Annotated in this window: 54 protein-coding genes, 1 pseudogene and 1 riboswitch; of the genes and pseudogenes, 24 read left to right on the top strand and 31 right to left on the bottom strand. The window is 56.0% G+C overall.

What is annotated here, in order from left to right; translation table 11 throughout:
• Positions 1 to 184 precede the first annotated feature (184 nt).
• Positions 185 to 844: an outer membrane beta-barrel protein gene (locus BQ7486_RS07160; protein ID WP_074009513.1), complete on the top strand. Its 660-nt coding sequence runs from the start codon at positions 185 to 187 to the stop codon at positions 842 to 844.
• Positions 845 to 1,057: 213 nt separating this feature from the next.
• On the opposite strand, the gene BQ7486_RS07165 is transcribed toward BQ7486_RS07160, so the two are convergent.
• Positions 1,058 to 1,531: a hypothetical protein gene (locus tag BQ7486_RS07165; RefSeq protein ID WP_074009514.1), complete on the bottom strand. Its 474-nt coding sequence runs from the start codon at positions 1,529 to 1,531 to the stop codon at positions 1,058 to 1,060.
• 145 nt (positions 1,532 to 1,676) lie between these two features.
• Positions 1,677 to 1,771: riboswitch (TPP riboswitch) on the top strand.
• 60 nt (positions 1,772 to 1,831) lie between these two features.
• Between BQ7486_RS07165 and thiC the strand changes: the two are divergent.
• From thiC to brnQ, 5 genes and pseudogenes are all read left to right on the top strand, one after another.
• Positions 1,832 to 3,676, top strand: a pseudogene (gene thiC / locus BQ7486_RS07170) (phosphomethylpyrimidine synthase ThiC); the annotation flags it as partial.
• A gap of 87 nt (positions 3,677 to 3,763) precedes the next feature.
• Entirely contained in the window at positions 3,764 to 4,090 is a 327-nt protein-coding gene (locus BQ7486_RS07175) for a DMT family transporter (protein ID WP_074009516.1), read from the top strand.
• Positions 4,091 to 4,990: 900 nt separating this feature from the next.
• A complete protein-coding gene (locus BQ7486_RS07180; protein WP_235836754.1) occupies positions 4,991 to 5,257 on the top strand; it encodes a helix-turn-helix domain-containing protein in 267 nt (88 codons plus the stop codon).
• A gap of 5 nt (positions 5,258 to 5,262) precedes the next feature.
• Entirely contained in the window at positions 5,263 to 6,531 is a 1,269-nt protein-coding gene (locus tag BQ7486_RS07185; RefSeq protein ID WP_074009517.1) for a type II toxin-antitoxin system HipA family toxin, read from the top strand.
• Between the two features lie 563 nt (positions 6,532 to 7,094).
• Positions 7,095 to 8,420 (top strand): branched-chain amino acid transport system II carrier protein, encoded by a 1,326-nt coding sequence (gene brnQ, locus BQ7486_RS07190; protein ID WP_074009518.1) that lies wholly within the window; start codon positions 7,095 to 7,097, stop codon positions 8,418 to 8,420.
• 66 nt (positions 8,421 to 8,486) lie between these two features.
• Here the strand turns inward: brnQ and BQ7486_RS11470 are convergent, their stop codons facing one another.
• Both BQ7486_RS11470 and BQ7486_RS07195 read right to left on the bottom strand, forming a co-directional pair.
• Entirely contained in the window at positions 8,487 to 8,612 is a 126-nt protein-coding gene (locus BQ7486_RS11470; RefSeq protein WP_084765774.1) for a 3-alpha domain-containing protein, read from the bottom strand.
• Positions 8,609 to 9,142 (bottom strand): MOSC domain-containing protein, encoded by a 534-nt coding sequence (locus tag BQ7486_RS07195; protein WP_084765776.1) that lies wholly within the window; start codon positions 9,140 to 9,142, stop codon positions 8,609 to 8,611. The genes BQ7486_RS11470 and BQ7486_RS07195 overlap by 4 nt, the downstream gene beginning before the upstream one ends.
• 115 nt (positions 9,143 to 9,257) lie before the next feature.
• On the opposite strand from BQ7486_RS07195, the gene BQ7486_RS07200 reads away from it, so the two are divergent.
• The 3 genes from BQ7486_RS07200 to BQ7486_RS11720 all read left to right on the top strand — a co-directional run bounded on the left by BQ7486_RS07200 (position 9,258) and on the right by BQ7486_RS11720 (position 10,787).
• On the top strand, positions 9,258 to 10,085 hold the full coding sequence (locus tag BQ7486_RS07200) for a formate/nitrite transporter family protein (RefSeq protein ID WP_074009519.1): 828 nt from the start codon (positions 9,258 to 9,260) through the stop codon (positions 10,083 to 10,085).
• Between the two features lie 131 nt (positions 10,086 to 10,216).
• Complete coding sequence (locus BQ7486_RS12125) at positions 10,217 to 10,450, top strand: hypothetical protein (RefSeq protein ID WP_143183090.1); 234 nt, start codon at positions 10,217 to 10,219, stop codon at positions 10,448 to 10,450.
• A gap of 157 nt (positions 10,451 to 10,607) precedes the next feature.
• Complete coding sequence (locus tag BQ7486_RS11720; protein WP_143183091.1) at positions 10,608 to 10,787, top strand: hypothetical protein; 180 nt, start codon at positions 10,608 to 10,610, stop codon at positions 10,785 to 10,787.
• Positions 10,788 to 10,824: 37 nt separating this feature from the next.
• Here BQ7486_RS11720 and BQ7486_RS07210 read toward each other — a convergent pair whose 3' ends face one another.
• Both BQ7486_RS07210 and BQ7486_RS07215 read right to left on the bottom strand, forming a co-directional pair.
• Positions 10,825 to 11,289 (bottom strand): hypothetical protein, encoded by a 465-nt coding sequence (locus BQ7486_RS07210; RefSeq protein WP_143183092.1) that lies wholly within the window; start codon positions 11,287 to 11,289, stop codon positions 10,825 to 10,827.
• A complete protein-coding gene (locus BQ7486_RS07215) occupies positions 11,219 to 12,427 on the bottom strand; it encodes a hypothetical protein (RefSeq protein ID WP_074009521.1) in 1,209 nt (402 codons plus the stop codon). Before BQ7486_RS07215 ends, BQ7486_RS07210 begins: the two co-directional genes overlap by 71 nt.
• A gap of 177 nt (positions 12,428 to 12,604) precedes the next feature.
• Between BQ7486_RS07215 and pepT the strand changes: the two genes are divergently transcribed.
• From pepT to BQ7486_RS07235, 4 genes are all read left to right on the top strand, one after another.
• On the top strand, positions 12,605 to 13,846 hold the full coding sequence (pepT, locus tag BQ7486_RS07220) for a peptidase T (protein ID WP_074009522.1): 1,242 nt from the start codon (positions 12,605 to 12,607) through the stop codon (positions 13,844 to 13,846).
• A 228-nt stretch (positions 13,847 to 14,074) separates the two neighbouring features.
• Complete coding sequence (locus BQ7486_RS07225; RefSeq protein WP_022373325.1) at positions 14,075 to 15,067, top strand: ABC transporter substrate-binding protein; 993 nt, start codon at positions 14,075 to 14,077, stop codon at positions 15,065 to 15,067.
• Between the two features lie 87 nt (positions 15,068 to 15,154).
• Positions 15,155 to 16,822, top strand: a complete 1,668-nt coding sequence (locus BQ7486_RS07230; RefSeq protein ID WP_074009523.1) for an ABC transporter permease — start codon at positions 15,155 to 15,157, stop codon at positions 16,820 to 16,822.
• Between the two features lie 2 nt (positions 16,823 to 16,824).
• The gene (locus BQ7486_RS07235) at positions 16,825 to 17,916 is read left to right on the top strand and encodes an ABC transporter ATP-binding protein (protein WP_022373327.1); all 1,092 of its coding nucleotides are present in this window, start codon (positions 16,825 to 16,827) and stop codon (positions 17,914 to 17,916) included.
• 159 nt (positions 17,917 to 18,075) lie between these two features.
• On the opposite strand, the gene BQ7486_RS07240 is transcribed toward BQ7486_RS07235, so the two are convergent.
• The 7 genes from BQ7486_RS07240 to BQ7486_RS07275 all read right to left on the bottom strand — a co-directional run bounded on the left by BQ7486_RS07240 (position 18,076) and on the right by BQ7486_RS07275 (position 26,786).
• On the bottom strand, positions 18,076 to 19,635 hold the full coding sequence (locus tag BQ7486_RS07240) for an RsmB/NOP family class I SAM-dependent RNA methyltransferase (protein ID WP_022373328.1): 1,560 nt from the start codon (positions 19,633 to 19,635) through the stop codon (positions 18,076 to 18,078).
• 24 nt (positions 19,636 to 19,659) lie between these two features.
• Positions 19,660 to 20,325 carry a phosphoribosylglycinamide formyltransferase gene (purN, locus tag BQ7486_RS07245; protein WP_022373329.1) on the bottom strand — a complete coding sequence of 222 codons (666 nt, stop codon included), beginning with the start codon at positions 20,323 to 20,325 and terminating at the stop codon, positions 19,660 to 19,662.
• A gap of 185 nt (positions 20,326 to 20,510) precedes the next feature.
• Positions 20,511 to 20,867, bottom strand: a complete 357-nt coding sequence (locus BQ7486_RS07250; protein ID WP_143183093.1) for a hypothetical protein — start codon at positions 20,865 to 20,867, stop codon at positions 20,511 to 20,513.
• A gap of 85 nt (positions 20,868 to 20,952) precedes the next feature.
• The gene (locus BQ7486_RS07255; protein ID WP_143183094.1) at positions 20,953 to 21,591 is read right to left on the bottom strand and encodes a zinc ribbon domain-containing protein; all 639 of its coding nucleotides are present in this window, start codon (positions 21,589 to 21,591) and stop codon (positions 20,953 to 20,955) included.
• Positions 21,592 to 22,704: 1,113 nt separating this feature from the next.
• Positions 22,705 to 23,586 carry an NrfD/PsrC family molybdoenzyme membrane anchor subunit gene (gene nrfD, locus BQ7486_RS07265; RefSeq protein ID WP_074009527.1) on the bottom strand — a complete coding sequence of 294 codons (882 nt, stop codon included), beginning with the start codon at positions 23,584 to 23,586 and terminating at the stop codon, positions 22,705 to 22,707.
• Positions 23,583 to 24,167, bottom strand: coding sequence for a 4Fe-4S dicluster domain-containing protein (locus BQ7486_RS07270; protein ID WP_022373411.1), 585 nt, complete (start codon positions 24,165 to 24,167; stop codon positions 23,583 to 23,585). The genes nrfD and BQ7486_RS07270 overlap by 4 nt, the downstream gene beginning before the upstream one ends.
• 12 nt (positions 24,168 to 24,179) lie before the next feature.
• Positions 24,180 to 26,786, bottom strand: a complete 2,607-nt coding sequence (locus BQ7486_RS07275) for a molybdopterin-containing oxidoreductase family protein (RefSeq protein ID WP_074009528.1) — start codon at positions 26,784 to 26,786, stop codon at positions 24,180 to 24,182.
• A 449-nt stretch (positions 26,787 to 27,235) separates the two neighbouring features.
• On the opposite strand from BQ7486_RS07275, the gene BQ7486_RS07280 reads away from it, so the two are divergent.
• Positions 27,236 to 27,487, top strand: coding sequence for an autotransporter outer membrane beta-barrel domain-containing protein (locus BQ7486_RS07280; protein WP_074009529.1), 252 nt, complete (start codon positions 27,236 to 27,238; stop codon positions 27,485 to 27,487).
• Between the two features lie 132 nt (positions 27,488 to 27,619).
• Here BQ7486_RS07280 and BQ7486_RS07285 read toward each other — a convergent pair whose 3' ends face one another.
• On the bottom strand, positions 27,620 to 28,030 hold the full coding sequence (locus BQ7486_RS07285; protein WP_074009530.1) for a copper resistance protein NlpE N-terminal domain-containing protein: 411 nt from the start codon (positions 28,028 to 28,030) through the stop codon (positions 27,620 to 27,622).
• 27 nt (positions 28,031 to 28,057) lie between these two features.
• Positions 28,058 to 28,384 (bottom strand): hypothetical protein, encoded by a 327-nt coding sequence (locus BQ7486_RS07290; protein ID WP_074009531.1) that lies wholly within the window; start codon positions 28,382 to 28,384, stop codon positions 28,058 to 28,060.
• A 208-nt stretch (positions 28,385 to 28,592) separates the two neighbouring features.
• On the opposite strand from BQ7486_RS07290, the gene BQ7486_RS07300 reads away from it, so the two are divergent.
• Positions 28,593 to 29,333 (top strand): MipA/OmpV family protein, encoded by a 741-nt coding sequence (locus BQ7486_RS07300; RefSeq protein ID WP_074009533.1) that lies wholly within the window; start codon positions 28,593 to 28,595, stop codon positions 29,331 to 29,333.
• Between the two features lie 36 nt (positions 29,334 to 29,369).
• On the opposite strand, the gene BQ7486_RS07305 is transcribed toward BQ7486_RS07300, so the two are convergent.
• From BQ7486_RS07305 to BQ7486_RS07335, 8 genes are all read right to left on the bottom strand, one after another.
• On the bottom strand, positions 29,370 to 30,500 hold the full coding sequence (locus BQ7486_RS07305; protein ID WP_074009534.1) for a Fic family protein: 1,131 nt from the start codon (positions 30,498 to 30,500) through the stop codon (positions 29,370 to 29,372).
• Positions 30,501 to 30,872: 372 nt separating this feature from the next.
• Positions 30,873 to 31,034 (bottom strand): ATP-binding protein, encoded by a 162-nt coding sequence (locus tag BQ7486_RS12240; protein ID WP_235836755.1) that lies wholly within the window; start codon positions 31,032 to 31,034, stop codon positions 30,873 to 30,875.
• The gene (locus BQ7486_RS12245; protein WP_084765778.1) at positions 31,009 to 31,374 is read right to left on the bottom strand and encodes a hypothetical protein; all 366 of its coding nucleotides are present in this window, start codon (positions 31,372 to 31,374) and stop codon (positions 31,009 to 31,011) included. The genes BQ7486_RS12240 and BQ7486_RS12245 overlap by 26 nt, the downstream gene beginning before the upstream one ends.
• Before the next feature lie 121 nt (positions 31,375 to 31,495).
• Positions 31,496 to 32,383 (bottom strand): FAD-binding protein, encoded by an 888-nt coding sequence (locus BQ7486_RS07315; protein WP_235836756.1) that lies wholly within the window; start codon positions 32,381 to 32,383, stop codon positions 31,496 to 31,498.
• Positions 32,384 to 32,609: 226 nt separating this feature from the next.
• Entirely contained in the window at positions 32,610 to 33,686 is a 1,077-nt protein-coding gene (locus BQ7486_RS07320) for an IS5 family transposase (protein WP_143183096.1), read from the bottom strand.
• Between the two features lie 328 nt (positions 33,687 to 34,014).
• Positions 34,015 to 35,190: a hypothetical protein gene (locus BQ7486_RS07325; protein WP_074009536.1), complete on the bottom strand. Its 1,176-nt coding sequence runs from the start codon at positions 35,188 to 35,190 to the stop codon at positions 34,015 to 34,017.
• A 366-nt stretch (positions 35,191 to 35,556) separates the two neighbouring features.
• Positions 35,557 to 35,994, bottom strand: coding sequence for a transposase (locus tag BQ7486_RS07330; protein WP_074009537.1), 438 nt, complete (start codon positions 35,992 to 35,994; stop codon positions 35,557 to 35,559).
• Between the two features lie 35 nt (positions 35,995 to 36,029).
• Positions 36,030 to 36,755 carry an FAD-dependent oxidoreductase gene (locus tag BQ7486_RS07335; protein WP_084765785.1) on the bottom strand — a complete coding sequence of 242 codons (726 nt, stop codon included), beginning with the start codon at positions 36,753 to 36,755 and terminating at the stop codon, positions 36,030 to 36,032.
• A gap of 130 nt (positions 36,756 to 36,885) precedes the next feature.
• On the opposite strand from BQ7486_RS07335, the gene BQ7486_RS07340 reads away from it, so the two are divergent.
• Positions 36,886 to 37,362, top strand: coding sequence for a TIGR04076 family protein (locus tag BQ7486_RS07340; RefSeq protein ID WP_235836757.1), 477 nt, complete (start codon positions 36,886 to 36,888; stop codon positions 37,360 to 37,362).
• Positions 37,363 to 38,326: 964 nt separating this feature from the next.
• Entirely contained in the window at positions 38,327 to 39,478 is a 1,152-nt protein-coding gene (locus BQ7486_RS07345) for a porin (protein ID WP_074009538.1), read from the top strand.
• Positions 39,479 to 39,582: 104 nt separating this feature from the next.
• Here BQ7486_RS07345 and BQ7486_RS12250 read toward each other — a convergent pair whose 3' ends face one another.
• From BQ7486_RS12250 to BQ7486_RS07365, 5 genes are all read right to left on the bottom strand, one after another.
• On the bottom strand, positions 39,583 to 40,404 hold the full coding sequence (locus tag BQ7486_RS12250) for a CapA family protein (RefSeq protein WP_235836758.1): 822 nt from the start codon (positions 40,402 to 40,404) through the stop codon (positions 39,583 to 39,585).
• 14 nt (positions 40,405 to 40,418) lie between these two features.
• Positions 40,419 to 40,880, bottom strand: a complete 462-nt coding sequence (locus BQ7486_RS12255) for a CapA family protein (RefSeq protein WP_235836759.1) — start codon at positions 40,878 to 40,880, stop codon at positions 40,419 to 40,421.
• A gap of 48 nt (positions 40,881 to 40,928) precedes the next feature.
• Positions 40,929 to 41,507: an anthranilate synthase component II gene (locus BQ7486_RS07355; protein WP_074009539.1), complete on the bottom strand. Its 579-nt coding sequence runs from the start codon at positions 41,505 to 41,507 to the stop codon at positions 40,929 to 40,931.
• Positions 41,508 to 41,510: 3 nt separating this feature from the next.
• Positions 41,511 to 43,007, bottom strand: a complete 1,497-nt coding sequence (gene trpE / locus BQ7486_RS07360) for an anthranilate synthase component I (RefSeq protein ID WP_074009573.1) — start codon at positions 43,005 to 43,007, stop codon at positions 41,511 to 41,513.
• A gap of 479 nt (positions 43,008 to 43,486) precedes the next feature.
• A complete protein-coding gene (locus BQ7486_RS07365; RefSeq protein ID WP_074009540.1) occupies positions 43,487 to 44,299 on the bottom strand; it encodes a MetQ/NlpA family ABC transporter substrate-binding protein in 813 nt (270 codons plus the stop codon).
• A gap of 272 nt (positions 44,300 to 44,571) precedes the next feature.
• On the opposite strand from BQ7486_RS07365, the gene BQ7486_RS07370 reads away from it, so the two are divergent.
• Together BQ7486_RS07370 and BQ7486_RS07375 are read left to right on the top strand one after the other, a co-directional pair.
• The gene (locus tag BQ7486_RS07370; protein ID WP_074009541.1) at positions 44,572 to 44,910 is read left to right on the top strand and encodes a P-II family nitrogen regulator; all 339 of its coding nucleotides are present in this window, start codon (positions 44,572 to 44,574) and stop codon (positions 44,908 to 44,910) included.
• 30 nt (positions 44,911 to 44,940) lie between these two features.
• On the top strand, positions 44,941 to 46,215 hold the full coding sequence (locus BQ7486_RS07375; protein WP_074009574.1) for an ammonium transporter: 1,275 nt from the start codon (positions 44,941 to 44,943) through the stop codon (positions 46,213 to 46,215).
• 431 nt (positions 46,216 to 46,646) lie between these two features.
• On the opposite strand, the gene BQ7486_RS07385 is transcribed toward BQ7486_RS07375, so the two are convergent.
• Together BQ7486_RS07385 and BQ7486_RS07390 are read right to left on the bottom strand one after the other, a co-directional pair.
• Complete coding sequence (locus BQ7486_RS07385) at positions 46,647 to 47,588, bottom strand: electron transfer flavoprotein subunit alpha/FixB family protein (RefSeq protein ID WP_074009543.1); 942 nt, start codon at positions 47,586 to 47,588, stop codon at positions 46,647 to 46,649.
• An 18-nt stretch (positions 47,589 to 47,606) separates the two neighbouring features.
• A complete protein-coding gene (locus BQ7486_RS07390) occupies positions 47,607 to 48,356 on the bottom strand; it encodes an electron transfer flavoprotein subunit beta/FixA family protein (RefSeq protein ID WP_074009575.1) in 750 nt (249 codons plus the stop codon).
• Between the two features lie 352 nt (positions 48,357 to 48,708).
• Here BQ7486_RS07390 and BQ7486_RS07395 point away from each other — a divergent pair, with 352 nt between their 5' ends.
• From BQ7486_RS07395 to BQ7486_RS07405, 3 genes are all read left to right on the top strand, one after another.
• Positions 48,709 to 50,355: a formate--tetrahydrofolate ligase gene (locus BQ7486_RS07395; RefSeq protein ID WP_074009544.1), complete on the top strand. Its 1,647-nt coding sequence runs from the start codon at positions 48,709 to 48,711 to the stop codon at positions 50,353 to 50,355.
• A 127-nt stretch (positions 50,356 to 50,482) separates the two neighbouring features.
• Entirely contained in the window at positions 50,483 to 52,015 is a 1,533-nt protein-coding gene (locus tag BQ7486_RS07400) for an alanine/glycine:cation symporter family protein (protein ID WP_074009545.1), read from the top strand.
• A gap of 55 nt (positions 52,016 to 52,070) precedes the next feature.
• Positions 52,071 to 52,304, top strand: a complete 234-nt coding sequence (locus tag BQ7486_RS07405) for a hypothetical protein (RefSeq protein ID WP_022373059.1) — start codon at positions 52,071 to 52,073, stop codon at positions 52,302 to 52,304.
• A 186-nt stretch (positions 52,305 to 52,490) separates the two neighbouring features.
• Here the strand turns inward: BQ7486_RS07405 and BQ7486_RS07410 are convergent, their stop codons facing one another.
• The gene (locus BQ7486_RS07410) at positions 52,491 to 53,108 is read right to left on the bottom strand and encodes a DNA-binding protein (protein ID WP_074009191.1); all 618 of its coding nucleotides are present in this window, start codon (positions 53,106 to 53,108) and stop codon (positions 52,491 to 52,493) included.
• A gap of 48 nt (positions 53,109 to 53,156) precedes the next feature.
• Positions 53,157 to 53,948 carry an IS21-like element helper ATPase IstB gene (gene istB, locus BQ7486_RS07415; RefSeq protein WP_074008582.1) on the bottom strand — a complete coding sequence of 264 codons (792 nt, stop codon included), beginning with the start codon at positions 53,946 to 53,948 and terminating at the stop codon, positions 53,157 to 53,159.
• A 228-nt stretch (positions 53,949 to 54,176) separates the two neighbouring features.
• Here istB and BQ7486_RS07425 point away from each other — a divergent pair, with 228 nt between their 5' ends.
• Together BQ7486_RS07425 and BQ7486_RS12500 are read left to right on the top strand one after the other, a co-directional pair.
• On the top strand, positions 54,177 to 54,512 hold the full coding sequence (locus BQ7486_RS07425; RefSeq protein WP_084765786.1) for a GIY-YIG nuclease family protein: 336 nt from the start codon (positions 54,177 to 54,179) through the stop codon (positions 54,510 to 54,512).
• 135 nt (positions 54,513 to 54,647) lie between these two features.
• Positions 54,648 to 55,693, top strand: a 1,046-nt coding sequence (locus BQ7486_RS12500) for a hypothetical protein (protein WP_477174921.1), incomplete at its 3' end; no start/stop codon positions are given.

Here is a 55,693-nt window from a genome sequence, read left to right on the forward strand (position 1 = left end):
GAGCAGCGAAGGTCTATTTAAAATTTTTGCACCTGTGCGCAGTTTTTCTAGATAACAAGAAATGCGTCTCGTCATAATTAAACAGATGCTTTCTGCTGTTGAATTTATAACTTTCTAGTAAATACAAGTACAATCCACTGAAGGGTAAAGGAAATTTGTCCCGCGCGATTTCTGAGGATATACCATGAGAAGCCTGACAACATCAGCCTTAACGGCCGCCGCACTCATTCTCACAGCGCTTCCCCCCGCTGTTGCCGGGAACTGGTACGGCCTTATTTCTGCTGGCCTGGTGCACTCCGACAATAACTACAAAGAGGCCGTCGGCGCAGTCAATACCGCCAACAACCAAAATCCCGTTAACGACGCAGACAACAGTAATGTCACTGCCAAACTGGCAGTCGGCTGCCGCGTAAACGACCATTTTGCCGTAGAAGCCGCCGCCTGGTGGTTCGGCAAAAGTAAACACGATCATGCCGGCATCCAAGCCGGGCAGCCTGTCAGCAGCCACGCCGAATTTAAAGGTTACGGTCTCGCCGTTGATGCCGTTGCCATTCTCCCGGTTACAGACGCTTTATCTGTTTTCGGTAAAGCAGGCGTTGCACTGATCCGGATTGACGGCAAAAACAACGCCTCGGAACCGCAGTATTCCTTCAGCAAGTCAAAAACCCGTCTTGCGCCGAACCTCGGAGCTGGAGCAGAGTGGCTGATGACCGAGCGCCTCAGCCTGCGGCTTGAGTACGAGCACTTCTTTAACGCCGGCAAAGAATCCCGGGACGGCCAGACCTTTGTCATGCCCGATGTTGATTACGACACAGTAACCGTCGGGTTCAAGATGAACTTCTGAGCCAGGCACTCATCCGGAAGTCATCCAACGGTAGTTTGAACTCATCTGTTAAGAGAGGAACTTCGGACCGGCTAACGGCGGTCCGAAGATTTTTCATCCGGCAAATCCTGCCGTCATCGAAATTCTGATTTTCAGCCCAAAATTTAATTCAACATAATGGTAGTTATGTTGCATTTTGACTTTGTAGCGGGTTTTTCAGCTGTTTTTGTCTGATCAGCGCTCAAGCCGCCCCATATTCATGGGAGAAACGAAAACCGTACCGTCGAGCACGGCCTTGATATCAAAATGCGCAAGCGCCGCCTTCTCGGTTTCCGTGAGGCGCAGATTTTCGAGCTGCTTGGACGCGCGGATACCGTTCACCTCGGCATCTCCGGCCATCTGATAAAGCGCAGCCAACAGAATGCGGCGGTCGGAAGTCGTACCGGTATAGCTTTGATTGACGCACTGCGTCAGCAGCAACGCACCCTCACGGCTGCCTTTGACGGCGGCCTTTGCATACAGTCCGCAGACTTCCTTTGTGAAAGCCCCCTGATCCTTAATCTGCTGCATGGCGGCGTCGGCAAATTCGTTTTCGCCGGGTTCACCGCGGCTGCCGAACTCCTGCCAGACGGCGGCCACGGCAAAACCAACGGCAATGACGGCCGCAAGCTGGTTGATGCGTTTGTTTCCGGGCAAAGTGATCGGCATGGAATGAAAGGATCCTTCTCAGAGACTTCAAGCCTTGGCGCGATTTTAGCGTATGGATCTCGGTCATCTAGGGATTAGTATTTGCTGAACTGTTATTTCTGATAACGCTTCAAATGCATACCTCACCGATCAGGCTACAATGCCCGTCATGCGTTGGGGGTATCGGCTGAAGCCGATTGAGACAAACCCTTCGAACTTGACCCGATTTATATCGGCGGAAGGAAACGCGGACACGTCCGGAAGACGCCGTCTCCCCTCGTCCCCAATCCCTCTTTCCGCCTTTTCTGTTTGGAGCCCGCGATGGCTGAAACAACCAAAAAGGCCGCAATATCAGTTACCGAAATAAAGTCCGAAACGGCTGCGCAACGCCCGAGCAATGCCGCGCGCGCAAGTTCCACCGGGATATTGCCGGGCTCACGCCGCATCTACGTTGAAGGCAGCCGCGGTATCCGCGTTCCGATGCGCGCCATTGACCTTGCTGAATCCAAGCTCCCGGAAGGTAAAACCGAAGTCAATCCCCCGATCTTTGTCTACGATACCTCGGGTGACTTCGGTGACCCCGCCAAAACCGTGGACATCACGAAGGGCCTCACCGGCCTGCGCACGCCCTGGATTCTCGGGCGCGGTGATACGGAAGAACTTTCCGGCATGACAAGCGCTTACGGGAACGAGCGGGCTCAGAAAGCTGAACTCGACGCCATCCGATTCAACCGCACCTCTTCCATCCGCCGCGCGGCGGGGAAAAAGGCGGTTACGCAGCTTGCCTACGCCCGCGCCGGCATCATCACCGAAGAGATGGAATTTGCTGCGATCCGCGAAAACAACAACCGCAGGACCTATGAAGAAAGCCTGCGGGATGTCTCACCGCGAAGCCGCGCCTTTTTGCTGCAGCAGCACCGGGCCGGTCATACTTGTTTTGAAGTCCCCAAAGAAGTAACGCCTGAATTCGTGCGGCGCGAAATTGCCGCAGGCCGCGCAGTGATTCCCTGCAATATCAATCACCCCGAATGCGAACCGATGGTGATTGGCCGGTCCTTCCTCACCAAGATCAACGCCAATATCGGAAACTCAGCGCTCACGTCCGACATCAGTCAGGAAGTTGAAAAGATGCTTTGGGCGACGCGCTGGGGCGCAGACACCGTGATGGATCTTTCCACCGGCAAAAATATCCACGAAACCCGTGAATGGATTGTCAGGAACAGCCCGGTTCCGATCGGAACGGTTCCCATGTATCAGGCCCTTGAAAAGGTCAACGGCAAAGCCGAGGCCCTCACCTGGGAACTTTACCGCGACACCCTTATTGAACAGGCTGAACAAGGCGTTGACTACTTTACGATTCACGCGGGGCTTCGCCTTCCCTTTATTGAGCTCACGGCGGGGCGCCTGACCGGCATTGTCTCCCGCGGGGGGTCGATTATGGCCGTCTGGTGCATGGCCCACAACGAGGAGAACTTCCTCTGGACGCACTTTGACGAGATCTGCGACATTTTGGCCGCTTACGATGTGACCGTGAGTCTCGGGGACGGCTTAAGACCGGGCTGCATTCACGATGCCTGCGACAGCGCCCAGATGGCTGAACTTGCGGCCTTGGGCGAACTCTGCCGGAGAGCGCAGGAACGTAACGTTCAGGTCATTATCGAAGGCCCGGGCCATATTCCGCTGCAGCGCGTGGAAGAAAACGCCGAAGCCGAAGAGCAGCTCTGTAACGCCGCGCCTTTTTATACATTGGGACCGCTTGTCACCGACATCGCGCCCGGGTACGACCACATCACAAGCGCCGTCGGGGCTTCCGTGATCGGAGCCGCAGGAACCGCCATGCTCTGCTACGTCACACCGAAGGAACATCTGGGGCTGCCGGACAAAAACGACGTCAAGGACGGCATCATCACCTACAAAATCGCCGCGCACGCCGCAGACCTCGCCAAGGGCATCGCCGGCGCGCAGATCCGGGACAACGCCATGAGTAAGGCGCGCTTTGAATTCCGCTGGTACGATCAGTTCAATATCGGGTTTGATCCGGAGAAAGCCAGAAGCTTTCACGATCTGACGCTGCCCAAGGAAAGCATGAAGACCGCGCACTTCTGCTCGATGTGCGGCCCGAACTTCTGCGCCATGCGCATTACCGAAGAAGTCCGCGACTGGGCGAAAAAACGCCGTTCCTAAGCCTCGGAAAACCTATAATGCCCGGACAAAAACCGGGCTTTTTTATTCCGCCCGAAAAGGATCAAACGCATGTCTGCCGCCTGGATTTATCTCGCTGTGGCCGTTCTCGTCGAAGTTACCTGGGGACTGAGCCTTAAAGCCGCCGCCGTCATGGAACTTGGTAAATGGTTCTGCGGCGTCACCGTGGGTCTGAGCCTTTTAAGTATGTGGCTTCTGATCCTTGTGATGCGCGACCTGCCGGCCGGTCTGGCCTACGGGATCTGGACGTGCCTCGGGACCATAGGAATCACGCTCGGCGGCTGGCTTCTTTTTAAGGAAACGCTCACGGGCGGGCAGATCTTTTTTCTGGCGCTCTGTATCACGGGGGTTGTGGGCCTCAAGCTCACATCGGCATAGAAATATCCGTTTTCACAGAATTTCCCGCAGGAAGCCCGGGGCTTGAGCCCCGGGAGGAATGCGGGAAATTCTGTAACGGCCTACCTTTTTTGTCCGAGGGAATCACGCTCACAGCGTGTCTCGGATGCGCGCTGATTCTCATCGGCATTGTAGCTACCGACAGCGGACTTCAGAAAAAAGATTAATAATCAAAGCACTGTAAGAAACTACTGTAGTACCGGCAGCGATATAGTATTTTCTGTTTCACTTAAACAGACATTACTTATATAAAAATCCTCTGCAAAATCATATTGCTTTCAGCTCAAAAGACAAATAAAACCGGTAAGCCCGGTCAATACGAACAAAGCGCCGGTTTAAGGCGTTTTATTTGCGTTCTGAAACCCGTTACCCGATCGTCAGCAACGAGAAAAATCACGCAGAAACAATGGTCTGCTGTCACTGCTGAGCACAACAGCGCCATTTCGCACAGTCCTGCAGCGGTAGCAGGTGCCGTGGCGACAGATACCTCGATACCGTGTCATCTAATTTAGAGACTGACTATCAATTCTAGTTCGTACAGGCATGAGCGGCGTCCGAACCAGAGCAGCTGCCGCAGGGCGGCGAAGTTTTAGAAAAATCCGGGCTTGTCCGGGGCTAAACAGAGGACAAAAGACCGACAGCGAGACTTCAGAAAACTAATTATTTGTTTTATTCAAATTGTTATGCCGGTTAATTTGTCTTATAGAGCCTGTTAGATCGAAATTGCAATCAGCGGACTGGCAACTTAACCGCGGAATTTGAGGGAAGTTGATTATTCGTCGGGTTTGCGAGATAATTATCATAATAGTGAATGTTATACCTTTTAAGCATTTTTATTTAAATTATATGAGACCCTCTGTTGCAGTTGAAGAATCTTTGTCAGTGCTCGGTAACAATATAAAAGTCGCCCGGCTCAAGCGCCGCCTCCCCCAGACCGAGCTCGCCGAGCGCTGCGGCATCAGTTTGTCGACTTTGGTGAAAATAGAAAACGGCAATTGCGGCGTTGCCATCGGAGCCGTGGCTTCCGTCCTCCTCGCCTTAGACTTGGGAACCCCATTTTCTGAGATTGCCAAGAGTGATCCCCTGTCGGTGACGTTGGAACAGGAACTTTTGCCAAAACGGATCCGCCGTTCGACAAAGGGAGTCTGACCGTCATGACGTCCGAAACCTCCGCCCGGGAAATTTGGCTTGCCGGAGAGACACCACGCCGTATCGGTTCGCTTCTCTGGAGCGCCGACAGCGAACGGATTACGACGGCGGCCTTCCGTTACGATGCGGCTTGGCTGAAATCCGGTTTTTCCCTTGGGTCTGATCTGCCGCTCACTGACAAAACCTTTTCGGTGAATCTCACGCCGGGTCCCGCCGGAGGCGACAATCCCCCTTTCCTCTTCATTCGGGATTTGCACCCGGGGAGCTGGATCAGGGACCTGACAGCAGCAGCGCATTTAAACGGCCTCAAACTGCCTCAATCTGCGTCAGCACTCACTGAAGACCATCTCTGGGCCTTCAGTGGCCACGAAAATGACCGTTTCTCCGGCCTTCGGCTTCCCCTAACCGGTTCAATTCAAAGGAATTTCACGGGCGACCCCTTTGAGAAAAAAACGCTGCAGAAAATTCTCACTTTATTGGATGATCTGAAGCACGATGCGCGGCGCTTCAAGACGCCGGATCTACAGCTTGCACTTGACTTATGCACTGATATCGGGGGAAATTCACCCAAAGCCTTGATCAAAGCAGCTGGTAAAACCGATGGCGGCTGGGTTATGCGGCCCGCTGACACGTCAGAAGGCTTTAACACCGCCCGCTGGCACGCGGTGACGATAGAGCTTGCCCGCCAGTGCGGGCTCAAAACCCTTGCCTTTCAATATCTTCCGGGGCCTTTAAATGGAGCCTACCTCGAGGAGCGCTTTGACCGGTCTCACAACGGCACGCCCCTTATGGCCCTCTCCGCGGCAACGCTGGTGACCCCGCGCGTCAATATCAGGACCGGAAAACCCGTGCTGCCAACCTATCTTGATATCGCCGATATCCTCAACCGGGACGGCGCTGATACCAAAACGGATCTCCGGGAGCTCTTTGCTAGGCTCCTTTTTAACACCCTCACGGGTAACGGCCGCGACAAGCTCACCGACTTCTTTTTTATCCGCGCTCCGTATGGCTGGCGGCTTGCTCCGCTCTCAGCGCCGCTTGTCAAACCGGCCTTTATGAGTGTCCGGCTTCTGCAGACGCCGATCCGGGGAACCGACCCCGTGGCCGAACCCGAGACAGCGGTTTCCGTCGCCCGGTATTTCGGTGTTCCTACCGGCGATGCTAAGGAACTTCGCCTTACGTTTCAGAAGATATTAAGCAGCTGGTCTCATACTGCCCGAAGTCTTGAGGCAACCAACGCAGAGCTCGAACTGATGGAAAGATCGTTTGCCTGATAAAAACAAGTATTTTCTGAAATGATTCCTGACCTTCTACTTGCAAATACAAAACCCGCTTCTTTCAGTCACTCAACGTCCTTTTAAAGTATTTTCTGATTTGTTTAGTTTCTTTATACTTTAACGTATGTCCGGTTCTGATTTTGGCCTACACCTACAGTCTTGTTTTCATCGCCCGTGCCGTGAACGACCTGGGAAACGTCAGCCGCTCGCGTATGAGAAAAAGCGAGACCGGTAACACTAAAACCGGGCCGCAGGCCTGAATTTCACCCGCAAACCCCGTTTCTACGGTGTTTTGCCTAAAAATTTCAGGGGACTTCAGGGCTCGCCTGGGCTATACTCGGTTCCTGATCTCACGGAAACCTGTTGTTACAAGCCAATCGGGTTTTCATTGTGAGCCGTCCTTTTCTCCGTGATCCGGACACCGGACGGCTGCGCCGGACGTTTCATACCCCTGACGGAAACGTCGATTTTCCTGACGTCGGGCTCACCTGTGCCCGGCGGATGTGCCTGCGCACCCCCAGGAAATGCTGCAAAAGAACAAAAATTTCGGGTGATTTCCCATGGAACATAGTAATAAAAACCGATTTATAACCATCGGTCTGATGCTCTTTGCCCTCTTTTTCGGAGCAGGCAACCTTATTTTCCCGGCCGCAATGGGCCAGGTCGCGGGTGAAAACCTCGGCTGGGCTTTGCTCGGCTTTTGTATCACGGGTGTAGGCCTGCCGCTTTTGGGCGTCATGGCCATCGGCTACTCCGGCTGCCACGACCTGCATCAGGTCGCCAACCGCGTGCACCCGATGTTCGGTATTTTCTACACCATCGTCTGCTACATGGCGATCGGCCCGTGCTTTGCCGTTCCCCGTACCGGCACCGTCTCCTTTGAAATCGCCGTGCGGCCGTTCCTCGCTGCGGAATTTGCCGACATTGCGCTCCCGATTTTCCTTGCGGTCTTTTTTGCCATTGCTTTCTGGCTTTCGGCTTCGCCCTCCAAAATCGTGGACCGCGTCGGTAAGTTCTTAACGCCCCTCCTGGTCCTTGCGCTTTTGATCCTCATCGTGAAGTCGATCATTACGCCCCTGGGAGCCCCGCAGGCTGCAAGCGCCAATTACGCCACTCCCGTGATCGCTGCGGTTCAGGGGGTACTCGACGGCTACAACACCCTGGACGCCATCGCCTCACTCGTGTTTGCAACGCTTGTTGTGACGGCCGTGAAAGAGGCCGGGTTTGAAAATTCCGGGCACGTGGCGCGTGAAGTCTATAAGTCCGGGCTTTTGGCGGGTGCGTTCCTTGCCGTCATCTACATCTTCATCGCCCGCATCGGCGCGGACAGCGTGGGTGTGATCGGCATGCAGGACACGGGTGCCCCGGTTCTCACCAAGAGCGCTCAGGTTCTTATGGGCGACACCGGTGCCATGGTGCTTGCGGCCATCGTGCTTTTAGCGTGCCTCACAACCGCAATCGGCCTGATCACCTGCTGCTCGATTTACTTCCGTGCGTTGACGGGCCGCTTCTCCTACGTCACCTGGTGCGCGCTCTTTACGGTGGTGAGTTACTTGATCGGCCTCTTCGGTCTGAAGACGATCATCGTTTCCACGATTCCTGTGCTGATGTTCATCTACCCGCTGTGCGTGGCGCTCATTGCGCTGGTGTTTTTGCACAAGTTCTTCGGCGGCCGTCAGTGCGTTTACGCCTGGACCGTGGGTCTCACCTTCATCATGGCCGCCATTAACGGTCTTGAAACCGCGAAGGTCCCCTTGGGCGGCATTGAAACGTTCCTGCAGACCTATGTGCCGCTGCACACGATCGGCCTCGGGTGGATTCCCTTTGCCGTGGTGGGCTTTGTGATCGGCTTTATTCAAAAGAGCATGACGCCTGCAAAGGCCTAAAAACCAAGTCTTAAACCAAAATCGGGAGCTTTCGGGCTCCCGATTTTTTTGTGCAGCGGTCGTGGTTCAATAAGTCAGACGCCGCGTCCAGTCTTCACACATGCCGCTTTCAAGACGCTCCCGCGTCTTTTCCTGCCAGCGCGCCGAAAGCCCTTTAAGAGCCAGAAGTTCCGTGAGAAGCTCTCTGTTCATGGGATCCTCCCACCAAAGCCGCAGCACCCGATCCACACTCCACGCAGGATTCGGGCGCTCGAGAAGTTCCGCTTCCTCGCCGGCATCCACCGTCCCTGTTTCCAATACCCGCCAGTACCAGCCGCAGCGGCGGGGTTGCTGCCCCTTCCCGGCCAAAACCCCGCTTCCGCCCCCCCTTTGGGCTGTTCCCCCGGGCCCTCNTCACCGATGCAGACGTCGCCTTCTGCAACGCCCGTCGTTGAAAGGTTTTCGCCGAAGGCGCCCGGAACAAAGCGCTCCAGTGCCTCAGGATGCGGCTCGCGCCAGAAGCCGTAGCTTTCAGCCGGATACTGGTGCACCGCCTTATCGGGCCCGCCGTGCACGTGCGTGTGAAACTGCTCGTCACCCGTAAAACCGGTGGGCGTCAGCTCAACCGGCCCGGTGACAGCCTCTTTAGCAATCGCTGTGCGGCGCTCAGCGCCGTCATAGGTGCCGATCGACTGAGAACGCCCGACGCGGACACTCCCAATAACAAAAAACGGTTTTTCCATGGATTCTCCGAAAGAGGTAGCGGATTTGGCCTGAGTCTAACTCCAAAGGCAGAGGCGAAACGCGTTCGTGCCCCCTAAACTTAAAAGATAACCCCCGACTCCGTGAGGAAAGACGATGTCCGGCGAACTCATTGACACTGCGGCCGCAGGCGGCGCAGCCCGTGCTTCTCAAACGCTTCCCGCCACACTGGCCATGAGTTTTCTTGCGGGTGCCTACATTGCACTGGGCGGCTTTCTTGCCGTGCGCTGCGGCGCGATGCTGCCGTGGGAGGTCTGGGGCTCGATGGGAAAACTCGTCTTTGCCATGGTCTTTCCCCTGGGACTGATGCTCACCGTCATCTGCGGGGCGGATCTTTTTACCGGCAACTGCTTAAGCCTCACGGCTGCCTGGGAGAGGAAAACCGTCAGTATCCTTGAGGCCACGCGCTCAGGCGTACTTTCCTGGATCGGTAACTTTGCGGGTGCCCTTTTTGTGGCGTGGGCAATGGCCGTTGCAAGCGGCCTTATTTTCGAGACGGCCGGAAACACCATGCCTTGGGCTGCGTCGCTTGTGAAACTTGCCAACGCCAAAACAGCCCTTCCCTTTGATGAAGCCTTCTGGCGGGCCGTAGGCTGTAATTGGCTTGTGTGTCTGGCGGTCTTTGCCGCCTACAGTGCCAAGGACACGGCGGGCAAAATCGTCGCGCTCTGGATTCCGACCATGGCTTTCGTGGCTCTCGGGATGGAACACTGTGTCGCCAATATGTTTTTCATTCCGGCGGCACTGATGACCGCGGCCGATCCTCGCTATGCGGCACTGGCTGCTGCCGGTCAGGTACCGGAACTCACCGCCACCGTCAATACCTTTCTCATTGACAACCTCATCCCCGTAACGCTCGGCAATATCGTGGGCGGCGCGGTACTGGTTGCCGGGTTTTACTGCTTCATTAAACGGGCCCGCTGACAATGGCCGAAAAAGTATTTCCTGAAATAATCATTTTGTTTTGCATCACAACTTAAACACTGCGCAAAAACGCGTCATTGGCAGGCCGGCTCTGACGCACAACACCATCGCGTAACGTCACGGAACCGTGTTTGCCCGCGCCCTGCACGACAAAGCACTCCTCGGCCGTTCAGCACTTGAACGGCTTCACGCACGGCAATCGCATCCTCTGGGCTCACGCCGCCGCGGCGGATAAACCATTTCTGCAGCCCTTCACGCGCCCGGAAGGGATACCCCTCAAACGCACAAAGAAGAAAGACGCCGACCAAAAGGCTCTCACGGATGCCATCGGGTTCATCGGCTACAAGGGCCGACAGGGGCGCTAAGACGGCCTCCGGGACGCCCAGGCCCGCCAAGCCCGAAAACCGGGTCGGAAGCCGGATTCTTTCCGTTCTTGCCGCCTGAATCCTCAGAGTTTCCACGGGTGTGCGGCCCGTGAGCTGTTCCACAAAATAACGCGTCGCAAGCATTGCGCTGCCTCCTATGACCGTCTCTCGTTTCTTCGATCTTAGGAAGCAAAAAGGACTTCTTTCAGTTATTCTCAAAAAACCTGAGAAACATTCGACGCGCGTCAAAGTGCTCATGAAATCATTGATCTTTGATACTCAAGTCCTGCCCGAAGGCGTCCGCAAAAAAGTCGGCTGCGCGTTGGGCGGGCTTTAAGGCGCTCCTGACGGCGGCGTCCCAGAAAGCTTTGTCCCTAAACAACCCGCGCTTGAAAGCGCGGGGTTTCCTGACACGGTGCAGGCTTTCCCGTAACAGGCAAGGTTTTTGAGGCCTTGTCTGCCCGGGCGTCCCCTGCACCACAGGAACATTTAAAACGCAACCGCTCTACGGCTACGGGCTTCATCAGCTCGATCCGTCGGTTCCGGCGAAGGACTGCTTCGTCTTGCCGATTCGCTGGTTTGTACTGCACTATCGATCCGGCGTTCCCTGAGACTTGTTTGAGCCTCGCAAGCGCTGATTGCTCAGCCTTCAGATCGTAGCTGTCAGTGGCGGGATCCGCAAAATACAGGTTCATGGCGGCCGCGACATCGCGGTCCATGTACCAGCCCGTGTCTCCCAACTGATGACTTCTCTCCCAAAGAGCCTTCTTACGGTACGTTCCCGTTTCGGGATCGTGCTGACTCGGGCGCAGTTTTGCGGGGACTGACTTCCTCCACACAACAGCCGGCGCTTTCAGCCTTACTTGTCATCCGGGTTATCAATCCTGCAATACCGCTTTTGCCCAAACTCTTGCCGTATCCGGCTCTCTGAAATGCTTTGTGTGAGTTCTTCTCCACAATGACGGTGCCGGCCCGGCCGAACACCTGGTTAATCACTTCGCCGTGCAGGCAACGGCGGGTTTGCGCCTGGCGGCGGTACAGATCCGCAAGTTTTGCCTTTGTTGCCTTATAGGTCTTGGATTCCTTCCAGACAATCTTTTTTCCGGCAGCTTTAACGGTGCCGTCCGCGTTGTAGCACTCCCGATTCGTGTCTCTGCGGGAGCGGTCCATGACACGTAAAAGACGCGCAATCTCCTTTTCCTGAGAGACAGTGCCCGCGCTCACCAAAATCTTTTGCTGCCACTCGGGGCTGTAAAAAGTCATGGTCCTCGGGCCCGGGTCAACAGCCACCTTGAGATCCTTGGGAGCATAAACGTGCTTGACGGGCGGTACGCCCTCGACAATGAGCTGAACAAAGTAGCGCATACGGCCGCGGATCATCCGCCGGACAAGACGGCAGTATTTGACACGCTTAAAGCCGGACGGATCTGTTGCTGAAAGAAGCGCTTCTTTCTGCCTGGCATCCGGGGCTTCAGCCTTTATCACCAGATCCAGAACCTCGAGCGTCCACGTCTTGGCCTTCCAACGCAACCCTGTTTTGTTTGATTTTCCCTCAACGCTGTGCAAGCCCCGTTTAGCACTCTTAAACCGCGGCCGACCGCCCTGATGAAGCAGCCGGCGCTCAATGCCCTGCCAGACACGTGTGGCAATTTTCTGCGCTTCGTTGATGCCGATGCGCTTTGTAAAGCCGCCCTTGGCACGGTGCTCTTTCACGACATCATGCAGGGCATACTCGGAAAGGAGGGCGGACTTCTGAATTTCCTTAAACCGCTTGTTGCGGTCTTTGCCCTTGGGCATCGCGGCCGTCAGCTTCCATGCTTCAGTGCTTTTCATGGCGCGCACGCGTTTCTTTGCCGTTCCGAGAACAGCATTGAAGAGCTGGCGTGCATCGGAGAAGTAGGTCTCCAGTGCACTTTCCTGATCCTCTCCGATTTTCAGGCCCAGCTCGATGACAAGGGACGGTGTGCGCGATTTCATAGCGGCTGAATATACCTTAAGCGAAAACTATGTGCATGGTTTGGCTGCGTTTGGGCCAAGGTTAAAAAAATTCGAAAGCCCGCATTCCTCCCGGGGCTCAAGCCCCGGGCTTCCTGCGGGAAATTCTGTGCATAATTGCCGCATCTTCGTTTCCGTCATGCAACAACAGGAATCACCATGTCTGAAGGCGTTTTGAACCGTTTTTTAAAGTACGTCCGCTATGACACCCAGTCCGTGCGAGAAAGCGACACGGAACCGTCTTCGGCCAAAGAACTTGTTCTCGCCGAAGAACTCGTCAGGGAACTTAAGGACCTCGGAATCACTGATGCCCGAATCGGCAAAGGCGGCGTTGTTTACGCAACGATTCCCGCAACAAAGGGCTGTGAAGAGTGCCCGGCCGTGGGGTTTATTGCGCATATGGATACGTCGCCTGACGCAAGCGGCACGGACGTAAAGCCCCAGATCCTGCGCTTTACAGGTGATGACGTTCTTCTTAACGCTGAAAAAAACATCGTCTTTCCCGTGAAAAACTTTCCGGAAATTGCGAAATACAAGGGCGAAGACATTGTCTTTACGGACGGCACTACGCTTTTGGGGGCAGATGACAAGGCCGGCGTTGCCGCTGTCATGGCCATGGCCGAGTACATCACCAATCACCCCGAAATCCCGCACGCCAAGCTTTGCATCGGCTTTACCCCGGACGAAGAAATCGCCAAGGGGACCGTGAACTTTGACATTGCTGAGTTCGGAGCTGCCTACGCCTACACCTTTGACGGCGGCGAGGCGGGAACGCTTGAGACGGAAAACTTTAATGCCGCCACGGCCGTCGTGACGGTTGAGGGCGTGGGTGTGCACCCGGGCCTTGCCAAAAACAAGATGGTAAATTCCCTGCGCTACGCCGCCAAATTCATGGAGATGCTCCCCGCGGATGTGTCGCCTGAGTGCACCGAAGTGCGCGAAGGCTTCATTCACCCCGACATGATGCAGGGTAACGTCGTCAAAACCGTGATCCGCATTCTCGTGCGTGACCACGACAAGGCGCTTTTTGAAGAAAAGAAGGAACTTCTGAAAACGCTCGTTGCGAAGATGAACAGCCTCTGCCCGCAGGCTCCGACCACGATCACGATCAAGGACAGCTACGAAAACATGAAGCCCTACCTTGATAAGGCACCGAAGGTTGTGGAACTCGTGCGCCTTGCGTACGAAAAGGCCGGACTCACCCCGATTGAAGAGCCGATCCGCGGCGGCACCGACGGTGCGCGTCTTTCCTCCCTCGGCCTTCCCTGCCCGAACGTCTTTACGGGCGGCATGAATTTCCACGGCATCTATGAATGCATCCCGGTGAAGTCACTTGAAAAAGCCGCGGACGTCGCCGTGAAGATTGCTGAGGTTTCAGCGACCGTAAAGTCACTCGCGTAAATAATCCCCACACCAGGCAGCCGCAATAAAGGGCTGCCGAGATCTCCTCATTGCCCGCGGTCCTGCAAATAAAGCCGCGGGCTTTTTTCATTTGAAGCGCTGCCGGTTTTACACGAGGACAAAGTCCCCCTTTCCGGCTTCCCGATGCCGCGCGGACGGTTAAAATTTCGAAAGTCCGCGGCGCATCCCCGCATCCGCCGCAGAGAGAATCACTCGAAGGAATGTCTTATGAATAAAAAAGTCTCTGCCGTTTTGATCGCTGTTGCACTCACTGCAGCCGGCCACGTGAGCGCTGCCGAACTTAACGCCTATTCGATCATGCCGGAAAAGTATGCTTCCCGCATCTTTGCCGAATTCACCAAAGACACCGGCATCAAGGTTAATTTCCTGCGTTTTTCTTCCGGTGAAGCGCTTGCGCGACTCACGGCCGAACGCGGCAACCCCCAGGTTGACGTCATGCTCGGGGGACCGGCCGACACCTATGCCGCAGGCATGAAGGACGGTATTTTTGAAGCCTACCGCCCGAAGGATTCCGACGCGATTCCCGCAAACCTCCGCGACCCCGGAAACTACTGGACCGGTATCGGCGTCATTCCTCTGTGTTTCCTCACCAACACCAAGTTTCTTGCCAAAAACAACATGAAGGCCCCGTCCAAATGGGCGGACCTCCTCGATCCCCGCTATAAGAATAATCTTCAGATGGCTGATGCCCGTACCTCCGGCACCGCCACCGAACGCATCTATTCGCTCGTAAAGGTCATGGGCGAAGACGAAGCCTTTAAGTTCCAGAAAAAATTAAACGGCAACATTCAGATGTACACCAAGAGCGGTGCGGGCGGCGCCATGCCCATCGCAACGGGCCAGTGCGCTTCCGGCATTTTCTACATTGTGGATGCGCTCGATATCGCGCAGCAGGGCTACCCCGTGACGATCACCTACCCCGAAGACGGTGTGAGTTTCGGCATTGAAGCCACCGGCGTCATCAAGGGCGGGAAAAACAACGCCGAAGCCAAGCAGTTTGTGGACTGGGCCGCCAGCAAAAAGTTTGCCGAATTTATTGTCGCCAACAAGATTAACTACGTTCCCACGCGCACGGACGTCAAGACCAGCAACCCGATTCTGGACCTCTCAAAGATTCACACCGTGCAGGTTGACACCGCCTGGAAGGGTGAAAAGCGCAAGGAGTACACGCAGCGCTGGATCAACGAAGTCATCAAGTAAGGCCTGACTGCGTTGTGTTTCGCCCGGGGATGCGTGTTTCAGAGCCGCCCCCGGGTTTTCGCCGTACGCTTTTTCTGAGTTTCCCGTATGACCAACCTCACACTCAAGGGACGCGACAAAACCACACAGCTCACGGTCCTCATGCTGTGGCTTTTGCTGGGCGTGTTTGTCGTCTATCCTTTGGCGCGCCTTCTCGCGATGACCTTCTGGGCTGACGGCGGCTTTACGCTGGCCAACTTAAAGCCCTTTATTTCGAGCTGGTACGACCGGCAGGCTGCGGTCAACAGCATTTTGCTGGGCTGCGCCGTCGGTGCCGCAGGCACCGTCCTGGGCTTTATCTTTGCCTTTGCCGTCACGCGCCTTGCGATGCCGGGATGGCTCAAACTAGTGATCGGGGGCGTCACGATTCTCCCTCTTATCTCTCCGCCCTTTACAAGCAGCATTGCGCTGACGCTTTCCTTGGGCCCCAACGGGATCCTGCTGCAGTTTTTTGGGCTCGACAACTTCAATTTCTACGGCTTCTGGGGAACGTTTATTTCCGAGACGCTCACGTACTTTCCCGTGGCGTTTATGACGCTTTCGACAATCCTTGCGCGCATTGATCCGAACCTTGAGGACGCCGCCTACTCGCTCGGCGCCTCAAGCTTTACGGTGTTTCGCTCGGTAACGCTGCCCCTTGCGGCCCCCGGTATCGCCAATGCCTTTTTGCTCGTGTTCTCCTGCTCACTTGCGGACTTTGCAACGCCGCAGGTTCTGGGAGGCCACTCCTTCCCGGTGCTTCCCACGCAGGCCTATCTGCAGATCACGGGGATGTATGACTTTAAGGGGGGCGCAGCGCTCTCCTTTATGCTCCTCATTCCGGCTCTGGTGGTCTACGGCCTGCAGCACTACTGGATCAGCCGCAAGAGCTACGTGACGGTGAGCGGCAAAGCGGGCGGCAGAAGTTCGATTAAGGGACCGGGCCCGCTTTTATCGTCCGTCATCATCGGTACGGTCGTTGCGGTGATTGCGTTCATCTGCTTTATCTACGCGATTATTTTCCTGGGTTCCGTCATCAAGGTCTGGGGCGTCAACAACACCCTCACCTTTGAAAACTACGAATACGTCTTTACCCACGGCATGAAGGCGATCAAGGATACGCTCATCATCGCCTGCATCGGCACGCCCTTAGGGGGGCTTCTCGCGGTTCTCATCGGCTACGCCGCCACGCGCCTTAAAGTGCGGGGCCACAAGACCCTGGAAACCGTGTCGCTTTTAAATTACACGCTGCCGGGCACCGTTGTGGGTATTGCCTACATCATCGCCTTTAACGATAAGCCGCTTGTTCTCACCGGTACCGTGTGGATTTTGGTGGCGGCCTACCTTTTCCGCTATTCCTCGGCCGGGATCCGCAACGTCATTGCCGCGTTAACGCAGATTGATCCTTCAATTGAAGAAGCAAGCCGCAGTCTCGGAGCGTCGTCCTTTAAGACCTTCACAAGCATTACGATTCCGATGGTGCTTCCGGCGATTTTGGCCGGCATGCGCTACCTCTTCATCCATTCGATGACCGCGATCAGTGCCACGATCTTTCTGGTGTCCGTGCACTGGACGCTCATCACCACCCGCATTCTGGAATGCATGACGGAACTGCAGTTTGCGCAGGCCTGCGCCTTCTCGGTTGTCCTCATTCTTCTCGTCTTTACTGCTTCGGGCCTGATGGCCCTCATTGCCCGCACGCTCTGCCGCACGGGTGACAACATCGGAGCCCGCTGATCATGACCGTATCACTCACACTGAAAAATATCCGCCGCCTCTACGTCAAGGATAACGAGGAGTTTGCGGCCGTCGATAACGTCAACCTTGAGGTGAAACCCGGTGAGTTTCTCACCTTCCTTGGGCCCTCGGGCTGCGGCAAAACGACAACGCTCAGGATGGTGGCGGGCTTTGAAACACCCACGTCCGGCCAGATTCTGGTGGACGGCGCCGACATCACGCATGTGCCCGCCAACGAGCGCGGTCTGGGGTTTGTGTTTCAGAACTACGCGCTTTTCCCGCACATGAAGATTTTTGATAACGTCGCCTACGGCCTCAGAATCCGCGGGGATTCGGCTTCCGTCATCAAAGACAAGGTCCGGGAGGCGCTTGCAATGGTGGGCCTGGCCAAAGCCGAAGAGCGGTATCCGAACCAGCTCTCCGGGGGCGAACAGCAGCGCGTGGCGTTGGCGCGCGTCCTGGTCTTGCGGCCAAAACTGCTTTTGATGGATGAGCCGCTTTCAAACCTCGATGCCAAACTGAGGCTGCACATGCGCACCGAAATCCGGCGCATTCAGCAAAGTCTCGGGATCACGTGCCTGTACGTGACGCACGACCAGAAAGAGGCGCTCACAATGTCAGACCGCATCATGGTCATGAACCGCGGACACATTGAGCAGATCGGTACACCGATGAACCTCTACGAAGATCCGGCCACGGCCTTTGTGGCGGACTTTATCGGACAGGCAAACCTCATCCGCGGCAAACTCACCGGCATTGATGCCGCTGGGCTTGCGCAGTTTGAGACCGCCGGGCGCACGCTCTCGGCGCGCATGGGCAAACAAAATCCGCCGTCAGTGGGCGAAGAGGCGCTTCTTGTGGTGCGCCCCGAAAACCTGCGGCTTGCCGGCAACACCAACACGTTCCCGGTGAAAATCGTAAACCGTCTCTTTGAAGGCGACCGCATTGACTATCAGGTCGTGCAGACCGGGGTTAACGAGGACAAGCCCTACAGCATGTCGGTGCCCTTTTTGCCCGGCACACGACTTCTTGAGACGGAAACGATGGTGGAAGCGGGATTTGTACCCACCGCAGGCGTTGTGATCCGGGGTTAACGGAACACACGGCAGTCAAACGCCACCGGAGCCTTCGGAGCTCGGCGGCGTTTGTTAAAAAACTCCTGTGAGGAAAAAAGCTCCGCAATTTCTGCACAGGAATTCCCATAGGCCCGCGGAGCGTTGTCACGGGTCACTTACCTCAGGCGATCCCCGATATCAGGAAAGCGTTTCTTTCCTCTGCGTTTCTGCAGGGCGTTTTTTCTCCTTCTCCTCAGCCTTAACGCCCGCATCCGACTTTTTCTGCAGCACAGCCGCAAAAAAGCCGTCGGTGTCGTGCAGGTTCGGAAGCATCACGAAGTAATTGCCGAAGCGCCCGGTCTGCCAGGAGGGCAGTTCAATCCCCTGCTTGGCAAGGACTTCCGCGGCGTTTAAAAGCTCAAACTCAGGGTGCGACGCAAGGAAAGCTTCCACGACGTCCTGGTCTTCGACTTTAAGCATCGAGCAGGTGGCGTACACCACGCGCCCTCCGGCCTTCACAAGTTTTGCCGCTTCTTCAAGAATCGAGTGCTGCAGACCGTTGATGCGTGCAAGTTCTTCAGGTGACAGACGCCACTTAAGATCCGGATTGCGCCGCAATGTCCCCGTGCCCGTGCAGGGGGCGTCAATGAGCACCTTGTCAAACTTTCCGCGCAGCCGCTTAATGCGGTTGTCCTTTTCGTCGCGGATTGCCATCGGGTAGACGTTGGAGAGGCCCGCACGCCTCATGCGGGGTGTGAGCCCGGCCAGGCGCTTTTCATTCACGTCAAACGCGTAGAGGCGTCCGGTTGAGCGCATCAGCGCTCCGAGAGCCAGGGTCTTGCCGCCCGCGCCGGCGCAAAAGTCGCAGACCATGTCGCCGCGCTTGGCACCCACAAGGCGCGCAATAAGTTGACTCCCCTCATCCTGCACGTCAATGCGCCCTTCCTGATACATGGGAGAGCGGATAAGCGCCGGTTTGTCTGCAAGACGGATGCCGTCCGGAGCAAAACGCATCGCAGAACCAACGATTCCGTGTTCAGCAAGTTCCGCGAGCACGTCCTCACGCTTGGCTTTAAGGGTGTTCACGCGCAGATCCAGAGGGGCCGAACCGCTTGAAGCCGTGCAGACCGCGTGCGCTTCCTCCGGGCCGAACTGCTCGACCAGGCGGTCATAAATCCACTGCGGCATCTCGTCCTGAATGTGCTTGGGAGCCTTGGTGATGTCGGTCTTGTAGAGGCGCTCCACGACTTCAGCGTCTCCCTTTAACACGGCCTTATTCATGCAGTCGGGCCCGTACTGCAGCATGAGCGTTAAAAGCGCGGACACTCGCGGCACACGCGCCGGTTTCATGGGCTTCATGCGCCAGGCAATGCCGCCTAAGTGTCTGAGGCCAAAGAAAATGGCTTCGGCCAAAATCTGACGGTCGCGGGCCCCGAGCTTGGGATTGGACTTAAAGAAAGCCTTCATCAGCTGATCGGCCGGGCCGTCAAGCTTCAGAATCACAGCAAAGGCGCGCGTGAGTTCATCGGCAATAAGCCCAGTGATGCGGACCTCGCCGGGAACAAGTTTTGCGCCGCGGTGCAGGCCCTCTTTTCTTGAGCGGTTTTCACTGCGGTTTTGCTGATTGGCGATGTTCTGGCGCTTTCTCGCGGCCCTCTGACGCTCGGTCATCCGGGGCGAGTCTTCCGTCTTTGTACGGCGGGGGCGTACCGGCGCAAAAGGCATCTTCTTTGCGGGTTTCTTCTTGGTTTCCGTCATGGCTTTGTCCTTTTTGCTGGTGATTTAGGCCGCAGAGGCGTTGTCCTTATCAAAGATTGCGAGGTACTTTGCAGTCTCATCGTCCGTTACGGTCCTGCCGTTTTCGATTCTGACGCGGCCGCTTGCCACCGCATAAACGGCGCGGGGGTAAAGAATGTGCTCAAGGCGTAAGACGCGCGCAGCCAAAGTTTCAGCAGTGTCGCTTGCAAGCACCGGCACCGCGGCCTGCCCGATGATGCTGCCCCCGTCAAGCTCTGCGGACACAAAGTGCACAGTGCAGCCGTGAAGCCGCACACCGGCGTCCAATGCCCTCTGATGGGTGTCAAGGCCTTTAAACAAAGGCAGAAGCGCCGGATGAATGTTGAGGATCCGGCCGCCGAAATGATTCACAAAGTTGGGCGTCAGAACGCGCATAAAGCCCGCCAGAACCACCACGGCCGGATCATAGCGGTCAAGAATGTCGATCACGGCATTTTCAAAAGCCTCACGGGTTTCATAGGTCTTATGGTCCACGCAGAAAGCGTCGATGCCGAACTCTTTGGCGCGCTCAAGGCCCGCTGCGCCCGGACGGTTACTCACCACACAGGCGATTTTGAGCCCCTCTTTTGCCCAGCCGGCACGCTCCGCTTCCTTGACGATGGAGACAAAATTCGAGCCTCTTCCGGACAGAAGAATGACAATGTTTTTCATGGTTTTGGAAAAAATAGAAAGCCGACTGACGCCGCGATGCCGGGAATTTTAGCCGCTCAAGACGCTGAAAACGAGGTCAACGGCCTTTTTTTTCAGCGCATGACGGAACGGATATCGGCTTCCTGCGCTGCGTACCAGGGATTAAAGGTGAGGCGCGCCCTCACCGTTCCCGCGCTTTTCTCACCCTAGGCGCCGTAAAAGACGGCGTCCTCGGGAGCCTCAAGGCAAAGCCTGCCGGAAGCTTTTTCGCCTTCTTTGCGGCAGATGCGGTCGGAGCCCGCCGCGCCGTACTTCGGGTTTTCGGGGCGGTAGAGCATCCCCATGTGCGAAAAGCTCGTAACGCGGTACTCGGGCACGACGTCCGTGCGCACGATGACGCGCGTGTCGCTCGCGGCAAGCTTTTGAACGGTCTTCTCATTTCCGTACCATAGGATGCGGCTTTGGGGATTGACCATCTGACGGGAAACAAGAGCAAGAAGCTCTTCGGTATCCACGATCGAGTCGTGCTCGGCCATCATCACGACAACGGGATTTCTAAACAACCCGCGCTTGAAATTTGGCGAGCGCGCGCGGATTGCGTCACCAAGCGCTTGGCTCGGCGGCTCTCCCGTTTCGGCTGCTAAGACTCTAAACAACCCGCGCTTGAAAGCGCGGGGTTTCCTGACACGGTGCAGGCTTTCCCGTAACAGGCAAGGTTTTTGAGGCCTTGTCTGCCCGGGCGTCCCCTGCACCACAGGAACATTTAAAACGCAACCGCTCTACGGGTACGGGCTTCATCAGCTCGATCCGTCGGTTCCGGCGAAGGACTGCTTCGTCTTGCCGATTCGCTGGTTTGTACTGCACTATCGATCCGGCGTTCCCTGAGACTTGTTTGAGCCTCGCAAGCGCTGATTGCTCAGCCTTCAGATCGTAGCTGTCAATGGCGGGATCCGCGAAATACAGGTTCATGGCGGCCGCGACATCGCGGTCCATGTACCAGCCCGTGTCTCCCAACTGATGACTTCTCTCCCAAAGAGCCTTCTTACGGTACGTTCCCGTTTCGGGATCGTGCTGACTCGGGCGCAGTTTCCGGGGACTGACTTTCACCACACAACAGCCGGCGCTTTCAGCCTTACTTGTCATCCGGGTTATCAATCCTGCAATACCGCTTTTGCCCAAACTCTTGCCGTATCCGGCTCTCTGAAATGCTTTGTATGAGTTCTTCTCCACAATGACGGTGCCGGCCCTGCCGAACACCTGGTTACTTTGTAAAGCCGCCCTTGGCACGGTGCTCTTTCACGACATCATGCAGGGCATATTCGGAAAGGCGNATCAACAGCCACCTTGAGATCCTTGGGAGCATAAACGTGCTTGACGGGCGGTACGCCTTCGACAATGAGCTGAACAAAGTAGCGCATACGGCCGCGGATCATCCGCCGGACAAGACGGCAGTATTTGACACGCTTAAAGCCGGACGGATCTGTTGCTGAAAGAAGAGCTTCTTTCTGCCAGGCATCCGGGGCTTCAGCCTTTATCACCAGATCCAGAACCTCGAGCGTCCACGTCTTAGCCTTCCAACGCAACCCTGTTTTGTTCGATTTTCCCTCAACGCTGTGCAAGCCCCGTTTAGCACTCTTAAACCGCGGCTGACCGCCCTGATGAAGCAGCCAGCGCTCAATGCCCTGCCAGACACGTGTGGCAATTTTCTGCGCTTCGTTGATGCCGATGCGCTTTGTAAAGCCGCCCTTGGCACGGTGCTCTTTCACGACATCGTGCAGGGCATACTCGGAAAGGTGGGCGGACTTCTGAATTTCCTTAAACCGCTTGTTACGGTTTTTGCCCTTGGGCATCGCGGCCGTCAGCTTCCATGCTTCAGTGCTTTTCATGGCGCGCACACGTTTCTTTGCCGTTCCGAGAACAGCATTGAAGAGCTGGCGTGCATCGGAGAAGTAGGTCTCCAGTGCACTTTCCCGATCCTCTCCGGTTTTCAGGCCCAGCTCGATGACAAAGGACGGTGTGCGCGATTTCATAGCGGCTGAATATACCTTAAGCGAAAACTATGTGCATGGTTTGGCTGCGTTTGGGCCAAGATTAAAAAAATTTCGAAAGCCCGCATTCCTCCCGGGGCTCAAGCCCCGGGCTTCCTGCGGGAAATTCTGTGAAAACAGAGGCCGCCAGGAAGGCTGCGGCAAGGCTGGCTAAATTTTTACGGATGGTCACGGTTCGTCTCCCTGAAGAAAGGTTATGTCAGGAGCATTTCAGCACAGGCGCCGCCGGAGCCGTCTTTTAATTGTCTCAGAAATCCGCCTGTTTCCTGCAACTGAAGTAAAAAACCGCAGCCGGGGAAAAATCCCGAACTGCGGTTTTCTGTGTCCGGCCTTTAACGGCCAAGACTCACGCTTACCAGATCACCGGTTCAAAGTACCCGGCAAAAAGCACCGCTGCACGCAGCGCGAGAGCGCCCAAAATAGCGCAGACGCCCGAAGCAAAAGCCATCATGCGGCACCCCTTGGCGATCCAGGCAATCGCCATCGGCAGGATCAGCCCCAGCACAACCGCACCGCCCCAGAAAAGCCAGGCGGCGTCGCCCGAAACCAGGCTTTGGGCTCCGGTCACAGCCGCGGTCGACCCGTTAAAGGCGGTCATCACAAAGGCAAAGAGCACAAAGGCTTCGCCGATATGTACGCCCCAAGAGACGTTGTAAAGCCAGGCGGGTTCTCCGCGCTCAAGCTTTTGACCGGCGTTGAGAATTTCCGCGAGTCCCACGGCGCACGCAAGGCCCGAGAAAATCCAAAGCACAGGAATGATTGCGGTGTTCCAGAGCGGCACGCCCACAGCCTGCGTCAACAGAAAGCCAGAATAGGCCGTTGCCGCTACGCCCAAGACCGCATCAAACCAGGCCATTCCCGAGGACGTTGCCCATGGGCAGTCTTTACCGGCTTTCGCGCCGCGCCAGAGCGCAACCGACTGCAGTATCGTCACGATGCAGAGCACCGAGAGAATGCAGATACCGATAAACATCCAGCTTGAGAAGTTAAGGCTCCAGTTGGTGAGCGCGTGCCATGCGGCCGCCGGTAGGTTAAGCAGACGCCCCAGGTGCGAGAGCACAAGAAGCGTCCCCAGTACCGCTGCCGCGGTTGCCGTATAAAACACGCGCCGGGATTTAAGCCAAAGGTTTAAAAAGAGCGCCATGCCCGAAAGACCGACCAGCCACAGGAAAAGCGCAATAGTCCAGGCCCAGTGGCTTGCCGCAGCCTGATTGGTAAGAATGTCTGCTGTCATTTTGCGACCACCACGATGAAGTTGGGATTGGTGCCCTTCTGAGGCAAAAGCCGTTCAGTGCGGCCCTTGGCGGCACGAAGGGAGATTTCGCTTGCCGGGTCATTGATGTCGCCCCAGCTGCGCGCGCCGGCAGGGCACGCCGACACACAGGCCGGCAGTTGCCCCGCCGCGGTGAGCTTTTCACAGCCCTCACCCATGCATTTCACCGGGAGCCCGGTCTTGGGGTGCAGCCACCGCACATCGTACGGGCAGGCCGTCACGCAGTAGCCGCAGCCGATGCAGCGGTTGGGATCGGTTTTGACGTTGCCGGTGGCGGGATCGTGAAAGTTCGCGCCGAAGGGGCACACGGTGACGCAGGGCGCGTTATCGCACTGCTGGCACTGAACGAGAAGCTGCACGGGACGCCGGGCTTTTTCCAGCGTCATCACGCGGATGTTGGCGGGAAGCCCGTCCCAGGCGGAATTCACCTCATTTAACATATCCGGGTAATTCGTTTCTGCGCAGGCAACGATGCAGGCCTTGCAGCCCACGCACTGGGTGACATCAAAGAGATGCACCAGTTTCTTTTTTGCGTTTGTCATGGTGTCCTCTCTTTAGATTTTGCGGATGCGCACGGAACTGTTGTTGGAAAGCACCCCGGTGACGGGTTCGCGGTAACCGGTACAGAACCAGTGCGAATTGATGCCTTCCTTCACCCAGGCGTACTTGGCATCAATGAGATGCTTCGTTCGCACACCCCCGGAGAAGGAATGTGAAAAGAGAGAACCCGCCATCACGCGGTTGGTGACCTTCACGGTCACGCTGCCCTTAACCCCCGTGTCAATGCCGGTGACTTCCACCGTGTCGCCCGAGGTGATCCCGAGGCGCTCGGCATCCGTCGGATTCATCCAGAGACTTCTGTCTCCGAGGAACTTCTGAGGCCACGTAAAGACGCAGGTCCCGGAACTTGAGGCACTGTCTTTGCCGCTTACGAGATAAAACTCGTCAGAAAGCGGCTTGGGCTGCGTGTAGCCCGGAGCCTGCACCCAGTCAGCCAGACCCGAAGCGCCTTTCTTCCCGTACTTCGCCTCAAACATAAAGGAGATGATTTCAGGCTTACCCGTGAAGGTGCCGAAGGGCTTTTTGTACGGATAGACCCCGAACTTTTTGACGGCCGTCTGACTCCACCCCTGTTTGGCGACGTCAGCGGCAATTCTGTCGCCTTCGCCGGGTTTGGCCTCGTTTTTAGCCGCGATGAATTTCGCCCAGGCCTTGTCCTGGAAGGCGTTGTACCACTGTTTAAATTCCGCGCGGGTCTTCATTTCATGGTCGTAACCCAGGCGGTCGCGGGCGCGATCCGGGAAGGCGCGGCGCAAAATCTCGGCAAACTGCCAGACTTCTTCGCGGGCATCACACCCTTCGGGGGGATTGATACCGGCGTCATTAATCTGGACGTTCCCGTTTAACGCCCACTTCACGCCGCCGTACTCATGCCACTCAAGGAAGTACGTGCAGGGAAGCACGTAGTCAGCCCAGTCACAGATCTCATGCGGCAGGATATCCTGCACGACCACGAGGTCCAGTGCCTTCAACGCTTTTTCCATGCGCGCGGAATTGGCCTCACGGTGAAACATCGTGGTGCCGGTGATAAAGGCCGCGCGGATGGGATAGGGTTTGCCTGTTTCAATCGCTTCAAAAATAGCGGAGTAGGTTCCGGAGCCTTCGGGATAAAGCACCTTATCAAGCGCCTTTTCCTTGGTCCCGGTCCAGGTTTGTCCGGCGGGGCCCTTGCCTTTGCCGCCGGAGAAACTCACGCCCGGCGCCTTAAAGCCCCCGCCCTGCGTGACAACGAAGCCGCCTTCTTTGTCGAGGTTACCCGCAAAGACATTCATAATGGAAAGAAGCGCAAAGTCGCGGGTGTCGTTGCCGTTTCGGGACGCGTACCAGCCGTCGTCGGCCACACCGCCCCTGGTGAAGAACTCACGCGCAATGCGGGTGATGACGGCCGCGGGAATCCCTGTGACTTTCGCGGCTTCCGCGGGCGTCCACTTGTCCGACACCCGCTTAAAGGCCGTGAGCACCGTTTCGGCATTAAGGGTCTTGCCGTCGGTGGTGGTGACGGTGCCCTTCCAGTTAACGTCCGGCATCACGCCTTCAGGTTCGGCAAAGCCCTTCACCGTCCCCTTTTCGTCTTTGACAACGCCCATCGGCGCAAAAGCGGCTTTAGCCGTGTCCGTCACAACCCACGCGTCAGCCGGGGCTCCCTGGATTAGTTCGGAAGCTGCCAGCGGACGCAGTGTGCCTTCTTCAACAAGGTACGGGGCATTGGTGTGGTGCGCGAGAAATCCGGTATCAACGAGGCCCTCTTTCAGGCCCACGTGAATAAGCGACAACAGAAAAGCCGAGTCCGTGCCCGGGCGGATGGCTACCCATTCGGCGCCGGTCAAAGCGCCTTCGGGCATTCGCGGATCCACGAAAACGACCTTGGCGCCTTCAGCGCGGGCGCGTGCGACAACGGCAGAAACGCCCATCGCGCAGTTAAGGGTGCGGCCCACACAGAGAAGATATTTGCAGCGCGCGTAGTCGGGTTCGACTTTACCCGCGCCGTCAAAGCCCTTGCCGAAAACCATGCGGCGGCCGGCAATGGAAGCTGAATTGCAGGTAGAAGAGTGGCTGATGATGTTGGGGGTGCCCAAAGCACACCCGAACCACTTCTGAAGGCCCGTGTAGTTGTGGCTTGTCATCGAAACGGCGCGCTCGCCGTCGGTTTCGACGATCTTTTTAACGCGCGCGGCGATGTCGTCCAACGCTTCGTCCCAGGTGACTTCCTTAAATTTTCCTTCACCGCGCTCGCCCACGCGCTTTAAGGGTTTCTTTAAGCGCAGCGGATGATTCCACACCCACATGGCAGAGGCCCCGCGGGCGCAGCAGCCGCGCTGCGGATGCGTGGGATTGGGCATGATGCGGACCGTTTCCTGCGATACCGGCGCGCCCTTTTTATGCATGGCCAAAAGCCCGCAGTAGCCGCCGCACATCATGCAGGCGCAGGGATGCGCTTCCCAGCCTTCGGCTTTGAGAGCCTCCACTTCACGGGCCGTTGCGGCGTCTGCGGCTGTCCAGCCCAAAACGCCCGACGTGCCTCCGGCTACGGCTGCTGCCGCACCCAAAAGCGTACGGCGTGAGACCGTCGGCGTTTGAGGACGGTGTGTCACCTTTTCCATAATTTTCTCCAACAGGGTATTTGTCGGGAATGCGCGTTTGGGAGCTTCAGCTCCTCTTTTGGCAGCATTCCTTTTTCTGAATGCATTTCAGCAATGCCTTCTCTGCAGATTATTGACCGCCGGAGGAAAAAACCCAATCGGATTATCCTAGGTAATTGACCTGAGTCAACTCAGATGGTTTCCGAACAAGTTTGCCGATGCACCGGCCCCAGCGGAAAACACTGTTTCCGAGGAAGAGTTAACTTTCAAAATCAATGGATTGACCAAGGCAGCAAGACCTGCCGCGCAAGCGTTTTACCATATTTGTTATAGGGATAATCCTCAGGACTTTTACGGCAAAGCACAGCAGGCGCGCTACGATGCTGTCTTTGAACTCCTGCGAATATCGCATGTTTTGCCACTCCATGAAAGGTTGAAGGGGTGGCGAAAGTTAGTATGACATCTAATGGGTGGCTGTGAAGGCTGACGCGGGCTACTCTCACTTCTTCGGCGACACCGAAGGCGTGACGCGCCTGCAGTTGGGCAAGAACGGCGGCTGGGCCGAAATTGAAGGCTCGGAACTGAAGGGCCTCTTTAACGTCGGCTTGGGTGTTACCGCTCAGGTGGCCAAATCCGCCACAGTGGGCATTAACTACGGTGCCTCTCTGGGCTCTGACCAGAAGACGCACGGCATTAATGCCACGCTGAGAATCGCTTTCTAAGACTCAGGTCTCACGAAAACCTCCAAAAACGCTTCCCCGTGAAGCGTTTGCGGGATTCTTAATCCCCAAAAAATCCTCCGAGGAAACCTTGTCTCCCGGAGGATTTTTGTTGGGCGAAAGAAAAACGCTGCGTCAGTTCTTCTTTAAGTCGTAGAACTTCGCAAGCCGCCCTTCAATGGGCTTACCCATGCGGTCAAGAAGCCGGATGCCGCCCGGAATTGCCACCGCGTACCAGGGATCTTCGTTGTCTGCGGCCGGATAAAACGTAATCGCGCCGTCTTCCTTCATTTCCCAGTTGCCGCCGTCCGTAAAGGTGTTGGTGTAACCCTCATAGCACATCACGCGGGTGTAGCTGCCCGCGGCACGCACGTAAAGCGACATACGGATCCCCGGGCAGTCAGCGCAGGGTAAAAGCGCCTCATAGACACCTGCCACATCGCTTGTCTTCACTTCGTTACTCAAATGACTGCAGCCGGCAACCAAAAGCGCGGCGATAGCACAGGCGCCGCCCAAAAAAACCCGGCGCACAAAAGAAATCGGCATGGAAGTTCTCCTTGGTGGTTAAGGCGGTCAGGACCTGTCGCTCTTGTCGTTTTTTATGCGCTTTTCAAGATTAAACGCATAAAAAAGCAGAGCGCACCCGGCAAAGCCGTGAAGCATCGCCCAGTTTTCCTGACTCATCAGGTCCTGCGGCAGAAAGGGATTGAAAACAAGCACGCAGAGCGCAAAAAGCCAGGGAAGGATTGATTTGGGAAAGACCTTCCAGGCCGCGTACGTAAGGATAATGAAGCCGAAGGCAACGCCTGCGGCAAGCGGAAGATACAGACTCTCAACACGTGCGGGCAACGACATCATGATGAGGCCGATCCCGACGATGTACATGACTTTAACGGGCATGACAGCAAATCCAGTAAGTAATGTCCGTCATTTTAATCAGGCCCGCGCCCGCCCTCTTTCGGGGGGCTTCCCTTAGGGGCGACTTAGTCAAACATAAAAATCTCATAAATTTTGAACATCCGTTCATTTTTTATGAGAAAACGCTTTATACTGCGCCCAAATCCAATTTCCGCGCGGTCCTGCCGCGCATTTTTCTGAACAAATGAAAATGTCCCGGACTCTTATTGCGGCTGCCGTTGCCGCAGCTTCCTTCTCCGCTGCCGCTGGTGACCTTTCAATCGGCGCCACGACGTTTCTGAATTTCCCCGCCTACAAAGACGCTGACGTGCAGGTCTATCCCCTGCCCCTCATCAAGTACGAAGGCGATCACTTCTACGTTGACGGTATTGAAGCCGGCGCCTTTCTCTTTAAAAACGAAAATCAGAAGGTAAAACTCGGCTTGGGCTGGATGCCGCAGTACTTCGACACTAGTAAGAGTGATGATGCGCAAATCAACCGGCTCAATGACCGTAAGAGCACGCTTGCCGCGGACTTTTCCTATGAACTTGAGGGTAAGTTCGGCAAGGTGACGCTCGGCATCACCGCTGACCTTTTGGGCGAAAGCGACGGCTACCTCGTGCACGGCGGCTACAGCTACACTTGGCTCATCAACCGTACGGCCGTCACGCCGAGCGTGGGCTTTATGTGGGCCGACTCCAAATTTAACGATTACTACTATGGCATTTCCGCAGCCGAATCCCGCCGCAGCGGCCTGGCCGCCTACAAGGCCGACTCGAGCATCTCGCCTGTTCTGGGCTTAAACGTTGCGCACCGCATCGACGCCAACTGGACGGTGTTCGGAAGCACCTACGTAAAGTTCCTTTCAAGCGAAGTCAAGGACAGCCCGATGACCGAAGGGAAGTCTGCCGCCTGGACCGTGGGCGCGGGCGTCATGTATCACTTCGACTAAGACCTGTTCCGGTTTTCCGGCCGCAGGGGGCGCTTCTTATGAGGAGCGCCCTTTTTTGTCACCGGCATCTTCCGCATCAACCAGCGTATAGGCCGTGCTGCGGCCGCCCGCACGGGTTTGCCTGAGTATTCCGGCTGCGCAGAGCGCCTCGATTTCTCGCCAGACCGTGGCCCGCGACGCACCGGTCAACTCTTTGTAGCGGCGCGTTGTCATAAGCGGTGCCGCTCCTTGCTCGCGATCTTTCTTCATCTTCGCAATCACCGCACGCTGACGGGCGGTGGCACCTGAAGCCAAAAAGTTCTGCCACAAACTCGTTTGCCTGTGCAGCGCCTGCAGACGCGTAAAAGCGCTGTCGGTTGCCGCCTGCACCATGGCCAGAAACCACAAGATCCAATCCGTGATATCGGTGCCGCCCTTTTGTGCGGCTTCAAGGTTTGCGTAGTAGTCGGGACGGTTTTCAAAGACTGTTTTCCAAAGGCTCACGGACCGCCATGGTGAATCCGCATCCTGAGAAAGTGCGAGGTCCGTCACAGCACGCGCCGTGCGGCCGTTACCGTCGGTAAACGGATGAACGGTAAGAAACCGGAGATGCGCGATGGCAGCCCGAATCACGCCGTCAAGCGTAAGAGACTCTCCGTTAAACCATGTCAGAAACGCCTGCATTTCCCGGTCAACACGCCCGGGCGGCGGTGCTTCAAAATGCACGCGCAGGTTCTTAGTGCAGCCCGAGACCACGCGCATCGCATCAGCCCGCCAGAAGCCGGCTTCAGGTAAACAACAGCCGGAAAAGAGAGCTTTGTGCCAGGCCAAGAGCCGCGCCTTACTTAGCGCTTCACGTTCAAGAAACGCATTCCAATGAAGCCTTGCCAAGTTTTCTGCGGTCGGTGAGATTTTGCCGAAAATGACGCTGTTCACACGCGCCGTACCGTCAACGGCAAGCCTCACGTCTTTGGCGTCCAGGCCAATCCCTTCGATGGCCGCTGTCGCCGTGATATCGTCAGCAAGACACTCTCCGCAATACTGAGCGCGGTCTTCCTCAGGAAGTGTCATCAGTAACGCCGACACTGCGCCCTGGGCTTTTCCGACACAGGACAACGGGCGCAGCAGTTTCTCACAGGACCACGTCAGATCCGGCCAGTCTTTGTTCTGCCAAAGATAGTGTTTCATTGCGCACTCACAAACGCCTCATATCCTGAAGCAATTATGCCGAGTAATCGCTTCACACCGGAAATCCTGCGGTGTGAGCAGCAAGCAGCTTTTTCCTCTTCTGACGCCAAAGTTCTCAAAAAAAGGCTCTTCGTGTGGAATTTCACACACATTGGGACGGTGTATATCGAACATTGGGACACCCCCTTTCTCAAACATTGGGACAGTCCGTTACGACGCCGAGCGAGTTAAGCTTCGGCGCTTTTTTATTGGAGGAACGCAGGACGACGGCGTACGGACAGCGCAGACTTTTCCACGGCTCTCCCGGCCGCTCACCCTACTAAGTGGGCTGTAGGCCGGGAGAGCGGTGGGAAAGTCGTGTTATCGGTTCAATCAGTCGCGTTTAATTCTTGGAATTGCTCCGTACTGTGCTTTATCTCTCATGGAAGGACCGTCCATTTCCAGTCTATGGCTGGATTTAACGAGTCGGTCCAAAATTGAATCGGCCAGTGTCGCATCGTTAAGAAATTCAGCCCAATGCCTTACCGGCAGCACACTGACAACCAGCGTCCTCGGTGTTGTAATAGTTTTCCGCCAAAATCGACCAGGCTTCCAGGTTGTCGCGGTCTTTGTTGCCCGCCACCGCCCGTTCAAGCACCGCAATACTGTCGTCAAAGGACTTCTGTGTGACGTTGGCGTTACGCGCGGCTTCAATCTGCGCCACAGCCTTGTCACCCAGGGCCGAATAGTCCCCGAGGTAAAGGTAGATGCCGGCACCGGCGCCCACCGCGAGCACAAGCCCGGCAATCAACCCCGCCCAGGCCGCCGGTTTTTCGTCCGGCGCCGTTTTCTCAAACGCCTCAAGCCGTGCGGTCACTTCCATCACGTCGCGCACTGGCAGTGGCTTTGCTCCTGCGAGGAACCCGTCTCGGACTTTGCCCGGCCCAAAGACTGGCGGCCTTACGTCACTGACCACTGACGGAGCCGCTCAGACAGAAAGCGGCTCCTCTCAGGACTTACGCCCAGGCTTTGACCGCTGCCGCGGCGCGTCCGGCTTCGCGGCCGTTCACAAGGCAATCGAGCACGGCGCAGGCGCCGATTCTCACCGCACCGTGAATGCCGCCCACAAATTCCCCGGCCGCAAAAAGCCCGGGGATGGGCTTGTCGTTCGTCACATCAAGCACAGCCGTATGAATGTCGGTTGCAACGCCACCCATGCAGTGGTGCACCTTGGGACTCATGCGGGAGACGTAATAGGGCCCCTCTCCGATCGGTTTGGCGGCCTTATCAAAGGGGCGGCCGAAGTCGGTATCCTGCTTTTTCGCGAGCAGCGCGTTATAACGGGCAATCGTAGCCCTGAGTTCCCGCTCATTCATCTTGTAGGCGCGGGCCAAAGCGCGGGCGTCGGCAAACTTTTCCACGGTTCCTGCGGCGAGCATCTTTGCAAAAAGTCCGGGCCGGAGGACTTCCAGGTGCCGCACACCGTCGTCATCGGCAAAAGCCAAAGCTTCGCCTCCGGCATTGATGACGTTCAGAATCGCATCGGTGCAGAGCTTGCGGTCACCGAATTCGTTCACAAAACGCTTACTTGTGAGGCTTGAAACCCAGAAGCCGAAAAGCGTTGCGGAAATCGAGGCAAAGTGCGTGGCAATGCCCATCCCCTGCTCTTTGGGAGAACACGAGGGCAGACACTGAATCCAGTCGGCCTGAATCACACGGGCGCCGATGCGGCTTACTTCACGCCAGGCTTCTGCGGTCGCACCGGGCTGGTTTGTAGTGAGGAACTTCTCGCCGAGCTTGGGATCAAGGCGCTTGCGGTAGGCGACGTCCGCTCCGAACCCGCCGCAGGCAAGAATCACGGCTTTGCGAGCGCCGATGCGCTTCATCCTCAGGAAGCTCTTCAAAACCCCCATCTCTGAACGATGGGGTAAGCAGATTTGTTTAAATGAAGGGCTCTAGGCTATGGGCCGGAAACTGTTGAAAGCTCCTATGAACTGCAGTCATTCGATTCTACTGAACAACGTAGAAACAACTCGATAATTGCCTATAAATTAGTCAATTTCAGTTTTCAAGAGTCAGATCATCCCTATGCTATTCGAGACGAAGCACAGGTCGGAATTTCAGGGCTAATCAGCAAGGCAACTTTGGCGGAGCGCACCATTTGCGCAAGCGGTAGCAGTTGTATAGTGCAAACAACGTTTGCGCTCGACTGTGATTTTTCGCCAATCCACGATAACGAACCTTGGCATAGCCATAAATCCTCTTCAGCCAGAGGAAGCTCCACTCAATCGAGCATCGTACCGATGCTTTCGCGTGTTCCAATTGTCGTTTTACGTTCACGCATTCGGCGATCGCTTGACCAAGTTCGCCTCCAAAGTTCTCACTGATTGACAATTCCTTCTTCCATGCACTTGGCTTGGCTGCTATGTACCAGGACACATCCTTGAAAGGAATCGCCTGAATTTCAGCGCGCTTGGCGCAACCGATGTAGCCGGAATCAAGGAAGACCATCTTCTCAAGGCCCTTCAGAAGGTTACCCAGATGAGTAATATCATGTTCATTAGCCGGTGCGGCGACCGTGCCGTAGATGATCCCTGACTCAGAGCAGGCGGCAATGTGTTCCTTCATCCCGAAATGCCAGGTGCTGGCCTTCTTGCCTGAAGCCATCTCAGGATCTCGGGCGTGAGCCTTGTTCTTGGTTGATGACGGCGCTTCGATAAAGGTGCCGTCAGCCGCCACCATTTCAAATGAACAGGCTCCGGCCTCTGCGGCCAGATTGACCGTGCGCTCGAGAAATTTCTGCGCCAGCCCATGTTGTTCAATGAAATGCCGGAAGCGCAGTATCGTCGAATCTGAGATGAAAAGACGTGTGCTGGACACACGGCAGAAGCTGCGAGCTACCATGTCGCTCGCTAAATATGACTCCATTTCCGGATCGGACAGATTGAGAGAGACCTGAAGCAGGTGAACACGAACCATCGTTTCAAGGCGCGTATACGGCCTTCCTTGTTGAACCGTCTCGCCGGCTTTGATGTGGTAGTGGGGCAGGCATAGTTGGATCAACTCGTTGATTACGTCATCTGTCAAGCGATCCATGGCATTCACACGGCGATCAGCATGAGCCCGACGAAGCTGCAGATACTTTTCGGCCTCAATGTCTGCAAAGCTCAATTGACCATTGAATAGCTCTTCCATAGCATCACCCAACTGTAGGAATCATTGCAATAGAATTATACTATTTTTATGGCAAAAAAAACACCATTTTTTGACGTTGTTAAGAAAAACCGAACGGAATATTTTTGTTCCATTCGGCTTGGCAACAGGGGTTTTTGAGGAGCTTCCTTAAGGCATCAACTTTCAACATACAGGCTAAAGTTGTGATGAGACTGGCTTGATCCCTGGTTGGGGAGTTATACCCCAACCAGGGCGAGATTTTCCTGTCGAGGCTGGTGGTGCTTGTCCGCTCAACGACTGGCAACCTCGTAAAAAAGGGATCGCATGATTTGCGATCCTTGCAGTTTTTTATGGAAGTCCCTTACTGTCGGGAGCTATGAGCTGATTCAACATATTTATAGCCGATGACAGGCAGATCATCAGGTGCAGTCCAAATTGGTTTTTGGCTCTGAATGGCTTGAAAAATCACAGCTTCCATACTTCGTGACTGCCGAGGAATGATGGCCGTTTTGCCATCAGCCCACGTAAAGCGGGTTTCACCTCCCTGATAATTAATTTGGCCGTTTTTGAGTGGGACGAAAACAAATGTATCCGAGATTTCACGCAAATCAGCCCACGAACCTGCGTTGACTTCTTTCACAGGCTTTTTCAAGGTTTCGAGTTTGGAAAGGTTTTGCTGACTGATAAAGGTCTTAGCTTTTTCTTTTTCGTCAGCATAGAGCTTGCGAACTTGAGTCTTTGCATCGGCCAAATGCTTTTCATAGGCAGATGGATATGCAGACAGAACCGCCCGTGCAATACTGAGTTCCTGCTTAAGGTAATCTGCCTTCTGCCGTGATGAAGCGAGATCTTTTTCGGCAGATTTCAGGCGATAAGTGTTGGACGCGGGAATGGTTTCGAGCGTTTTGCTATGTTCAGCAATAATATCGTTGATGCGACTTAGATCTGACTCACGAAAATCTATTTCTATTTTAAGATCGCGCTCAAATTGGTTACTACTGAATGGATAATGAATACAAAGGATCTGGCCACAGTAGTCACGCTGAGGAAGAATGCCGTTATTCTTGAATTCTTTTTCGGTATTTTTAGAAGCAACTGACTCAAGATAAGGAGGCATATTCAGACCGGCTACATGGCCAGTACTTTCAAAATCCTTTTCATAGAGATTAAGACGTTGAACTCGTAGGGCCTGTTCGTTGTGAATCTCAAGTTCGAGCTTGGCAATTTCCTCTTTGCGGCGATTTTCCAATTCGGCTTGTAGATTTTGTTTGAAGTTTTCCGTATTTTTATAGACAACCTTGGCAACGGCTGCAGCTACACGCCCCCCTTCGATTTTAGTCTCAGACCAATTTACAGATTTAGCGTATTTGTAGCCTGAGAAAAACTGTTTATAAGTCAGTCCTGTGTCGGAATTTATGACTGCTGACTTTACTTTGTCAGAAGGGGAAGCGTCGAAAAGACCAGCTGTAGCGGGAAGCATAAAGACAACCGCGCAAGAGCTGATAATTGATTTAACAGAAATATTGCAGTAATTCATGATAGTTATCTTAAGGGGACTAAGAAACAAAAGGCTGTGGGACAGGCGTTGATATGAGATTTCGCTAGCGGTAGGCACAAAAAAGGCTAAAAGTTATATAAGAATACTAATACTACAAACAAAATATTTTTACAAGACTCCCTTCCGTTCTGCAACTCCTTGTTTGCTCAACCAGGAATCTCGCACAAGGTTCTTGAAAGACTCGGAAGCCCTTTGGGCAAGGAAATCGATATTTGCAATTTTGAAAGATTTCGTTCGCAGATCACGGAATGCGTCAAGACTGAAACTCAAAAGAAGATACTAGCGTCAAATGTCAATACACCTTGAGCAACAGGGCTTTTCAAGTCTGAGGAGCTTCCAAAAGCTTCACTCAAATGCGGCCAGATTTACCGTGCGCTCGAGAAATTTCTGCGCAAGCCCGTGTTGTTCAATGAAATGCTGGAAGCGCAGTATCGTCGAATCTGAGATGAAAAGACGTGTGCTGGACACGCGGAAGAAGCTGCGAGCCACCATGTCGCTCGTCAAATATGACTCCATTTCCGGATCGGACAGATTGAGAGAGACCTGAAGCAGGTGAACACGAACCATTGTTTCAAGGCGCGTATACGGCCTTACTTGTTGAACCGTCTCGCCGGCTTTGATGGGGTAGTGGGGCAGGCATAGTTGGATCAACTCGTTGATTACATCATCTGTCAAGCGATCCATGGCATTCACACGGCGATCAGCATGAGCCCGACGAAGCTGTAGATACTTTTCAGCTTCAATGTCTGCAAAGTTCAATTGACCATTGAATAGCTCTCCCATAGCGCTACCCGATTGCACATATCTTTACCATAGAATTATACTATTCTTATGTCAAAAAAACTTTTTTTGACGTTGTAAAGAAAAACCGAACGGAACATTTTTGTTTCATTCGGCATGGTAACAGGGGTTTTTGAAGAGCTTCCCTCACGGACCTCAACGCCCGTGACGCAGCCGGTGTCAGACCGAAGGATTTTTTCCATGAAAACACCCGTGCGGATTTCGGTGCCGAGCTTTTCGAGTTTGGCAACAGCCGGAACGATGATCCCCTGGCCAGTCCCCTGCTTTGTGATCATGCAGCGCGAGGCCGAGTGGCCGCCCTTGCCGGTTAAGTGTTCGTTCCACTCAACCCCGATGTAGCGCCGCGTCCACTCAAAGGTGTCTGAAGCCTTTTCGCAGACAAAACGGATGTGGTCGGGATCACCTAAGCCCAGCCCGAGGCGGGTCATATCGGCCATGAGTTGTGCGGGCGAATCTTTGATGCCTTGAGCTTTCTGTACGCTCGAACCCGGCACGGCCATCATGCCGCCTGAAAGCGAGGAATTACCGCCTACAAAGGCCATCTTGTCGATGACAAGGACATCGGCGCCGGCCTCACGGGCCGCAAGTGCTGCGGCAAGTCCCGCAAAGCCGGAACCCACGACAACGACGTCGTGCATTTCGTCAAACTTGGGTTTACCGGCAGCGTTTGCTGCGGGGACGGCCGCAACAGCTGCCGTCAGGGCATCTCCCTGAATCAGACGGCGGCGGGAGAGTTCTGTCATGGTTGACTCCTTCTGTATTGTCTTTGCGTGTCCACACGGGGTGCGGACGATGTAGCGCGGGTTTTACGCGCTTTCACGGTAAATGTCATCCGAAATCTTTGCCGTAAAGCTCACTTGACACAAGTGCGCCATGGTCGGCACGATGATGGGAAACGTACCCACAGGAGAAAAGACCCTGCAGTATCAGTGCAAAGTTACGGTCCTCGAGACGAAGTGTTTTCCGGACCTGCAGAAGAAATTTCTCACCGATCCCGAAAGCGGCCCCTGTCCCTGCTTTAAAGCCGGACAGGAGTTTCTGTTTGAACGTACTCCGGAAAACGACGGCTTCTATCATCTCGGTCAGGCTACGCGCGTGGGCGGCGGCAACTGGCCGTGCGCGGAAGCCTGGGGCGCGGTGAGCCGCTACATCTACGCGGCGCTTCAGGGTGGGGCCATCATGCGCAAGTGGACCAACGACGACCGCATGATGATCGCCTGCTGCAACGACGGCACGCGTCCGGTGATTTTCAAAATTGAGCGCATTGATATTCCGGAAACGGAAGAAGAGCGTGAGTGGCTCGCAAAGCAAAACTTCCGCAACACAAAAGACAACGCCTACACGGGCTGATGCTCCGACGCACCCCGGGAAACAAAGCGGTCCGTCTCCTCGCACCAGATGAGAGGAAAGACCGGATCGCCTTTCTCCTCCGGCCGCTGCGCAATCCGCGTTCAAGGGCGGATAAAGCTGTCTCAACGTCTTCCTCCAAGACCGCCCAGGCAAAAAGAAACACGGCAGGGCGCTTTTGGAAAGCAAGTCTCAGTTCCATGGGATCCGTGTCCGTCGAAACCTCAACGTCAAAACCGTGGTCGGCAAGCAGAATCTCAAGATACCGCAGGCAATAAAAAGCATCAGTCACCGGAAACCTCTGCCGGGAAATTCCGTTCATGAGCATTGAAAAGTAGTCGGCGGCATCCAGGGGATCAGCCGGTACGTCTTCAGCCCGAGCCCAGCCAGCAAACGTCGTCCGACCGAGCAGACGGTGGGCGCGGCTTGCCAGCATCGCCCGGCGCCCTTCGGCGTTGGGCGAGGTAAGCGTCACCATCCGGTCCCGGTCCACGCTTTTAATTGTGTAAAACCCGGCCTGCGCCATCAGAAGCTCGATGCGGAAGTCACGGTCTGTCTTGTGCTCGGCCGTTGCTGCCTACTACCAGGACGATCAGGACACCGGTACGACCTCAACGAAGCCGACGACCACCAATGTCTTCGTCGGTATGCGTCACACGTTCTGATTTAAGTCGAAATTAGCGACATGAGTTGAACCAGAACTCCCCTTGAGGATTTACGCTGTCAAGGGGAGTTTTTTTATAGCTGAAAACCGCGCCACAACTGGATTTTCAAGCGACTGTGCAATTTGTGTCTCAGGGTTAATACTGTAGGAGTTTTAACAAATCGGAGAATATTTGTATGTGCTTCTGATTAAACACATAATGGTGACGCCTAGAAAGGCCCGCTGGCGGCCGCTTTTATTGCAAGAGTTTGAAGCGGCATGACTACACCGGCGGCTAGCTAAGAATTTTGGAGATCTCCTAAAATGAAAAAGACACTTGCTGCAGTTGCTGTTCTCGGCGCTTTTGCCGGTTCCGCTGTCGCTGCTGACGTGACCCTTTACGGTTTGGTCGATTACGGTGTTCGTTATCAGAACCTTGATGCTGATAAAGCCGGCGTTGACAAAACCAACAAAGTCGACATGAAGTCCGGTGCCAACAGCGGCTCCCGCTTCGGCCTGAAGGGTACGGAAGACCTTGGCAACGGTGTTAAGGTTGGTTTCGTCCTTGAAAACGGTTTCGACGCCGATACCGGTGCTCTCGGCGACAAGAAGGGTAATCGTCTCTTCGACCGTGAAGCTCAGCTCTTCGTCGACGGCAGCTTCGGCCGCGTTTCCTTCGGCCGCGTCGGCCAGCTTGCCAGCGCCAACGGCTCCTACGGCCTGCTCGGCGTGACGGGCCCGTTCTCCACAGGTTACGGTGATGCCACCAGCGGTCTTAAGTTCGTTGGTGCCAACGGCTTTACCCGTTTTGACAACACGATTACCTACATGACTCCGTCCTTTGGCGGTCTGACCGTTTACGCTCAGTATTCTTCCAGCGTCAGCAGCAGCGGCACGGAAAATGAATCTGACACCGACCGAGCTTACGGCATTGGTGCCAAGTTTGTTGGCGCCGGCCTCACCCTCGTTGGTGTTGTGGACAGCACCAATTACCAGTCTTTCGGCTCGGGCGCTGTATCCAAGGACATGGACGATGCCCTGACGGTTACCCTCGGCGGTAATTACGACTTCCAGGTTGCCAAGGTCTACTTCGGCGGCCAGTATTTCGACAATGCCAAGACGGTAGCGACCACCAACGTGATCGATGATGCGAACAAGGCTAAGATTGGCACGGGTTATACGCTCGGCTCCCTGGGTGCCGAGGGCTGGGGTCTTGGCCTCGGTGTTGGCGTTCCTGTCATGGGCGGTACCGCTTCTGCCTACGCCGGCTACCTCGATGCTGACTCCGTCGATGACTCCGATGCTTCTCTGAAGCGCTTCACCGGCGCTGTTGGCTACAGCTACACCTTCAGCAAGCGTACCAGCATGTACTCCACCCTCTCCTACACGAAGGACGAATACAAAGCCAATGGTACCGCCGACAAGGTCAAGCCGACCTCTGTTGAAGCCATCGTTGGCCTGATCCACAAGTTCTAATCCGACTTGCGTGATTACTGATAAGCCCTGCCCCTCGTGACAGGGCTTAAAAAGGAAAGCTCCCAAGCCGCAAGGTTCGGGAGCTTTTTCGTTGCCCGTCAGTTTCAGAGTCCGATGCTTCCCACGCCCTCTTCATCCACGGAGATCTCCGTACCATAGGATTTGGAGAGCCCAGCCAAATAAAGCATCGGTTCCCTCGCCCTGGTTAACCGCGGCAGCCCCCGCTGCGACCGAGGCAACTTCTGCCCCAAATCCACGGGATAGAGCTTCACTTCCGTCACGCGCCCATTGTCCACCGTAAAGCCCGGCAGCACCGCGCGCCAAATGTTTTCCTGCACAACGTAACCACGCGTGCCGTTAAGGCTTCGCTGATCCATGTATTCGCCAACCTTCGTGTCCAGCGTAAAGCCCTTGTTTAAGAAGGCGTCCGCCGGTTGCACCGCCACGGTCTCGGTCTCAAAGATGAAGTTCCCGATACTGTAGAAAATGACGCCGCCCCTGTAGAGTTCAATGCCGCGCATCTCATGGGGCCCGTGCCCGATAACGGCGTTTGCCCCGGCATCAATCACGGCGTGTGCAAAGGTTTCAAGAAACTCTGCGGGTTCGTTACTCTTCCGTGCCCGCATCTCGTGAGCGTGCAGGCTCACGAGAACCACGTCGGCCTGGCGGCGTGCTTCCCGCACTTCTGCCGTAATGCGAGCGAGGTCCCTGGAGTTCGGAACCGTCTCCACGTGTTCAGCGCCGTCGGTCAGTCGAAACTCAATGTTTCCAAGCGTAAAGGAACCTTCCGGGAAGGGATTGGTGTAGCCGTTGGCAATCGAAAGTTCTTTGGCGGCATTAATGAGCGTCACGTCCGCCAATTCTTTGGCCATTGCAAAGTGTTGGGCATTGACGTGGTGGATGCGCTTAAAGCGTAAAGGATTCAAACCGGGCCGCCCCTTCACATCGGGCCCTGGGTGCCAGCGGCAGCTTCCGGCGCAAAGGTCGCGGTAACACCAATCATTGCAACGCGGGCCCGGGGCGTTTCAAGCATGGCTGCGCGCGTCGCATCAGTGAGGTTGCGGCCGGTGCCCGCATAGACCATTTGGCGCTCTTCTAGGTGCCGCAATGTTGCCAGGATCCCGTCCTGGCTGTAGTCACCGGTGTGGTTGTTCGCGGTATTAAAGAGGTTAAACCCAAAGCGCCGGATGTCGTCCAAGGTTTCCGGCGGCGACATCGCCCAGGTGCCGCCGCTTGTGGCCGCAGGCGTTCCCTCGTGCCACTGAAAGGTGGACTCGAGATTGACAAAGGCCGCATCAAAGGTACGGATGAGCCCCGCGAGTTCCTCAAACCCTTCGTAACCCTTTTCGGGCAGCCGGCGCGTGATAAAACTGTCACCCGCCGCAATGATCCGGACAGCCATAACCTCTTCTCCTTTGTGTTGCTACAGAGAAGAGATTAGCAAAAGCGGTTAACGCGTGCCGCCCGTCATTTTGAGGAAGTTTGCGAGCATCTCGTGCCCGTATTCACTCGCAACCGACTCGGGGTGAAACTGCACGCCTTCAACCATGAGTTCCTTATGCCGCACGCCCTGAATCTCGCCGTCGTCACTGACCGCCGAAATTTCAAGGCACGCCGGGCACGTTGCGCGGTCAATCACAAGCGAGTGGTAGCGCGCAACCGTGATTTTTTCCGGTAACCCCGCAAAAACGCCCTTGCCGTCGGCGGTAATCACGTCGGTCTTTCCGTGCATGAGGCGCTTGGCGCGCACAATCTTGCCCCCGAAGGCCTCGCCGATTGCCTGATGCCCGAGGCAGACGCCTAAGACCGGGACCTTCCCGGCAAAATATTTGATCGCCTCAAGGCTTACGCCGGCTTCTTTCGGAGAACAGGGACCGGGCGACACACAGACGCGCTCCGGCTTCATGGCAGCCAGGGCCGCCACGTCTGCCGCATCGTTACGGACCACCCGCACGTCTTCGCCGAGCTCCCCGAAGTACTGCACGAGGTTATAGGTAAAGCTGTCGTAGTTATCGATCATCAAAAGCATTTTCTAGTTCCCCTGCAGGCCGAATTCGGCTTCTTCTGCGGCGCGCAGCACGGCGCGCGCCTTCATCTCGGTTTCCTTCCATTCAAATTCCGGGACGGAGTCCGCCACAATACCGGCGGCCGCCTGCGCGTAAAGCACCTTGTTTTTAATCACCGCAGTGCGGATCGCAATCGCCATATCCATTTCGCCCGCGTAAGAGAAGTACCCCACGGCGCCGCCGTAGATGCCGCGCTTCACCGGTTCCAATTCATCGATGATTTCCATCGCGCGGATTTTCGGAGCGCCCGTGAGTGTCCCCGCCGGGAATGTCGCCTTTAAAACGTCCATCGGGGTCATGCCGTCCTTCATTTCGCCTTCGACGTGGCTCACCAGATGCTGCACCTGAGAGTACCGTTCAATGGCGTACTGTTCCGTCACATGCACGGTCCCCGTTTTGGCGATGCGCCCGATGTCGTTTCTGGCCAAATCAATAAGCATTAAGTGTTCGGCGCGCTCTTTGGGATCATTTTTGAGTTCTTGAGCCAACGCCGCGTCTTTTTCAGGCGTCGCTCCCCGGGCGCGGGTGCCCGCAATCGGACGGATGGCGGCAATAAAACGGCCGTCCCGCTTTTCCTCCCGCACGAGAATTTCGGGCGAGGCCCCCACCACGTAGAAGTCCCCAAAGTTGTAGTAATACATGTAAGGGGACGGGTTCAACGTTCTCAGAGCCCGGTAAAGCGTGATCGGGTTTTCGGTAAAAGGCCGCTCAATACGCTGCCCAATCTGCACCTGCATCAGATCCCCCGCGGCAATGTAGTCCTTGGCGCGGATCACGGCCTTTAAGTAGTCGTCCTTTTTAAAGGGGCGCTCGGCTTCGTGCGCGGTGCCCGCGCCGCTGTAAGGGGCCTGCACACTCTTAGCGAGCTCTTCCTTTAAAAAGCGCAGACGGCGGCGGGCTTTCAAAAATGCGTCCGGTTCACGGGGATCCACGTTCAAAATGAAGTAGAGGCGCCCTGCGAGGTTATCAACCGCCACGAGTTCATCGCACAACAAAAGCTCGATGTCGGGGACGCCCAAGTCGTCTGCCTTCGGTTTTCCGAGTTTTCCCGGTTCAATAAGCCGCACCGTGTCGTAGCCGAAGTACCCCACAAGCCCCCCGGTAAAGCGCGGCAATCCGGCCGGCGTATGAATTTTGAAGCGCTTCTGAAAGGCTTCAATGAAATCGAGCGGATCAGTATCCGTCACGCGTTCCGTCACCTTCCCGTCCGTTATGACTTCGGTGACGGGCCCGGTTTCGGTGAGTTTCACCGTGATTTTCGTGCGTGCAGGCAGTCCAATGAAGGAGTACCGGGCAAAGCGCGTGCCGCCTTCCACGCTTTCGAGTAAGAAGCTCTCTGCGCGGTTGGCAAGTTTCAGGTAAATCGAAAGCGGGGTGTCAAGGTCCGCGAGGCACTGCTCCACCACTGCAATACGGTTGTAGCCTTCGTCGGCAAGCGCTTTCAATTCATTTTCTGTGAGCATTGGGTTCTCCGGTTCAGCCGCCTCGGTCACCCGCCGTCCGCCCCTCTGTGGATCACGGGGCAGACATAACGGCACAAAGCGGCCTCGAAAAAAAAAAATGGGTTTTCAAAGGAGGAAAACGGGGCCGGCAGCGAGGGGGAAAAAACCCCTGAAGGCCGGCAGGCACTGCGGCTGGTACGACACGCAGCGCGCAGGAAGATGTCAGGACAAGCGGCGCCATGACCAAGCCCCCCGTGCATACCAGCCTTCAGGCTTGGCGGCACGGATTGCCCGGGTAAAACTCTCAGCAAAGGAAAGTTTGGTCATGACAGTCCGAAATTTTGATAAATGAAGCGCGAGTAAGCCTCACGCAGTCAGCAGATTGTGCCAAAGAAAAGGGCCCGCGCGGGGCCCTTTTTCCGCCTTACACCGGCTTTAAAGCCGGTTTATGCATTTCGTCAAGCAGGCTAAGGCGTTTTAGTTGGATGCAGGAATGCACATCAGAAGGCCGGCACCACCGCACCCTTGTATTTTTCCTCAAGGAACTTCTTCACGTCCGGCGAACGCAGGGCGTCCGCAAGTTTCTTCAATTCCGGACGGTTGTCCCCGGTGCGGATGGCGACAACGTTCGCGTAAGGCGAGTCCTTGGCTTCAATCGCAAGCGAGTCCTTGGCGGGATTTAAGCCCACGCCCATGGCGAAGTTGGAATTGATGACCGCGGCGTCAACGTCGTCGAGTGTTCTCGGCAGCGTTGCGGCTTCCAGTTCCACGAGCTGAAAGTTCTTCGTGTTGTTGATGACGTCAGCCGGCGTCCCCTTCACACCCACGCCATCCTTGAGCCCGAAAAGCCCGGCGTCAGCAAGAACTTTGAGCGCACGGCCGCCGTTCGTGGGATCATTCGGGATCGCAATCTTGGCACCTTCGGGGAGGTCCTTGAGGCTTTTCACCTTACGGGAATAAACGCCCATCGGTTCAATGTGCACCGAGCAGAGAACGGAAAGTTTCAGCCCCCGCTCCGCCGAGAACGTATCAAGGTAGGGCTTGTGCTGGAAGAAGTTCGCATCGAGTTCCTTATCGGACAACGCGAGGTTCGGCTTCACGTAGTCGGAAAATTCCACGACCTTCAGATTCACGCCCTCTTTTTTGAGTGTGGGCTCAATGAATTTGAGAATATCGGCGTGGGGCACCGGTGTTGCGCCCACCGTAAGCGTGACAGCCTTGGGGGCCTCAGGGGTATTGTCCCCGCAGCCGGTGAGTCCGAAAGCCAGAACGGCTGCGCCGCAAAGGGCGGCCGTGAGAGTGCGTCGCTGCATTGTCTTTTTCTCCGAATGTTGTTGGTCCGGGAACAGATCCCCGTTTTCAATGTGTGCGGCTGAGTTTAAGGCAAAGAGAGCTCTTATGCCGTGGTAATACCGCATGCGCCTTTTTGGTGCAGCCCTCTCCCCAAATCCATGCACGTTTCCGGTGCATCCGCACGCTTCTTCAGAAACCATGCGTTTTCACGTTTTGGCACGCTTTTTGCATTGGTTCCCGCAGAAGAAGAACAACCGTTCTTCAGAGAAAAACAACCAACAGGGAATTTGCCATGAAGTACATCATTGCCATCGTCAAGCCCTTCAAACTCGACGAAGTCCGTGAAACCCTCTCCGACCTCGGGGTTTCCGGCATGACCGTCACCGAAGTCAAAGGCTTCGGGCGCCAGAAGGGCCACACCGAGCTCTACCGCGGTGCCGAATACGTTGTGGACTTTCTGCCCAAGGTGAAGGTCGAAGTGGCCGTTGACGATGCGGTCGCCGAAAGCGCCGTCGAAGCAATCGTCAAAAGCGCCTACACCGGAAAGATCGGTGACGGCAAGGTCTTTGTAATGGATCTTGCCTCAGCCGTGCGGATCCGCACCGGTGAAACCGATGCCGCTGCTGTTTAAGAAACAAACCACAGGGAGACAATGAAAATGATGATGCGGGGAAAATACGCTGCGGCCGCGGCAGTGCTTGCAGGGACGTGCGAAGGCGCCTTTGCGGCATCTCCGGCACTTGATAAGGCCGACGTCGCCTGGATACTCGTTGCGACGATTCTCGTTCTTTTTATGACGATTCCGGGGATTGCCCTTTTTTACGGCGGTATGGCCCGTAAAAAGAACATTCTCTCGATTCTGGCGCAGTCCTCCGTCATCTGCTGCGCCCTGTCGGTGGTCTGGGTGGTGGTCGGATACTCACTGGCATTTACCGAAGGCAACCCGTGGATCGGCAACTTCTCGCAGGCCTTTTTGAGGGGTATTGACATTAAGAGCATGACCGGATCCATTCCGACGCTTCTTTTTGTCTTTTTCCAGATGACCTTTGCGGTGCTCACCGGGGCGCTTATTACCGGCGCCTTTGCGGGCCGCATGAAGTTTTCCGCGATGCTCATCTTCATGGTCGTGTGGTCGGTGCTCGTTTACGCGCCGATCTGCCACTGGGTGTGGTGCGCCGGGGGCTTTTTCTTTGATATGGGAGCGCTCGATTACGCGGGCGGCACCGTGGTGCACATCAACGCCGGTATTGCGGGGCTTGTGGCCTGCATCATGATCGGTAAGCGCCTGGGATACGGTCGTGAAGCGATGAGCCCCTATAACCTGACGCTTACGATGATCGGCGCCTCGGTTCTGTGGGTCGGCTGGATGGGCTTTAACGGCGGTTCTGGCCTTGCTGCCAACGAACGAGCCGTAATGGCGATGATTGTGACGCAGATTGCCGCAGCGGCTGCGGGCTGCGCCTGGATGGCCTGCGAATGGATTGCGCGCGGCAAGCCCTCACTTTTGGGAATGCTCTCGGGTGCCGTGGGCGGTCTCGTTGTGATTACGCCGGCTTCCGGCTTTGTGGAGCCGATGCCGGCCCTTGTGATGGGCTTGATCGGCGGGTGCGTGTGCTTCTGGGGTGCGACGAGCTTAAAGCGGGCGCTTGGTTACGATGATTCGCTCGACGCGTTCGGCGTGCACGGCGTGGGCGGTATTGTGGGTGCGCTTTTAACCGGCGTCTTTGCGACGAGCGCCGTCACCGGTTCTGAACTTCCCCCGATGATGACGCAGGTCGGCATCCAGGCCGCAAGCGTGGTGGCGACGCTGCTTTACGGCGGCATCGTGAGCGCCGTGATTCTCAAGATTATCGACAAGACGATCGGCCTCAGAGTGACGCCTGAGGAAGAACTCACGGGGCTTGACCTCACGCAGCAGGGCGAACGTCTCGGTTAATCCGTTTTCAACCGTCTGCTTGCTTTTACTCCCCTTTCCCGTTGCCGCGGGGATGCGTTCTTCAGAACGCACTGGCGGCGGGAAAGGGCTTTTTTTATGCCCGAAGGAGACAGACGCAAAAGCGGCAGGCACAAAATGGCGGGGCACTTCCCCGCCGTCAGGTGGGCCCGGGTCTTTCGACCAGCCCAAAACGATCAGACGTCTCTGACCGCCCTTACTTTGGATATTAACAGACCGCAACATGCCCGCGGTAAGACTTTTCGGCACGTCAAATATTTTAAAGCCGGAAACCGCGTTGCCACGATTTGTAAGAGCCTACAAATCCGATCTTGCCGTCGTCTTTTCCAATCGAACCAGCAAAGCGGAAAAACGGCTGCCGCAGGGATTTACTCCCCACCGGCAGCCGTCTCAGAACACCGGGCGTCAGCTCTTTAAGCGAGCTTTTCTGTGAGTTCCTTCACAACGGTGTTGGCGTCCGCAACAAGGCCGTAGTCGCACATTTCAAAAATGGGCGCTTCCGCGTCGTTATTCACAGCCACGATGACCTTGGAGTCCTTCATGCCGGCGATGTGCTGAATGGCGCCGGAAATCCCGAAGGCAAAGTAAAGCTCGGGCGCCACGATCTTACCGGTCTGGCCGACCTGGGTTTCGCTCGGCGCAATCTGCTGGTCAACCAACGCGCGGGTGGAACCCACGGCAGCACCGATAACGTCCGCAAGTTTTTCCACCGCCGCAAAACCGGCTTCGTCCAGAACGCCGCGGCCCGCGGCCACAATGCGCTTGGCGCTCACCAAGTCCGGCCGGTCGCTCTTAGTCTGCGTGAGGTTCACAAAGTCAAACTGACGGATGCCCTCAAAGGTTACGGCAAAAGATTGAACCGCAGCCGCCCCGCCTTCAGACGCAACGGGTTCAAACGCGGTCGGGCGCACGGTCATCAGAACCGGGCTTCCCGTCACTTTCACGGTGGCGAGCACTCCGCCCGCGTAGATAAAGCGCCTGAAGGTGTCGGCCGAGACCACGTCGGTTACTTCCGAAACGGCGGGAGCCGCAAGTTCCACCGCCGCGCGGGGCATGGCGGCTTTGCCGCTGCTCCCGGCCGCAAACAAAACGTGCGTATAGCCGCCCGCTTTCACCGCTACGGCAACGGCGTGCCCGAGGGCTTCGGCTTCAAAGTGCGCGAGTTTGGCGTCATCGGTCACGCGCACCTTGGTTACGCCAGCAACTTTCGCTGCGGCTTCACCAGCAGCGCTGCAGCCCGTACCGGCAACGAGGATGTCCACGGTGTCCGAGAGCTTTTTGGCAGCTGCCACCAAAGAAAGCGTCGCGCCCTTAAGACCGGCGTTATCGTGTTCGGCAATCACAAGTACTGTCATTTTCGTTTCCCGTCCGTCTTAAAGAACCTTGGCCTTGTTTTTGAGAACGTCGATCAGTTCATCAACGCTTGCGAGCATCTGACCGGCAGCGCGGGCGGCCGGGTCTTCGGCCTGAATCACCGTCACAGAGGGCGTGAGATCAACGCCGAGGCTTGCCGCATCAAGCGTTTCCACGGGCTTTTTGCGGGCCTTCATCATGTTGGGAAGCGTCACGTAGCGGGGTTCGGCAAGCCTCAAGTCCGCGGAGACCACGCAGGGCAAAGCCGCCGAGACTTCCATGAGTCCCTCGTCGGTTTCCCGGCGCACAAAGGCCGTGCCGTTTTCAACGCGCAGGGCGTCGGCACAGGCGGCAAACGGGAGATTAAGGATGGCAGACACCATGGCCGTGGCCTGGGCGCTGTCGTCGTCAATGGCCTGCTTACCCATCAGAATCAGGTCCGGCGCTTCATTCTTTGCGACCGCCGCAATGATGCGTGCTGCGGCAGCGGGGTCCGCTACGGCTTCAAGCGTTACGTGGATTGCGCGGTCTGCGCCCATTGCCATGGCGGTGCGCAGCTGATCAACGGCTTTGGCAGGCCCCACGGTAAGCGCCACCACTTCGGCGGCGGCCCCCGTTTCCTTCAGACGCACCGCGGCTTCCACGGCGATTTCGTCAAAGGGGTTCATCGACATCTTGGCCGCTTCAATATCGGGCCCGCTTTTATCGGCCTTGGCATGGACCTTGACGTTGTAGTCCACGACGCGCTTGACGGTCACTAATACTTTCACAGAGAACTCCGCTGCAAAAAAGAGGTTCGGGTGTGTCGGGCGCGGCACTTCGGCCGGCAGGACGCACCGGAAAAAAGAAAACACACCTTCTTTTTTCCAAACTGTCCGCGATTATACGAAGCCGACGCCCGCCCCGCCTCGGCAAAACGCACGATTTCGGGCGCAAAACTGCGTCACAAAACGCACTGTACCCCGAAAGTTCTACAGACAAACGGCGCGGTCTATGGCACACTTAGAAAATTAACTCTGACCCCGCACGCGTGCCTGTCTGCAAAGCGCCCCCCTGCCCGCGTCCGGTTGCGTCCAAAAAGATTTCGGTTTTTTCGTTATTTTGTTATTAAAGGAGCAGCACATGCTTTCTGACATTGAAATTGCCCAGGCCGCCAAACTCAAACGCATCGATGATCTTGCGCACGAATGGGGCCTTGAAGATGCCGAATTCGAACCCTACGGGCGCGACAAGGCCAAGGTAACCCTCAAGCCCTGCCGTAAGGCAGCGGGCAAACTCATTCTCGTGACGGCAACGTCCGGGATGCCCGCCGGGTCCGGTAAGACCACGACTTCGATTGCTCTCGCGCAAGGCATGAACCGTCTCGGCAAAAAAGCGGTTTTGGCGCTCAGAGAACCGTCGCTTGGGCCCGTCTTCGGCATGAAGGGCGGCGCCGCAGGCGGCGGTTACTCGCAGGTGCTGCCGATGGAATCAATCAACCTGCATTTCACCGGAGACTTTCACGCGATCACGGCCGCAAACAATCTTTTGGCCGCTTTGATTGACAACGCCCGTCACCAGGGTCAGGTAGACCTCAAGGAAGTGATCTGGAAGCGCGTTTTGGACGTCAACGACCGTCAGCTCCGTAACATTGTTGACGGCTTGGGCGGGCCCGCCAACGGCATCCCCACCGAAACCGGTTTTGACATCACGGCGGCGAGCGAACTGATGGCTGTGATTTGCCTTGCTGCGGGCGAAGAAGACCTGCGCGCACGCATTGACCGGCTCGTTGTGGGCATCAAGCGTGACGGCACGGCCTATACCTGTAAGGAACTCGGTGCCACGGGCGCGCTGATGGCCTTGCTGCTTGAAGCCGTCAAACCAAACCTCGTGCAGACCCTGGAAGGCACCCCCGCCTTCGTGCACGGCGGCCCCTTTGCCAACATCGCCCACGGCTGCAACTCGGTCGCGGCCACGAAAGCCGCACTCACGATGGGTGAATTTGCGATTACGGAAGCGGGCTTCGGGTCAGACCTCGGTGCCGAGAAGTTCTACGACATCAAGTGCCGGGCTGCGGGCCTGACGCCTTCTGCGGCTGTGCTTGTCACCAGCCTTCGCGCGCTGCACTGGCACGGAGGTGTGGCGCTGCCTGAAATCGGCAAACCCAATATGGAGGCCTTAAAGCAGGGGCTCTGCAACCTTGAAGCCCACATCGACAACCTCAAGGCTTTCGGGCCCGCCGTTGTGGTGTCCGTGAATCACTTTGCCGGGGACGACGAAGCCGAACTCAAGGTGCTCTTTGACTGCGCCAAGGCGAAGGGCGTGCGGATTGCGCTTTCCGACGGTTTTGCTTTGGGCGGCAAGGGTGCCGAGGACCTCGCCCGCGAGGTGCTTGCAGCCTGTGAGGGAGATCCGAAACCCCTTAACTACGCCTACCCCGAAGACGCCGACGTCGTCACCAAAACGAAGATGGTGGCCGAGCGCGTTTACGGCGCGGCAGGCATCACGCTGTCAGATGCCGCCAAGAAGGACTTAAAGCGCATCACGGATCTTGGTTTTGACAAGCTCCCCGTCTGTATCGCCAAAACCCCCTTCTCCCTTACCGCGGACCCCAAAAAGCTCGGTGCCCCGAAGGGCTTTACGCTGCCGGTGGCGCGCCTCATTCTTAATGCCGGTGCGGGCTTTGTGGTTGTGACGACGGGTTCCATCATGCGCATGCCGGGTTTGCCCAAGGTCCCGGCCGCGCTTCAGATTGATGTGAAGGACGGCAAAATCACGGGCCTTGCCTAACATTAATTCCTGACGCACAAACGGCGAAAGCGCAGTATCTTTGCGCTTTCGCCGTTTGATCTTTCAAGGGCACAGCCCTTGGTGCCCTCATAAAAAAACGAATATAAATACAGCGGAGACTTTTGTTGTGACTGAGTTTGCCAATCAGGTTTACGAGATTGTCTGGAGTCCCTTTCTCGTTTATATCCTTCTAGGAACCGGGCTCTACTTTTCCCTGAGATCGCGGTTTGTGCAGCTGAGAATGGTGGGCGAAATGCTGCGCCTCATGTTTCAGCGCAAAAACGACAATTCCGGCGTCTCCTCCTTTCAGGCGCTTTCGATGACGCTTGCCGGGCGCGTCGGTACCGGCAACATCGCGGGCGTTGCCACCGCCATCTGTTTCGGCGGCCCCGGTGCCCTTTTCTGGATGTGGGTGGTGGCGTTTTTAGGCGCCTCCAGTGCCTTTGTGGAATCAACGCTCGGCCAGATCTACAAGGAGCGCATCAACGGCGAATGCACGGGCGGCCCCGCCTTTTATATTGAGCACGGTGCACGAAGCAAATTCTTTGCCTGGGTATTTGCAATCATTACGCTTTTAGCCTCCGCCGTCCTCTGCCCCGGCGTTCAGAGTAACGCCATCGGCGCAGCAATGGAAAGTGCCTTCGGGATTGAAACCCCGATTTCGGCGGCGCTGATCTGCTCACTGCTGTGCTTCATCGTGTTTGGCGGCTTAAAGCGTATCGCGAGCTTTACGACGGTGGTGGTGCCCTTTATGGCGCTTTCCTACATCGTTGTGGCTCTGATCACGGTCTTTTATAACGTCGACAAGATCCCCGCGGTCTTTCATCTGATTTTCACGTCCGCCTTCGGCATGGATTCGATTTTCGGCGGTATCGTGGGTACCGCTGTGAGCTGGGGCGTAAAGCGCGGGCTTTACTCCAATGAAGCGGGCCAGGGTTCCGGTCCCCACGCGTCTTCGGCGGCGAGCGTCTCGCACCCGGCAAAGCAGGGCCTTGTGCAGGCGTTTTCCGTCTACATCGACACGTGGTTTGTGTGCACTGCCACGGGCCTCATGATTCTTTCCTCGGGCTGCTACAACGTCATAAACCCCGACGGCAAGCCCTTGTTTTCAGGCCTCACCGGTATCGAAGCGGGCCCGGTTTACGCACAGAAAGCCATTGACTCGGTGATGCCCGATTTCGGCTCTCCCTTTGTCGCGTGCGCGCTCTTTTTCTTTGCGTTTACGACGATTCTTGCCTACGCCTACATGGCTGAAACCAACATCAAGTACATCAACCGCACGCTTAACAAACCGTGGCTGCTTTATATCGAACGCGCAATTCTCATCTTCTCGGTGGGCGTATGCACGATCAAGCCCTCAAGCATCGTGTGGCTTTGTGCCGATATCGGCATCGGGCTCATGGCCTGGGTGAACATCCTTGCAATTCTGCGTCTGCACAACACCGCGTTTTTAACGCTCAAAGACTACGAAACGCAGCTTAAAAACGGAATCACGGAACCCGTTTTCCACCCCGAGAAACTCGGCATTGCCCACGCCGATTACTGGCAGGGCAATACCGCGGAAGAAAACCTTGCGGTCGAACAGGCCGAAGGCGTGGAAAACCAGCCCGCCTCCCGGGGCGTGCGAGCCTTTATTCAGAGGTTCTACAACAAGGATTAACCGCACGGGTTTTGCTCTTTTCACGGCCGGATACATTTCCGGCCGTTTTTTTCTGATGCATTACAGCAAACCGCCGCAGAAATTCTCCACGGACGGGATCAACGAATTTTCTGCCCTGTTACTTTCTGCTGTCAGTACGTATGACGGGCTCGTGAGCGCTGCTGAGGCAGCTTGGTTTACTGCCGCTATCGATCTTTCCGAACGTAGCCGGTTGATTCACAGCTTCGCAGGCCGGATTCTGGCCACTGCAAAAAGGCTCGCAAAATCCAAAACGGAGGTTGCACAGTAATGATCTATGCTGTCAAGCGACATAAGAATTGACCCTCAAAACGACATAAAAATTGACCCACCTCCAAAAGGGACAAAAGAACGGCATTTGACGTGCCGACCCTCCACGGCCGGCAGGCCGTGGAGGGGGAAGGCGCGTCAAATGCCGTTCTTGGCCGCCGCCCCCCCCCCGGTTGTTTATTCAAAGCTACCCAACGCAGACCTTGTCCAAGTGTTTGGGATCAAGGAACGGCAACAGCCTCTTCATCGACTGCAGTGACGCCTGTGCTTTGGCTTCCTCCTGAAGCGATTTATCCAAGGCTTCGTGCAATTGGGTGTTTTCTGCTGCAAGGCGCAGATTCTCCGTGTTGGCCTGTTCGAGCGCTCCCTTGAGCTTGGCCAGATCTTCCTGCAAACCACGCACCTGCTCATCGAGTTCTTCGAGTCGGCGCTCCTTCTTCTCCACCGAGGCTAGAGCCTCGTCGGCGGCCTCCCTGACACGGCTTGCCTCGTCGTGTTCGATCTGAAGCCGCGCCTTGGCGCGGCTGTCGATCTGTTCAACCTGGGCCCGAATCATCGGGGCCACGGCTTCCCATACTGCTTTGATGATATTTTCGGCTTCACGTTGTTCGAACCCTGACGGAAGTTCGCCCTTTTGGACAAGCTTTTCTTGTTTCCACTCATTCACTGCCTCCGAGATCGTCCCCAGCGAGCCCTTCCCAATCTTGGCTCGGATGGCACGGATGGACGGCAACTGAAGGTCACTCTCCCGCACGCTCTCTAAAATTTCACGTACAGAATCACTAACACTTTGATCTTTCATCATTTTTAATCTCTTCAAAAATTGCTGTAACGTTACAGCGTAACGTTATTGTTACGACTCGGGACGATTGTCCTTGGTTAAAAGCCCCTTGTTCAGGGCCTGACGGCGATGCTCCCTCAATCGATAGCTGCTTCCCGTGATGGTTAACGCTGTGCTGTGGTGCAGAAGATGATCGAGGATCGTCGCGGCCACCGCTTCGTCGGCAAAGATGAGCCTCCATTCCGAGGGCGGTCGATTACTCGTGATGACCACGCTCTTCTTCTCGTAACGGCGGTTGATCAACTGAAACAGAAGATGTGCTGCCGACGGCGAGAACGGCAGGTAGCCAATCTCATCGATGATGATCACCTGGGGCTTGTTGATTTCCCGCAGCTTCGCTTCCAACGTATCTTCTCTTGACGCCTTCTCAAGCGTGGCGAGCAAATTGGCCGCCGTGTAAAAACGCACGGACCGACCGCTCTCAATGGCCTTGTAGCCAAGCCCGATCGCCAGATGCGTCTTACCCACACCAGGAACGCCGAAGAAGGCGACATTCTCGCCGGCGTCAATCCACTCCAAGCTGGCCAATTCACGGATAGTCCCGGGGTTGATAGACGGCTGCGCCGTCAGATCGAAATCTTCCAGCTTCTTGATCGTCGGCAGATGCGCCGACTGCAGCAACTGCTTGAAGCGATTGCATTCACGCTGTTGCACTTCCTTGCCGAAGGCGTACTCGATAGCCTGACGGGGCGTCATTTTGGCCTGCGCAATATTCTCGAGAACTTCGGTCATGTGGTCGCGCAGATAGGGCAGACGCAAACGATCGGCCAGAGAGCAGAGCCTCTCATCAGATTCACGGCTCATCACTCTTGCTCCTTGGGCTCGGTCCAGCCGATGCTGTCGTCATAGGCACGCGTATCGGCGCTGAGAGCGCTGCGGTGCTCACTGTAAGCTNCGCTTGCGATGCGGCGAAGAAAGATGAACTGATGAACATCGTTTACGCGATGCTTAAAACAGAACACCGCATCCAGCCCAAGGAGGTCGAACTTTACGACCATCGATTGAATTGATTCGTAGCAAAGAGATTGGCAAATGACCAACAAAGGCTTCATCTACATTCTGACAAATCCGTCCTTCCCGGACTATGTCAAGATCGGGTACGCACACGACGTGGAAAAGCGCCTGCAGCAGCTCAATCGAAGCGAGTACATTCCTTTTGCCTTTCGGGTCTATGCGCTCTATGAAGTCGAGCACGTTTTGGCTGACAAGCAGATCCACAAGCTGCTCGACTCTCTGAATCCGGATCTGCGCTCGGTGGTGAGAATTCCTATCGCGGCGAGGACGCGGAGGTGCTACGCCGACGCAGGGAGACGATGCTGGAGGCTCGCAGACGCCATCCGGAGCGCTGGATCACCGGGAGAGTGCTGAACTGTACGCCGATCAAAGAGGTGTGGCTTAACCCCGAAAATGGGCAGTTGGAGGAAAAGCATGCCAAGGCAGCTTGAACAAACGCCCCGCAGCTGCTGCAANCAGACGGGCTTTGACCAGCCCAAACTCTGCGCGATGTACGTGGATAAGGTTATCGGCAACCCTGTTGAGATTGTCCAGACCTACTCGCGCCTCAATCGTATCTACCCAGGAAAGGACAGAACCTTCATTGTCGACTTTGTAAACGACAAGGATTCTGTCATTAACGCGTTCAAGCTCTACGACAGCGGTGCCTCGATCAACGAGGCGCAGGACGTTCAGGTACTCGACAAAATCCGTCGCGCCATTCTTGATGTGGGCATCTTCTCGGAAGAAGACGTGCAGACCTTCACAGAGGATTACTTCACGCCCATGTTGCACCGCTTTGCGCAAGGGGCCAAGGATGATCCGACTGCGCATCAACAGCTCAACGTCTTTTTCTCCGAGCCAGCAAAGATCTATGAAGATCGCCTGCACTCGGCTTACGACTTGTGCAAGCAGTACGAAGAAGAGCACCGCAACGCGGTTCTGTGCAAGGACGAAGATCGGGCAGCGCAAGCCGACAATAATCTCAAGGAAGCCAGCAAAGCCTACGAAAGCGTGAAGCGCTTCAAGTCCAACCTGTCGAGGTTCGGAAGCGCCTACAACTACATTGCGCAGATCACCGACATTAACTCCGGTGAACTCGAAGGCTTCGCGCACTACTGTGCCTTCCTTGTGAAGCTCCTCTCGGGCATCAAACCTGAAGATATCGACTTGTCATCGGTCATCCTGACACACTACGAACTCAAGGCTGATCCAACTTCTCCTCCGGGGGGCGGTGACAAGAATCCCGAGGACGAGGAAGATGTCACGCTCAAGCCCATCACTGGGGGTGGAAGCAATGAGGCCAAGGGGAAGCTCCCCGAGTATCTTGCGGACATTTTGGATGCCATCAGCAATTTTGCGGGTGATCTGGCAAGCACTCAGGATGCCCTTAACTACTGCACGTCGGTTGCCGACAAGGTTGGTGCCAACGACATTGTGCGCGAGCAAGCTCGCAACAATTCCCGAGATGTTGCCAAGAGCGGAGCGATGAACGAGGCTGTCATGAACGCCGTGTTTGAGCTGCTGGAACAGAACCAAAAGCTCACGACGATGGT

It is taken from the genome of Duodenibacillus massiliensis (genome assembly GCF_900128485.1).
GTDB classification, from domain to species: Bacteria; Pseudomonadota; Gammaproteobacteria; order Burkholderiales; family Burkholderiaceae_F; genus Duodenibacillus; species Duodenibacillus massiliensis.

Excerpts from the sequence above, each read along its gene's own strand:
- BQ7486_RS07160 (WP_074009513.1), top strand. The coding sequence starts at position 185 with ATGAGAAGCCTGACAACATCAGCCTTAACGGCCGCCGCACTCATTCTC.
- BQ7486_RS07165 (WP_074009514.1), bottom strand. The coding sequence starts at position 1,531 with ATGCCGATCACTTTGCCCGGAAACAAACGCATCAACCAGCTTGCGGCC.
- BQ7486_RS07175 (WP_074009516.1), top strand. The coding sequence starts at position 3,764 with ATGTCTGCCGCCTGGATTTATCTCGCTGTGGCCGTTCTCGTCGAAGTT.
- BQ7486_RS07185 (WP_074009517.1), top strand. The coding sequence starts at position 5,263 with ATGACGTCCGAAACCTCCGCCCGGGAAATTTGGCTTGCCGGAGAGACA.
- brnQ (WP_074009518.1), top strand. The coding sequence starts at position 7,095 with ATGGAACATAGTAATAAAAACCGATTTATAACCATCGGTCTGATGCTC.
- BQ7486_RS11470 (WP_084765774.1), bottom strand. The coding sequence starts at position 8,612 with ATGAACAGAGAGCTTCTCACGGAACTTCTGGCTCTTAAAGGGCTTTCG.
- BQ7486_RS07200 (WP_074009519.1), top strand. The coding sequence starts at position 9,258 with ATGTCCGGCGAACTCATTGACACTGCGGCCGCAGGCGGCGCAGCCCGT.
- BQ7486_RS11720 (WP_143183091.1), top strand. The coding sequence starts at position 10,608 with ATGACCGTCTCTCGTTTCTTCGATCTTAGGAAGCAAAAAGGACTTCTT.
- BQ7486_RS07215 (WP_074009521.1), bottom strand. The coding sequence starts at position 12,427 with ATGAAATCGCGCACACCGTCCCTTGTCATCGAGCTGGGCCTGAAAATC.
- pepT (WP_074009522.1), top strand. The coding sequence starts at position 12,605 with ATGTCTGAAGGCGTTTTGAACCGTTTTTTAAAGTACGTCCGCTATGAC.
- BQ7486_RS07225 (WP_022373325.1), top strand. The coding sequence starts at position 14,075 with ATGAATAAAAAAGTCTCTGCCGTTTTGATCGCTGTTGCACTCACTGCA.
- BQ7486_RS07230 (WP_074009523.1), top strand. The coding sequence starts at position 15,155 with ATGACCAACCTCACACTCAAGGGACGCGACAAAACCACACAGCTCACG.
- BQ7486_RS07235 (WP_022373327.1), top strand. The coding sequence starts at position 16,825 with ATGACCGTATCACTCACACTGAAAAATATCCGCCGCCTCTACGTCAAG.
- BQ7486_RS07240 (WP_022373328.1), bottom strand. The coding sequence starts at position 19,635 with ATGACGGAAACCAAGAAGAAACCCGCAAAGAAGATGCCTTTTGCGCCG.
- purN (WP_022373329.1), bottom strand. The coding sequence starts at position 20,325 with ATGAAAAACATTGTCATTCTTCTGTCCGGAAGAGGCTCGAATTTTGTC.
- nrfD (WP_074009527.1), bottom strand. The coding sequence starts at position 23,586 with ATGACAGCAGACATTCTTACCAATCAGGCTGCGGCAAGCCACTGGGCC.
- BQ7486_RS07270 (WP_022373411.1), bottom strand. The coding sequence starts at position 24,167 with ATGACAAACGCAAAAAAGAAACTGGTGCATCTCTTTGATGTCACCCAG.
- BQ7486_RS07275 (WP_074009528.1), bottom strand. The coding sequence starts at position 26,786 with ATGGAAAAGGTGACACACCGTCCTCAAACGCCGACGGTCTCACGCCGT.
- BQ7486_RS07285 (WP_074009530.1), bottom strand. The coding sequence starts at position 28,030 with ATGCCGATTTCTTTTGTGCGCCGGGTTTTTTTGGGCGGCGCCTGTGCT.
- BQ7486_RS07290 (WP_074009531.1), bottom strand. The coding sequence starts at position 28,384 with ATGCCCGTTAAAGTCATGTACATCGTCGGGATCGGCCTCATCATGATG.
- BQ7486_RS07300 (WP_074009533.1), top strand. The coding sequence starts at position 28,593 with ATGTCCCGGACTCTTATTGCGGCTGCCGTTGCCGCAGCTTCCTTCTCC.
- BQ7486_RS07305 (WP_074009534.1), bottom strand. The coding sequence starts at position 30,500 with ATGAAACACTATCTTTGGCAGAACAAAGACTGGCCGGATCTGACGTGG.
- BQ7486_RS07325 (WP_074009536.1), bottom strand. The coding sequence starts at position 35,190 with ATGAATTACTGCAATATTTCTGTTAAATCAATTATCAGCTCTTGCGCG.
- BQ7486_RS07330 (WP_074009537.1), bottom strand. The coding sequence starts at position 35,994 with ATGGGAGAGCTATTCAATGGTCAATTGAACTTTGCAGACATTGAAGCT.
- BQ7486_RS07335 (WP_084765785.1), bottom strand. The coding sequence starts at position 36,755 with ATGACAGAACTCTCCCGCCGCCGTCTGATTCAGGGAGATGCCCTGACG.
- BQ7486_RS07340 (WP_235836757.1), top strand. The coding sequence starts at position 36,886 with ATGGTCGGCACGATGATGGGAAACGTACCCACAGGAGAAAAGACCCTG.
- BQ7486_RS07345 (WP_074009538.1), top strand. The coding sequence starts at position 38,327 with ATGAAAAAGACACTTGCTGCAGTTGCTGTTCTCGGCGCTTTTGCCGGT.
- BQ7486_RS12255 (WP_235836759.1), bottom strand. The coding sequence starts at position 40,880 with ATGGCTGTCCGGATCATTGCGGCGGGTGACAGTTTTATCACGCGCCGG.
- BQ7486_RS07355 (WP_074009539.1), bottom strand. The coding sequence starts at position 41,507 with ATGCTTTTGATGATCGATAACTACGACAGCTTTACCTATAACCTCGTG.
- trpE (WP_074009573.1), bottom strand. The coding sequence starts at position 43,007 with ATGCTCACAGAAAATGAATTGAAAGCGCTTGCCGACGAAGGCTACAAC.
- BQ7486_RS07365 (WP_074009540.1), bottom strand. The coding sequence starts at position 44,299 with ATGCAGCGACGCACTCTCACGGCCGCCCTTTGCGGCGCAGCCGTTCTG.
- BQ7486_RS07370 (WP_074009541.1), top strand. The coding sequence starts at position 44,572 with ATGAAGTACATCATTGCCATCGTCAAGCCCTTCAAACTCGACGAAGTC.
- BQ7486_RS07375 (WP_074009574.1), top strand. The coding sequence starts at position 44,941 with ATGATGCGGGGAAAATACGCTGCGGCCGCGGCAGTGCTTGCAGGGACG.
- BQ7486_RS07385 (WP_074009543.1), bottom strand. The coding sequence starts at position 47,588 with ATGACAGTACTTGTGATTGCCGAACACGATAACGCCGGTCTTAAGGGC.
- BQ7486_RS07395 (WP_074009544.1), top strand. The coding sequence starts at position 48,709 with ATGCTTTCTGACATTGAAATTGCCCAGGCCGCCAAACTCAAACGCATC.
- BQ7486_RS07405 (WP_022373059.1), top strand. The coding sequence starts at position 52,071 with ATGCATTACAGCAAACCGCCGCAGAAATTCTCCACGGACGGGATCAAC.
- BQ7486_RS07410 (WP_074009191.1), bottom strand. The coding sequence starts at position 53,108 with ATGATGAAAGATCAAAGTGTTAGTGATTCTGTACGTGAAATTTTAGAG.
- istB (WP_074008582.1), bottom strand. The coding sequence starts at position 53,948 with ATGAGCCGTGAATCTGATGAGAGGCTCTGCTCTCTGGCCGATCGTTTG.
- BQ7486_RS07425 (WP_084765786.1), top strand. The coding sequence starts at position 54,177 with ATGACCAACAAAGGCTTCATCTACATTCTGACAAATCCGTCCTTCCCG.